Annotated in this window: 39 protein-coding genes; 26 read left to right on the top strand and 13 right to left on the bottom strand. The window is 66.0% G+C overall.

Going from position 1 to position 40642, the window contains the following annotated elements; translation table 11 throughout:
* The first annotated feature begins 159 nt into the window (after positions 1-159).
* The 4 genes from IP69_RS21005 to dprA are packed head-to-tail and all read left to right on the top strand — an operon-like array spanning position 160 to position 4299.
* Positions 160-1104 carry an aspartate carbamoyltransferase catalytic subunit gene (locus tag IP69_RS21005; protein ID WP_054144777.1) on the top strand — a complete coding sequence of 315 codons (945 nt, stop codon included), beginning with the start codon at positions 160-162 and terminating at the stop codon, positions 1102-1104.
* A 16-nt stretch (positions 1105-1120) separates the two neighbouring features.
* Positions 1121-2422, top strand: a complete 1302-nt coding sequence (gene pyrC / locus IP69_RS21000) for a dihydroorotase (RefSeq protein WP_054144776.1) — start codon at positions 1121-1123, stop codon at positions 2420-2422.
* A 32-nt stretch (positions 2423-2454) separates the two neighbouring features.
* Positions 2455-3078 carry a glycerol-3-phosphate 1-O-acyltransferase PlsY gene (gene plsY / locus IP69_RS20995; protein WP_054144775.1) on the top strand — a complete coding sequence of 208 codons (624 nt, stop codon included), beginning with the start codon at positions 2455-2457 and terminating at the stop codon, positions 3076-3078.
* A gap of 15 nt (positions 3079-3093) precedes the next feature.
* Positions 3094-4299, top strand: coding sequence for a DNA-processing protein DprA (gene dprA, locus IP69_RS20990; protein WP_054144782.1), 1206 nt, complete (start codon positions 3094-3096; stop codon positions 4297-4299).
* 69 nt (positions 4300-4368) lie between these two features.
* Here dprA and IP69_RS22045 read toward each other — a convergent pair whose 3' ends face one another.
* Positions 4369-4695, bottom strand: coding sequence for a hypothetical protein (locus IP69_RS22045; protein ID WP_156323594.1), 327 nt, complete (start codon positions 4693-4695; stop codon positions 4369-4371).
* 104 nt (positions 4696-4799) lie between these two features.
* Positions 4800-5714 carry an AEC family transporter gene (locus IP69_RS20985; RefSeq protein WP_054144774.1) on the bottom strand — a complete coding sequence of 305 codons (915 nt, stop codon included), beginning with the start codon at positions 5712-5714 and terminating at the stop codon, positions 4800-4802.
* Between the two features lie 286 nt (positions 5715-6000).
* Between IP69_RS20985 and IP69_RS20980 the strand changes: the two genes are divergently transcribed.
* Entirely contained in the window at positions 6001-6426 is a 426-nt protein-coding gene (locus tag IP69_RS20980; RefSeq protein WP_054144773.1) for a hypothetical protein, read from the top strand.
* An 81-nt stretch (positions 6427-6507) separates the two neighbouring features.
* Here the strand turns inward: IP69_RS20980 and ruvX are convergent, their stop codons facing one another.
* The 3 genes from ruvX to IP69_RS20965 all read right to left on the bottom strand — a co-directional run bounded on the left by ruvX (position 6508) and on the right by IP69_RS20965 (position 8892).
* Positions 6508-6999: a Holliday junction resolvase RuvX gene (gene ruvX / locus IP69_RS20975; RefSeq protein WP_054144781.1), complete on the bottom strand. Its 492-nt coding sequence runs from the start codon at positions 6997-6999 to the stop codon at positions 6508-6510.
* Positions 7000-7073: 74 nt separating this feature from the next.
* Positions 7074-8051 carry a tripartite tricarboxylate transporter substrate-binding protein gene (locus tag IP69_RS20970; RefSeq protein WP_054144772.1) on the bottom strand — a complete coding sequence of 326 codons (978 nt, stop codon included), beginning with the start codon at positions 8049-8051 and terminating at the stop codon, positions 7074-7076.
* Between the two features lie 76 nt (positions 8052-8127).
* On the bottom strand, positions 8128-8892 hold the full coding sequence (locus IP69_RS20965; protein WP_054144771.1) for a GntR family transcriptional regulator: 765 nt from the start codon (positions 8890-8892) through the stop codon (positions 8128-8130).
* An 87-nt stretch (positions 8893-8979) separates the two neighbouring features.
* On the opposite strand from IP69_RS20965, the gene IP69_RS20960 reads away from it, so the two are divergent.
* The 5 genes from IP69_RS20960 to IP69_RS20940 all read left to right on the top strand — a co-directional run bounded on the left by IP69_RS20960 (position 8980) and on the right by IP69_RS20940 (position 13717).
* A complete protein-coding gene (locus tag IP69_RS20960) occupies positions 8980-9267 on the top strand; it encodes a UxaA family hydrolase (RefSeq protein WP_054144770.1) in 288 nt (95 codons plus the stop codon).
* Between the two features lie 176 nt (positions 9268-9443).
* Positions 9444-10634: a UxaA family hydrolase gene (locus IP69_RS20955; protein ID WP_054144780.1), complete on the top strand. Its 1191-nt coding sequence runs from the start codon at positions 9444-9446 to the stop codon at positions 10632-10634.
* A gap of 80 nt (positions 10635-10714) precedes the next feature.
* Positions 10715-11779, top strand: a complete 1065-nt coding sequence (locus IP69_RS20950) for a putative sulfate exporter family transporter (protein WP_248306926.1) — start codon at positions 10715-10717, stop codon at positions 11777-11779.
* A gap of 28 nt (positions 11780-11807) precedes the next feature.
* Positions 11808-12737 (top strand): hydroxyacid dehydrogenase, encoded by a 930-nt coding sequence (locus tag IP69_RS20945; RefSeq protein WP_054144769.1) that lies wholly within the window; start codon positions 11808-11810, stop codon positions 12735-12737.
* Positions 12734-13717: an Ldh family oxidoreductase gene (locus IP69_RS20940; protein WP_054144768.1), complete on the top strand. Its 984-nt coding sequence runs from the start codon at positions 12734-12736 to the stop codon at positions 13715-13717. The genes IP69_RS20945 and IP69_RS20940 overlap by 4 nt, the downstream gene beginning before the upstream one ends.
* Here the strand turns inward: IP69_RS20940 and IP69_RS22455 are convergent.
* The 3 genes from IP69_RS22455 to ade form a co-directional block, all read right to left on the bottom strand.
* Positions 13714-13911, bottom strand: a complete 198-nt coding sequence (locus tag IP69_RS22455) for a hypothetical protein (RefSeq protein ID WP_248306925.1) — start codon at positions 13909-13911, stop codon at positions 13714-13716. The genes IP69_RS20940 and IP69_RS22455 overlap by 4 nt on opposite strands.
* Positions 13912-14027: 116 nt before the next feature.
* Positions 14028-14306, bottom strand: coding sequence for a hypothetical protein (locus IP69_RS20930; RefSeq protein WP_054144767.1), 279 nt, complete (start codon positions 14304-14306; stop codon positions 14028-14030).
* 72 nt (positions 14307-14378) lie between these two features.
* Complete coding sequence (ade, locus tag IP69_RS20925; RefSeq protein WP_054144766.1) at positions 14379-16079, bottom strand: adenine deaminase; 1701 nt, start codon at positions 16077-16079, stop codon at positions 14379-14381.
* 238 nt (positions 16080-16317) lie between these two features.
* On the opposite strand from ade, the gene IP69_RS20920 reads away from it, so the two are divergent.
* From IP69_RS20920 to IP69_RS20895, 6 genes are all read left to right on the top strand, one after another.
* Positions 16318-16602 carry a GIY-YIG nuclease family protein gene (locus tag IP69_RS20920; protein WP_054144765.1) on the top strand — a complete coding sequence of 95 codons (285 nt, stop codon included), beginning with the start codon at positions 16318-16320 and terminating at the stop codon, positions 16600-16602.
* Positions 16603-16623: 21 nt separating this feature from the next.
* Positions 16624-17322 (top strand): metal-dependent hydrolase, encoded by a 699-nt coding sequence (locus IP69_RS20915; protein WP_054144764.1) that lies wholly within the window; start codon positions 16624-16626, stop codon positions 17320-17322.
* Positions 17323-17427: 105 nt separating this feature from the next.
* Complete coding sequence (gene gatC / locus IP69_RS20910; protein ID WP_054144763.1) at positions 17428-17715, top strand: Asp-tRNA(Asn)/Glu-tRNA(Gln) amidotransferase subunit GatC; 288 nt, start codon at positions 17428-17430, stop codon at positions 17713-17715.
* A 173-nt stretch (positions 17716-17888) separates the two neighbouring features.
* Positions 17889-19403 carry an Asp-tRNA(Asn)/Glu-tRNA(Gln) amidotransferase subunit GatA gene (gene gatA, locus IP69_RS20905; protein ID WP_054144762.1) on the top strand — a complete coding sequence of 505 codons (1515 nt, stop codon included), beginning with the start codon at positions 17889-17891 and terminating at the stop codon, positions 19401-19403.
* A 162-nt stretch (positions 19404-19565) separates the two neighbouring features.
* Positions 19566-20051, top strand: a complete 486-nt coding sequence (locus tag IP69_RS20900) for a hypothetical protein (RefSeq protein ID WP_054144761.1) — start codon at positions 19566-19568, stop codon at positions 20049-20051.
* Positions 20044-21276 carry a biotin/lipoyl-binding protein gene (locus IP69_RS20895; protein WP_054144760.1) on the top strand — a complete coding sequence of 411 codons (1233 nt, stop codon included), beginning with the start codon at positions 20044-20046 and terminating at the stop codon, positions 21274-21276. Before IP69_RS20900 ends, IP69_RS20895 begins: the two co-directional genes overlap by 8 nt.
* 133 nt (positions 21277-21409) lie before the next feature.
* On the opposite strand, the gene IP69_RS20890 is transcribed toward IP69_RS20895, so the two are convergent.
* The 3 genes from IP69_RS20890 to IP69_RS20880 all read right to left on the bottom strand — a co-directional run bounded on the left by IP69_RS20890 (position 21410) and on the right by IP69_RS20880 (position 26613).
* Positions 21410-22123, bottom strand: a complete 714-nt coding sequence (locus IP69_RS20890) for a hypothetical protein (protein WP_054144778.1) — start codon at positions 22121-22123, stop codon at positions 21410-21412.
* A 43-nt stretch (positions 22124-22166) separates the two neighbouring features.
* A complete protein-coding gene (locus IP69_RS20885; RefSeq protein WP_054144759.1) occupies positions 22167-25370 on the bottom strand; it encodes a multidrug efflux RND transporter permease subunit in 3204 nt (1067 codons plus the stop codon).
* A gap of 73 nt (positions 25371-25443) precedes the next feature.
* On the bottom strand, positions 25444-26613 hold the full coding sequence (locus IP69_RS20880) for an efflux RND transporter periplasmic adaptor subunit (protein ID WP_054144758.1): 1170 nt from the start codon (positions 26611-26613) through the stop codon (positions 25444-25446).
* A gap of 228 nt (positions 26614-26841) precedes the next feature.
* Between IP69_RS20880 and gatB the strand changes: the two genes are divergently transcribed.
* From gatB to IP69_RS20865, 3 genes are all read left to right on the top strand, one after another.
* A complete protein-coding gene (gatB, locus tag IP69_RS20875; protein ID WP_054144757.1) occupies positions 26842-28323 on the top strand; it encodes an Asp-tRNA(Asn)/Glu-tRNA(Gln) amidotransferase subunit GatB in 1482 nt (493 codons plus the stop codon).
* Between the two features lie 139 nt (positions 28324-28462).
* A complete protein-coding gene (locus tag IP69_RS20870; RefSeq protein ID WP_156323592.1) occupies positions 28463-28969 on the top strand; it encodes a GNAT family N-acetyltransferase in 507 nt (168 codons plus the stop codon).
* 37 nt (positions 28970-29006) lie between these two features.
* Entirely contained in the window at positions 29007-29513 is a 507-nt protein-coding gene (locus IP69_RS20865) for a GNAT family N-acetyltransferase (RefSeq protein WP_054144755.1), read from the top strand.
* 102 nt (positions 29514-29615) lie between these two features.
* On the opposite strand, the gene fdhD is transcribed toward IP69_RS20865, so the two are convergent.
* A complete protein-coding gene (gene fdhD / locus IP69_RS20860; RefSeq protein ID WP_054144754.1) occupies positions 29616-30434 on the bottom strand; it encodes a formate dehydrogenase accessory sulfurtransferase FdhD in 819 nt (272 codons plus the stop codon).
* On the bottom strand, positions 30431-32713 hold the full coding sequence (locus tag IP69_RS20855) for an FdhF/YdeP family oxidoreductase (protein ID WP_054144753.1): 2283 nt from the start codon (positions 32711-32713) through the stop codon (positions 30431-30433). Before IP69_RS20855 ends, fdhD begins: the two co-directional genes overlap by 4 nt.
* 299 nt (positions 32714-33012) lie before the next feature.
* Between IP69_RS20855 and IP69_RS20850 the strand changes: the two genes are divergently transcribed.
* The 7 genes from IP69_RS20850 to IP69_RS22040 all read left to right on the top strand — a co-directional run.
* Positions 33013-35862: a monovalent cation/H+ antiporter subunit A gene (locus IP69_RS20850; protein ID WP_054144752.1), complete on the top strand. Its 2850-nt coding sequence runs from the start codon at positions 33013-33015 to the stop codon at positions 35860-35862.
* Position 35863: 1 nt separating this feature from the next.
* Positions 35864-36247, top strand: coding sequence for a Na+/H+ antiporter subunit C (locus IP69_RS20845; RefSeq protein WP_054144751.1), 384 nt, complete (start codon positions 35864-35866; stop codon positions 36245-36247).
* The gene (locus IP69_RS20840; protein ID WP_054144750.1) at positions 36244-37791 is read left to right on the top strand and encodes a monovalent cation/H+ antiporter subunit D; all 1548 of its coding nucleotides are present in this window, start codon (positions 36244-36246) and stop codon (positions 37789-37791) included. Before IP69_RS20845 ends, IP69_RS20840 begins: the two co-directional genes overlap by 4 nt.
* A 3-nt stretch (positions 37792-37794) precedes the next feature.
* Positions 37795-38286: a Na+/H+ antiporter subunit E gene (locus IP69_RS20835; RefSeq protein WP_054144749.1), complete on the top strand. Its 492-nt coding sequence runs from the start codon at positions 37795-37797 to the stop codon at positions 38284-38286.
* Complete coding sequence (locus IP69_RS20830) at positions 38283-38552, top strand: K+/H+ antiporter subunit F (protein ID WP_054144748.1); 270 nt, start codon at positions 38283-38285, stop codon at positions 38550-38552. Before IP69_RS20835 ends, IP69_RS20830 begins: the two co-directional genes overlap by 4 nt.
* 11 nt (positions 38553-38563) lie before the next feature.
* On the top strand, positions 38564-38938 hold the full coding sequence (locus IP69_RS20825) for a Na+/H+ antiporter subunit G (RefSeq protein WP_054144747.1): 375 nt from the start codon (positions 38564-38566) through the stop codon (positions 38936-38938).
* A 328-nt stretch (positions 38939-39266) separates the two neighbouring features.
* Positions 39267-40642, top strand: a 1376-nt coding sequence (locus IP69_RS22040; protein ID WP_349236314.1) for a DNA translocase FtsK, incomplete at its 3' end; no start/stop codon positions are given.

The raw sequence follows: 40642 nt of genomic DNA, 5'->3' as shown, positions 1-40642 counted from the left end.
CAGATAGCGGCACAGCCGCCAGACCAGATAGCGGCACAGCCGCCAGACCATAAGGCGTAGCGTCCTTCGCCCCGCGCCACCAGCCGGCAAACCGCATGTGGGCTTATGCTATCGCACGCTTGCGCCCCGGCCGACTCGCGCCTAAACACCCCTCTTCAAATGACATCGCCAGCCCCGCTCTATCCGCACCGGCATCTCCTCGGCATCGAGGGGCTCTCCCATTTGGACATCGAAGCGCTGCTGGACCGCGCCGACGACTACGTCGCGCTCTCCCGCCAGGTCGAGAAGAAGACGGCGACGCTGCGCGGCCGCACCCAGATCAACCTGTTCTTCGAACCCTCGACGCGCACGCAGGCCTCCTTCGAACTGGCTGGCAAGCGGCTGGGCGCCGACGTCATGAACATGTCCGTTGCCTCGTCGTCCGTGAAGAAGGGCGAGACGCTGATCGACACCGCTGCCACACTGAACGCGATGCGGCCCGACATCATCGTCGTGCGCCATCATGCGGCGGGCGCGGTCAATCTGCTCGCCCGCAAGGTCGGCTGTTCGGTGGTGAATGCCGGCGACGGCGCCCATGAGCACCCGACCCAGGCCCTGCTGGACGCGCTGACCATCCGCCGCAACAAGGGGCGGATCATGGGGCTGACGGTGGCGATCTGCGGCGACATCCTGCATTCGCGCGTGGCCCGCTCCAACATCATCCTGCTGAACGCGCTCGGCGCGAAGGTCCGGCTGATCGCACCCTCGACGCTGCTGCCCGCCGGCATCGAGCGCATGGGTGTCGAGATCTTCACCGACATGAACAAGGGGCTGGAAGGCGCTGACATCGTGATGATGCTGCGCCTTCAGCTCGAGCGCATGCATGGCGCCTTCGTGCCCTCCTCGAAAGAGTATTTCCGCTATTTTGGCCTCGATCGCGAGAAGCTGCAGCGGGCGCAGGCCGACGCCCTGGTGATGCATCCCGGGCCGATGAACCGCGGCGTCGAGATCTCCTCCGAGGTCGCCGACGGCGCCCAGTCGCTGATCCGCGAGCAGGTCGAGATGGGCGTGGCGGTGCGCATGGCGGTGCTCGACGCGCTGGCGCAGCATCTGCCCAATGTCTGAGCGAATGGAGCCGGGCATGGCCGAGCTGCAGGACGTCGCGATCCTCGATGCGCGCCTCGTCGATCCCGCCACGGGCCGCGAAGGGCGCGGCTCGCTGCTGCTGCGCGGCGGCGTCATCGCCTCGGTCGAGTGGGGCGCCGCGCCCGAGACCGGCGAGGACGTTCGGCGCATCGATGCGCGCGGGCTCGTCGTCGCACCCGGCCTCGTCGATCTGCGCGCCTTCCTCGGCGAGCCCGGCGCCGAATTCCGCGAGACCCTGGGGACAGGCTCGCAAGCCGCCGCAGCGGGCGGCGTCACCACCATCGTCTGCCGGCCGGATACCGATCCGCCGATCGACGACCCCGCGATCATCGACTTCATCAAGCGACGCGCCCGCGACAAAGCGATCGTCAACGTGCTGCCCTGCGCCGCCTTGACGAAGGGGCTCCAAGGCAAGGAGATCACCGAGTTCGGCCTGCTGCTGGAAGCCGGCGCGGTCGCCTTCGGCGATGGCGCCAAGGCGCTGCGCAACCCGCAGATCATGCGCCGTGCGATGATCTATGCCCGCGACTTCGACGCTCTGATCATGAACCATGTCGAGGACCCGGATCTGCGCGGTTCCGGCGTGATGAACGAAGGCGAATTCGCCAGCCGCAGGGGCCTGCCGGGCATTCCGCGCGAGGCCGAAACGGTCATGCTGGAGCGCGATATCCGCCTCGCAAGGGCAACCGGCGGCCGCTACCACGCCGCGATGATCTCGTGTTCCGACTCGATCGAGCTCGTGCGTCGGGCCAAGGCCGAAGGGTTGCGCGTCACCTGCGGCGCCTCGATCAACAATCTGACGCTGAACGAGAACGACGTCGGCGACTACCGCACCTTCTGCAAGGTCTCGCCGCCGCTGCGCGACGAACAGGAGCGCCTGGCCCTGGTCGCGGCGCTGGCCGAGGGCGTCATCGACGTCGTCGTCTCCGATCACGACCCGCAAGATGTCGAGACCAAGCGCCAGCCCTTCGCGGAGGCCGCCGATGGCGCGCTCGGCATCGAGACCTTGCTCTCGGCCTCGCTGCGCCTGGTCCAGGCCGGCCAGATCGCCCTGCCGGACCTGCTGGCGGCGCTCTCGACGCGGCCCGCCAATCTGCTCGGCCTCGGCTGCGGGAGGTTGGCCCCCGGCGCCCCGGCTGATCTGATGCTGCTCGACATCGACGCACCCTATGTCGTCGACAAACGCAAGCTGAAGTCGCGCGCCAAGAACTCGCCCTTTGACGAGGCGCGGCTGGAAGGCATCGTGCAGATCACCTTCGTCGGTGGTCGCGGGGTCTATGAGGCTTCTGCGGCTTAGGCTACGCTGCGCGAGCGCGACGAGAGGGCTGCATGTCGGATCTTATGAGTTGGGGCCTGTCCTGGCCCGCTTTTGCCGCGGCGCTCGTCATTGGCTATTTGCTCGGCTCGATTCCCTTCGGCATCGTCCTGACGAAGCTGAGCGGCGGGCCTGATCCGCGCAGCATCGGCTCGGGCAATATCGGCGCCACCAACGTCCTGCGTTCCGGAAACAAGAAGCTTGCGGCCCTGACATTGCTGGGCGACATGCTGAAGGGCACGGTCGCCGTGCTGGTCGGCTATTTCGCGCTCGGGGGGCCCCAGGCCGCGCTTGTCGCTGGGCTCGGCGCCTTTCTCGGCCATCTCTTCCCGGTCTGGATCGGCTTCAAGGGTGGCAAGGGCGTCGCGACCTATCTCGGCGTCCTGATCGGGCTGGCCTGGCCCGTCGCACTGGCCTTCGCGGCTATCTGGCTGTCTGTCGCGAAAGTCTCGAAATACTCCTCGCTGGCGGCCCTTGTGGCGAGCGTCGCGACGCCGGTGATGCTCTGGTTCGCTGCAGGCAACCGGCAGGCGGCGCTGCTGATGGCGGCGTTGGCCTGCCTGCTCTGGTTCATGCATCGAGGCAACATCGCCCGGCTGCTCTCCGGCAGCGAGGGCAAGATCGGGCAGAAGGGCTGAAACGCCATGGCTGGCATCGTCCTCACCGATCGCCAGCGCCTCGATTGGCTCCGCCTGATCCGCAGCGAAAGCGTCGGCCCGCGCACCTTCCGCTCGCTGATGAACCGCTTTGGTGGCGCCGCTGCCGCGCTCGACGCATTGCCGGATCTCGGCCGGCAGGCCGGCCGCGCGATCCGCATCTGCACGATGGCCGAAGCCGAGCGCGAGATGGAAACGCTGCGTCGGCTCGGCGGGCGGATGATCGCGCTCGGCGAGGCGCAATACCCGCGGCCCCTCCAGGCAATCGACTCCGCGCCGCCGCTGCTGGCGCTGCTGGGGCAGGCGCCGGTGTTGCTGCGCCCCTGCGTTGCGCTGGTGGGTTCGCGCAACGCCTCCGCCGCCGGCATGAAATTCACCGCCCGCCTTGCCCGCGATCTCGGTGAAGCCGGCTTCGCCATCGTCTCGGGCCTGGCGCGCGGTATCGACACCGCGGCCCATGAGGCCAGCCTTGCGACCGGGACCATCGCGGTCCTCGCCGGCGGGCTCGACGAGGTCTACCCGCCGCAGAACCTTCCGCTTCTGCATCGCCTGCTGGAGCAGGGCGCTGCGATCAGCGAGATGCCGCTGGGGCTCGCGCCGCGCGGTCGTGATTTTCCCCGCCGGAACCGCCTGGTCTCGGGGCTTTCGCTGGGAACGGTGGTGGTCGAGGCCGCGCGCAAATCCGGCTCTCTGATCACGGCCCGCTTTGCCAACGAGCAGGGTCGGCTCGTTTTCGCGGTGCCGGGCTCGCCGCTGGACCCGCGCGCCGAGGGCGGCAACCATCTGATCCGGGAGGGCGCGACGCTCTGTGCCGATGCCTCCCACGTGATCGAAGCGCTGACACCGCTGCTCGATGGGGACGAAGGCTTCCTCTCGCCGCCACCGAGCATGCGTGACAGTGGCGCCGATCCGATGACCGAGGCGCTGTGGGACGAGCTCGATCTGCCTGGAATCGAAGCCGCCCCCTCGGCGGCGATTCCCGAGCCGGACCACAGCGGGGGCGTGATCGCGGGGGCTGCCGAGGTGGTCGATGACCGCCGGCTGATCCTCCAGCTTCTCGGAGGCGCACCGATCTCGGTGGATGACCTCGTCCGCGCGAGCGGGCGATCGGCGCGGGAGATCAGCCAGACCCTGCTCGACCTCGAGCTTGACCAACTGATCCGGCGTCACCCCGGAGGGACGCTGTCAAGGACCGAAGCCTGAGGCGTCGCGCGACGGCAATCCTTGCCGGCAACGACTTTCGATGGCGTCGCTGGCTTCGTCGATGCTTGGCTAACGCGTTTGTGCGGAACCGTTTTCCTGCCCCGGATGACCGGGACGTTCTCGCTGGATCGACGCTTCCAGCCGTGCCATTTCGAGAAAATAGGCGAGGCTGTCGAGTTTCGCCGCCTGCGCCATCCCTCGCAGGGATGCAGTGAGACCCTCGATATATCCGGCGACTTCGCGCGGTGTGGCCTCCCATGAGGCTGTCTCGCGGCGACCAGGGTACCTCGCGCCGGTGACCAACTCGGTATCGAGGCCGCTCGATGATGGATGGTCATGCGAAGCCAGCTGATTGCGTCCTTTAGGCGTCATCACCGAGCGTCCCTTGAAAGTCATGGGCAAGGCCGAAGGGCCAGGACGCGTCATCGACCATCGAAGGCGTGTCAGGGCGATGCAATCATAACGTGTATCACCCTTCGATCTCAAGCATCGGGATCGGTTCAACCCAGGAAAAGCACCGCCATCGGCAGGGTCGCGAGGGCGAGCAAAGTCTGCAGCGTGGTGATTTCCGCCATCAGCGGGGCATCTCCGCCCAGATCGCGTGCGAGAAAATAGGCTGCAGTGGCTGTCGGCACCGAGGCGGCGACGACTGTCATGGTCAGGGCGGGCCCCGACAGTCCCAGATAGCGCGCGATCGTCCAGGCCAGCAGCGGCATCACCACGAGCTTGACGCCGATTGCGATGCAATGCGCGAGGCGAGGCCGCGCCAGGCTGCGCAGGTCGAGCCCAGCGCCCACCGCGAGCAGCCCGACGCCGAGCGCGGCCCGTCCCATCACGTCGAGATAGGTGACGATCGCCACCGGCAGCATCCATTGCATCTGGTTGAGGGCCAGCCCGACGGCGGACGACCAGATGAAGGGATTGAACAGGATCGACCGGATCGTCGCCGAGGGGCTCATCGGCTTGCCATGGGCGAAGCGTGCCAGCACCAGCACGCAGAGCACGTTGAGCAAGGGAATCATCGCCGCGACCGCGATCGCCATCAGAGTGGTGCCGTCGCGTCCCTGCAGCCCTGCCGCCAGCGCCAGCGCGATGAAGGTGTTCCAGCGAATCGAGCCCTGGAAGATCGAGGTGAAGGCCGGCCCTTCGATGCCCGCGCGCGCCAGCAGCGGCCGCGATGCCAGGAGCAGACCGGCCACAGTCACGATCGCCAGCACGAGGCTCATGCCCATCGCCAGCACCGGCAGCGCGCCGAGATCGGCCACCGCCAGCGTGTGGATCACGACCGCAGGGAACAGCACCTGATAGGTCAGCCGCTCGACACCCAGCCAATGCGCCGGCGAGACCGTTCCCCGCGCTTTCAGAGCCCAACCCGTGGCGATGACGAGGAAGACGGCGATCAGACTGGACAGCATGAGGGGGACAGCAGCGAGGTGGGACAGGGCGCCGCGTTGAAAAGCCCTGAGGGCTCGCGGGCGGTGGGAACTGGACACGCGCCTTGGCGTTCTAACCGGCAGGCAAAGCATCTTCACGAGGTCGTGCTGCCACTCCTTTCACGGCAGTCTGTGACCGGCAAGGGGCGCATCACCGGGGGGCCCTGCGCCTGCCGCATTCCCGCCGCGATCGGTTCACGCGGCATTCAAGCGCCTGGAACGATCCTGGCGGCCAAGTCGGGATCATCCCGGCGACAGGAGATCCATCATGATGTCGCTCAGGAAGACCGCCATTGTCGCGCTCGCCTCGGTGAGCGTCGCCTCCGCTGCTCTCGTGGCACCCGCGTTTGCGTCGGGCGCACCCAAGAGCTTCGATGCCGCCAGGCTCGATCAGGCGAACGCCGAATTCACCCAGTATCATGGATACCGTGGCGGCTATCGCGGCGGCTGGCATCGCGGCAATCGCGGCGCGGGCATCGCAGCCGGCGTCGGCCTCGGCATTCTCGGCGCGGCGGTCATTGCCTCGCAGCGCAGGGCCTATGCCGACCCCTACTACGACAATGGCTACTACGCGCCGGCTCCGGTCTATGCCCCGGGGCCAGTCTACTACGCGCCCGCTCCGGTCTATGCCCCGGCGCCGGTCTATCGGCGATACTACGGCCGCCCGGCCTACGACTTCCGCGACCATCGTTGAGGTCGACTGTTCAAACACGACGCCCGCGCGCCTCTGGCGCGCGGGTTTTTTCATGCCGCCATGGTAAGGCGGCTACCTGAATCAGGCCGCGTCGTCGGGGCTCGCCGGCATCCGCATCAGCCGGTCGAGCGCGCCCTGCAGGATGTAGGCGGCCGCCATCTTGTCGACAACGGCGGCGCGTTTGGCGCGCGAGGCGTCGGCGTCGAGCAGGGTCCGAGTCACGGCCATGGTCGAGAGGCGCTCGTCCCAGAAGGCGATCGGCAGGCTTGTCAGGGGCACGAGATTGCGCACGAAGGCGCGCGTCGATTGCACGCGCGGGCCCTCGGTCCCGTCCATGTTCAGCGGCAGGCCAATGATCAGACCGGCCACGGCGTGTTTGTCGGCGATTTTCAGAAGCGCAACGGCATCGAGGCTGAACTTGACCCGGCGGATCGTCTCGAGCGGTGTCGCGATCTGGCGCTCGACGTCAGACAGCGCGAGCCCGATCGTCTTGGTGCCAAGATCGAGGCCCAGCAGCCTGGCGTGGTCTGGCAAGCCTATGAAGGTTTCGAGCGGAACGACATTGCTGGACATGGGCAGGCCGGTAGCATGCGCCGCCGCGCGAGGCGAGCGGCGCATGCCATGGTCGAAGCAACACAGACCAGGCGTCAGCCCTGCGGCTTGACGCCGGCGGCTGCCAGCGAAGCCGCCCATTTGTCGACCTCGGCGGCAAACAGCTTGGCATGCGCCTCGCGGGTCAGTTCGCCTTCGGGAAACGTGCTGGTTCCGAAAGCCTTGAACTTCTCGACGACGGCAGGGTCCTTCAGCGCACCGCGCAGCGCCGCGTTCAGCTTGTCGAGCACCGGTGTCGGCGTGCCCTTGGGGGCGTAGAGCCCGTGCCAGATCGTCATGTCGAGCTTGGCGCCGGCTTCGGCCATCGTCGGCGTCTCGGGCAGCACGTCGAGCCGCTGGGCAGAGGTCACGGCATAGGCGCGGATGCTCTTGCCCTGGATCTGCGGGATCGCCGAGGTCGACTGGTCGCAGAGGATGTCGATCTGGCCGCCGACCAGGTCGTTCATCGCCGGCCCCGTCCCGCGATAGGCGACCTGGTTGAACTTGGCGCCGAGCTGCTGCGACATCAAAACCGCGCAGAGATGCGAGTTCGAGCCGACGCCTGCATGGGCGATCGTCAGCTTCTGCGCATTCTCCTTGATATAGGGGAAGAACGCCTTGGCGTCGGTCGGCGGCAAGGCGAGCTTGCTGGCGATCACCATCGGCCCGGTATTGACCAGCCCGATCGGGGCGAAGGCCGTCTTCGTATCATAGCCGAGATTGTTGTAGAGCGACGGCGCGGCCGCCAGCGCGAGATGGTGGATCAGGATGGTGTGGCCATCCGGCTCGGCTGCCGCCAGTCGCTTGGCGCCTGCCGTTCCGCCGGCTCCGGCGACATTCTCGATCATCACGGTCTGGCCAAGCGTCTTGCTCATCTGCTCGCCGAGCAGGCGGGCGATAACGTCGCTGGGCCCGCCCGCGGCGTAGGAGACGATCACCGTGATCGGCTTGGTCGGGTAAGCCTGCGCCAGTGCTGGCGCAGACAGGGTCAAGGTCAGCAGCCCGGCAAGGGCTGCCCGTTTGGTCATGCTCATGCGTATCCTCCTTGGGTCGTGTTGAACGGCCGATCTGTGTCGGCTTGGGTGGGTAAGTTCGTAGACCTCGAACGCGTCAGCGCAGATCGGACTGGTAGTGAGCCTCCTCGGTCAAACACAGGCTGAGACGTCGCTCGACGGCTGAACCGTCGAGCGAAAGCGCGATACGGTCGATCGCGAGAGCCGGTGTGCCCGTCGCGACGCCCAGAAGCTGGGCCTCGTCGCCCTTCAGCGCCACGGCCTTGAGACGCTCGCAGGCGTTGGCGATGGTGATGCCATAGCGCGTCGCAAACAAGCTGTAGAGATTATTGGGCACCGGCCCGTCCGCGAGACCCGGAAACACCAGGGCGGGCAGGCTGATCGTCTCGAGGATCAGCGGCTTGCCGCCGAGCGAGCGGATCCGGCGGATGCGGATGACCTCGGCCTCGGCGGCGAGATTGAGCGCGGTGCGCTCGGTGGCGTCCACGGTGGCCTTCACCATGTCCAGCACCTGGCTGTCGGGAAAGCGAGCGACGCCGTCATCCGAGACCAGCTTGAAGAACTGGAACAGGATGCGCTGCTCATCATGCTCGGCGACGAAGGTCCCGCGGCCCTGGCGGCGCACCAGCAGGTTCTCGGCGGCGAGCTCATCGAGCGCCTTGCGGACCGTGCCCTGGCTCACGCCGATCTCCCCGGCAAGCTGACCTTCGCTGGGAATCGCCATTCCCGGCAGCCATCGGCCGTCCATGAGTCGGCGCACAAACTGGTCCTTCACCTGCCGGTAGAGCGGTCGAAATCCAAGGATTTCGGCTCCGGCGGGCGTTTCGGGACCCGTTGCATTTTCGAGCTTGTGCTCAGTCATGTGTCTTATATAAGACTTGTTGCAAGGCCGGTCGAGTCCTGAATTGCGGATGGGAACCGGATAAGAATCGACTGTGAGGAGACACCCATGAGCATGCCCCACCTCCTGGTTCACGAGGCAAAGGACACCGTCGGCGTCGTCGTCGTCGAAGGTCTGAAGGCTGGCACCGAGATGCTGTGCGTCGTGACCCACGACAATTCCGATTTCAAGCTGACCGCCAAGATGGACATCCCGATCGGCCACAAGGTCGCGCTGAAGGATATCGCCAAGGGCGAGACGATCTGGAAATACGGCCAGGACATCGGCCAGGCCAAGGATGATGTGAAGCAGGGCGAGCACCTGCATGTCCACAACGCCAAGACCAAGCGCTGGTGAGCACGGCTCTGTCGATTTCCAGCTGATCCCAACCAGAACGGGCTCCCGGCAAGGTCGAGCCCGCCAGGCACAAGAGGAAACACCCCATGTCCATCGTTGCCAATTTCGACCTCGTCAAAGGGACGCTCGAAGATTTCAAGGGCAGGCAGATCGAGGCCCCGGCCTTCAAGGCGCCGATGGTCAAGCGCCCGACCGGCCCAAGCCTCGATTCCTTCAACGGCTGGCGCCGTGAAAACGGCCGCGTCGGCGTGCGCAACCATGTGTTGCTGCTGCCGCTCGACGATCTCTCCAATGCCGCCTGCGAGGCCGTGGCCAACAACGTCAAGGGCACGCTGGCGATCCCGCACGCCTATGGCCGCCTGCAGTTCGGCGAGGATCTGGAAATCCATTTCCGCACCCTGATCGGCACGGGTTCCAACCCCAACGTCGCCGCCGTCGTAGTCATCGGCATCGAGGATGGCTGGACCAAGCGCGTCGTCGACGGCATCGCCAAGACCGGCAAGCCGGTCGTCGGCTTCGGCATCGAGGGCCATGGCGACATCGCCACGATCGCCAAGGCCTCCTATGTCGCCAAGGAGTTCGTGCAGTGGGCGACCGAGCTGCAGCGCGAAACCTGCGGCATCGAGGAGCTCTGGGTGTCCACGAAATGCGGTGAATCCGACACCACCACCGGCCTGTCCTCCTGCCCGACCGTCGGCAACATGTATGACAAATGGATCCCGCGCGGCGTCTACGGCGTCTTCGGCGAGACCTCCGAGATCACCGGCGCCGAGCATCTCTGCAAGGCGCGCGCCGCGACTCCCGAAGTCGGCGAGCGCTGGTACAAGATGTGGAAGGCCTATCAGGATGATGTCATTGAGGCCCACAAGACCGACGATCTCTCGGATTCGCAGCCGACCAAGGGCAACATCGCCGGCGGCCTGACAACGATCGAGGAAAAGGCTCTCGGCAACCTGGAAAAGATCGGCCGGGAGTGCAAATTCATCGACATCCTGCAGCCGGCGGAAGCGCCGACCAAGGGTCCTGGCCTCTACTACATGGACACCTCCTCGGCGGCGGCTGAATGCGTGACCCTGATGGCGGCGGGCGGCTATGTCGTCCACACCTTCCCGACCGGTCAGGGCAACGTCATCGGCAACCCGATCGTGCCCGTGATCAAGATCACCGGCAACCCCAAGACGATGCGCACCATGCCGGAGCACATCGACGTCGACGTCTCGGGCATCCTGCGCCGCGACATGACGATCCCGCAGGCGGGCGACGCCCTGATCGAGAACATCGTGCGCACCGCCAATGGCCGCCTGACTGCGGCGGAAGCATTGGGCCACCGCGAATTCTCGATGACCAAGCTCTACCGCAGCGCTTGAGCCGCTAACAGCCGGGGCGGCCTGTCCGCCGCCCCGGCTGCGTCTTTTCGCTCCGGCCGAAACCTCGGGAGCTTCCAGTCTTGTCCATCGCGACGACCGCCCGCGTCAGTGCCTGGCGTCCGCTCCTCGACGGCATCGCGCTCTCGGCTGCGGTCGCAGTGGCCGCCTATCTCGCCGAGCCGTTGGTGAAATCCGCCGCCGGCGGTCGTTTCGGCATCCCCGCCGTCGTGATCGCGCTGATCATCGGCATGCTTTTGCATCCCTTTGCCAATGCGCCGCGCTTCCAGCCCGGCATGACCTTCTGCGTCAAGAAGATGCTGCGCTGGGCGATCGCGCTGCTGGGCCTTCGCGTCGCGCTCGGCGACATCATCGCGCTGGGCCTGACAACGGCGCTGCTGGTGATCTTCGCGATGGCGGCGACCATTGCCTCGGGATTTTTGTTGGCACGCTGGCTCGGCCGCGAGACCGGCATGGGCGCGCTCGGTGGTGTCGCGACCGCCGTCTGCGGCGCATCGGCCGCGCTCGCCACCGCCACCGTCGTGCCCGATTACAAGACCAAGGCCGCGGACGTCGCCTTCACCGTCATCGCCATGAACGCGCTCTCGACACTGGCGATGCTGGCCTATCCGCTGATCTGCGTCTGGCTCGGCTTCACGCCGGCACAGACCGGAATCATGCTCGGCGCCACCATCCATGACGTGGCCCAGGTCGTCGGTGCGGGGCAGGCGGTGTCGGTCGAGGCGGCAAATGCCGCGATCATCGTCAAGCTGTTCCGGGTGTTCCTGCTGCTGCCCGCCGTGCTGATCGTCGGCTGGTGGCTGCTGCGCGACGAAGCCCGGCTCGCCGGCAATGTCGCGGAGAAGGCCAAGGTCCCGGTCCCGGTTTTCGCCATCATGTTCCTGGTGCTGTGCCTGGTGAACAGCGTGCTGGCCATTCAGCCGGCCCTGGCCGATCTCTACCAGCCGATCCGCACGGTACTGCTGGCGATCTCGGGCTGGGGCCTGCTCATCGCCATCGCGGCGCTTGGGCTGGGCACCTCGCTGGGCGCCATGGCCAGGCTCGGCTGGCGCCATATGGTGCTGGTCACCGGGACCAGCCTCGTCATCCTCGTAATCGTCACCGGCGGCCTGATCGTACTGGGCTGACCGTCATATTGTCTGAAAGGCTGCATCCATGACCGATATCGTCATCACGGAATTCATGGACGAGGCGGCCGTCGCCATGCTCAGCGCCCGCTACAGCGTCCATCACGACGCCGAGCTTTTCGGCAAGCCGGACGAACTGGCGAGGCTGATCGCCGAGGTCCCCGCCCTGATCGTGCGCAACCAGACTCAGGTGAGGGGGGACGTGCTGGCCGCGGCAACGAAGCTCAAGGTCGTCGGCCGTCTCGGCGTCGGGCTCGACAACATCGACATGGATGCCTGCGGCGCGCGCGACATCAAGGTCTTCCCGGCGACGGGAGCAAATAGCCTCTCCGTGGTGGAGTATGTCATCGGCAGCGCCATGATGCTGCTGCGCGGCGCCTATTTCGCCAATGCCGCCATGGTGGCGGGCGAATTCCCCAAGACCAAGCTGATTGGCCGCGAGATCGCCGGCAAGCGGCTCGGCCTCGTCGGCTTCGGCGCCATCGCCCGCGACACCGCGGCCCATGGCCGCCTGCTCGGCATGACGGTCGCGGCCTATGACCCTTACGTTCCTGCCGACGACAAGGCCTGGGCGGGCACCGAGCGGCTCGATCTCGACGCCGTGCTCGCGACCTCCGACGTTATCAGCGTCCATCTGCCGCTGACGCCCGAGACCAAGGGCCTGATCGGCAAGGACGCGCTGGCGCGGATGAAGCCCGACGCCATCCTGATCAATGCGGCGCGCGGCGGCATCATGGACGAGGCGGCGCTGGTCTCGGCGCTGAAGGCCGGCAAGCTCGGCGGCGCGGCGATCGACGTCTTCGCCGAGGAGCCCTTGCGCGGCGCCGGCAAGCTGTTCGCGGATGTGCCGAACCTGATCCTGACGCCCCACATCGCCGGCAACACGGTCGAATCCAACGGGCGCGTCTCCGGGCTGGTGGCCGAACGCGTCATCGCGGCGCTGGAGGGACGGCTGTGACCCGCGTCTCCTTCGAGCGGGCCGAAGCCCGCCTGACCGATATCTTCGCCGCCGCCGGCGCATCCCCCGCCAATGCGGCCTCCGTCGCCTGGGCACTGGTGATGGCGGAAGCCGACGGGCTGAAGGGGCACGGCCTGTCGCGGGTGCCGACCTACCTCGCCATGCTGAAATCCGGGAAGATCAACGGCCTGGTGGTGCCCAAGGCAAGCCGGCCGAAGCCCGGTGTGCTGGCGATCGACGCCGGGCACGGCTTCGCCTATCCGGCGATCGACCTCGCCATCGCCGAGATCCCGGGGCTGGCGCGCGAACAGGGCATCGTTGCGGTGCCGATCCGCCGCTCCAACCATTGCGGTGCCGCGGGCCTGCATGTCGAGCGCCTCGCCGATCAGGGGCTCGTCGCGATGCTGTTTGCCAATACGCCGGGCGCCATCGCGCCCTGGGGCGGCTCGAAGCCGGTCTTCGGCACCAACCCGATCGCGTTTGCCGCGCGGCTCGCCGGGCGCGAGCCGGTCGTCATCGACATGGCGCTGTCAAAGGTTGCGCGCGGCCCCATCGTCGCCGCCAAGCAGAAGGGGCAGGCGATCCCCGAGGGCTGGGCGCTCGACGTCCACGGCAAGCCGACGACGGACGCAGCCGCAGCGCTCGCCGGCACCATGGTTCCGCTGGGCGACGCCAAGGGCGCGACGCTGGCGATGATGGTCGAGATCCTGGCGGCGGCGCTGGTCGGCGCGCATTTCGGCTTCCAGGCTTCGTCCTTCCTCGACGCCGAAGGCGGCCCGCCCGACACCGGCCAGCTCATTCTCGCCATCGACCCGCATGCCATGGGCGGCAACTGGTTCGACGAGCGCATGCGCGTCCTCGCCCACGCCATCGAGGAGCAGGAGGGCACGCGGCTGCCGGGCGTCAGGCGCCTGACTCTGCGTGCCAAGGCGCGGGCCGAAGGGATTGATATGCCTGAGGAAATGCTGGGCGGAGGTTAGCCGTCCGGCGGCTCGTCTTCTCGTTGGCGAAACGCACGCTCCAGATCGCGCCCGCCATAAAGGACCCGTTCAATAATCACCGCAGTGTCGTCGATCCGAAACGCGATCGTAACGCGTGCTTCCAGTCCGATGATGCGCAAGCCCGGTGCCAAATCGTTTCTGGCCGTCCCGCGCGCGGGAAAGTCTTGCAGCAATGCAATTCGTCGCTCGATCCGATCGACGAACCCACGGGCTCCGAATGCCGGATTAGTCTGCGATCCAGTCGATGATCGCTTCTAAATCCGCCTCGGCCAGCGGCGAGAAGGTGATCCTATACCGTTTCACCCTCGCGGGCCTCGCGATCGTCGAGGCGGGCTCTCAATCGTGCGAAAACCTGATCGGCCGGAATCGAGGGCCGCGGATCGGCCAGCGCCTCCTCAACCTTGCGCTTCAACTCGGCCTCGAACGCCCGTTCCTCGCGGGCGAGCGCCTCCAACCCGGCACGCACCACGTCGCTCGGCGAGGCAGACTCGCCTGAGCGGACCCGCTCTTCGACCTTCTCGGCGAGGTCCCCGAGTGTCGCGGTCAGCGTCGTGTTCGGATCGTCCATCGCGAACCTCCCATCCGGACTCCGGCATTTTATCACGCGTCTGGCCGCGGGCCCAGAACCCTGAACTCGCCGCTAAACGAAGTCGAACGCGTTGACATCGACCAGCCCCTTGTCGGTGATCTTGAGATGCGGGATCACCGGAAGGGTCAAAAACGCGACCTGCAGGAAGGGCTCGGCCAGCACGACGCCGAGCGCTTTTGCCGCTGCCCTCAAGTCCTCCAGCCCGTGCCGCACGGTCTCGAAAGGCTGGTCGCTCATCAGCCCCGCCACCGGCAGTGCGAGTTCCGCCGTCACCACACCGCCATCTGCCACCGCAAAGCCGCCGCCGATCTCGATCAGCCGGTTGGCGGCCGCCGCCATCGAGGCCTCATCGACACCGACGACACAGAGATTATGGCTGTCATGGCCGACCGAGGAGGCGATCGCGCCCTGCTTCATCCCGAAGCCATGCACGAAGCCGGTGGCGATGCCGCCTGTCTTGCCGTGCCGCTCGATCACGCTGACCTTGACCGCGTCCTGATCGAGATCAGGCAGGGCCTGCCCGTCGCGGGCGGGCAGTAGCATCGCCAGCCGCTCGGTGATGATGCGGCCGGGCACGACACCGATCACGGGCGTCTCGCCATCGCGCGCCAACGCCTTGAAATCCTCCGCAAGCAGCGTCCGGCTCTTGACGCTTCCAAGCCCAACCGGTGCGATCGTGGCCCGGTCCGAGAAGAGCTCTGACCCCACCAGCCTGCCGCCAGCAAATACCTGCTTAACGGAACAGGCCGCCAGATCTTCCACCAGCACGATGTCGGCGCGCTTGCCCGGCCCGATGAAGCCGCGATCGAACAGGCCAAACAGCCGCGCGGCCGAGAGCGAGGCGATGCGATAGGTCGCCAGAACATCCGCGCCGCGGGCGATGGCAGTGCGGATCATGAAGTCCAGATGGCCTTCCTCGGCGATGTCGAGCGGGTTGCGGTCGTCGGTGCAGAAGGCGAGGAAGGGCGAGGCGTCACGCGAGATCAGCGGAATCAGTTGCAGCAGATCCTTCGAGACCGAGCCCTCGCGGATCAGGATGGCCATGCCCTTGGCGAGTTTCTCGCGCGCCTCGTCGGCCGTCGTCGTCTCGTGGTCGGTGCGGATGCCCGCGCTCAGATAGGCGTTGAGGTCCATGCCGCGAACCAGCGGCGCGTGCCCGTCGATATGCCGGTCGGAGAAGGCGGAAAGCTTCGCGAGACAGCCGGGATCTCGATGGATCACGCCCGGGAAATTCATGAATTCGGCGAGCCCGATCACCTTGGGATGGAACATCATCGGCGTCAGGTCGTCCGCATCGAGCCGTGCGCCTGCCGTCTCCAGATGCGTCGCCGGCACGCAGCTCGACAGGTTGATACGCAGATCCATCCGCATCGCCTCGGCGCAGCGCAGGAAATAGCCGATGCCCTCACCGCCGAGCACATTGGCGATCTCATGAGGATCGCAGATCGCGGTGGTGACGCCGTGCGGCAGCACGCAACGCTCGAACTCGAGCGGCGTCACCAGCGAGGATTCGACATGGAGATGCGTGTCGATGAAGCCCGGCACCGCGATCAGCCCGGTGGCGTCGAACTCGGCCTTGCCCTGATAGGCGCCATGCGTGCCGACGATCGTATCGCCGCAGAGCGCGATGTCGCTCTCAACCAGATCGCCGGTGACGAGATCCAGCAACCGCGCCCCGCGGATGACGAGATCGGCGGGCTCATCCCCGCGCCCCTGGGCGATCCGGCGGGCGAGGGTGGCGGCATCGGTCATTGGGCGAACTTTCCGGTTGTGTCGATTTGCATGGGAATCGCTGGCTGCACCACACATGTATCCAGCCTGACGTGGTCGTCCCGGGCAAGCGGCGCAAGCCGCGCCGACCCGGGACCCATTCCGGAACGATTCCCTGTGGGTTCCGGTCGCCCTGTTCGCCCTTTTTCGGCGACTGTTCCGGAATGGGTCCCGGGTCTACGCTGCGCTTCGCCCGGGACGACCGCGCGGGGATGCTGGGATGTGGGTGTATCTGCTTGCGAGCAAGAAGGGCGGCACCCTCTATGTCGGCGTCACGCGTTCGCTGTCTCGCCGCGTGTCGGACCATCGAGAGGGTCGGGGTTCGGAGTTTGCCGCTCGCCATGGCGCGTTGCGCCTCGTTTACGCTGAATATTACAGCAATCCCGAAGAAGCTATCGCGCATGAGAAGCGCATCAAGCACTGGCACCGGGCCTGGAAGATTGCGCTGATCGAGCGCTCCAATCCCGACTGGAATGATCTATACCCCACTGCGCATCTCGACTGAGCGACCCATCGGAGCCTCCCCATGAAACTGACCTGGTACGGCCATTCCGCCTTCCGCGCCGAGATTGACGGCGCTGTCATCCTGATCGACCCGTTTTTCACCGGAAACCCGGTCTTCGAGGGCGATATCGCGGCGATCTCGAAAGGCGTGACCCATATCGTCGTCACCCATGGCCATGGCGACCATGTCGGCGACGCGCTCGCCATCGCCGAGACCACCGGCGCCACCGTCATCACCAATTACGATCTCGCCATGCATCTGGCCTCCAAAGGCCTGAAGGCTTTCCAGCCCGTGAACACCGGCGGCACCATCGATCTCGGTCCGTTCAGCGTCACCTGGGTCCGCGCCGACCATTCGGCCGGCATGGGCGAAGCAGGCGTGAGCGTACCCGTCGGCAGCGCCAATGGCGCGATCATCAAGGCGAAGGGTGAGAAGACGCTCTGGCACATGGGCGATACCGACATCTTCTCCGACATGGCACTGCTCAGCGAGATCCACGGCGTAGAGGCCTGCATCTGCCCGGTCGGCGACCGCTTCACCATGGGCGGCAAAGTCGCGGCTCTGGCCATGACGCGCTTCGTCAAGCCAAAGGTCGCGATTCCCTGCCATTACGGCACCTTCCCGCTGATCGACGCCAATGCCGACGCCTTCGTCGCCGGGCTGCAGGGCAGCGACATCCAGGCGCTGGTGCCGAAGAAGGGCGAGGCGTTCGCGATCTAGGGCGCCCCTCGGCAATGGCGAGCGATCCTTGCGAGCGATCGATCCTCACCTTATAGCCCTGACAACCCTTTGGCGCACCGCGCCACCCCGATCCAGGAGCCCGCCATGTCGGTCGATCTCGCCACCGTCAAACGCGTCGCGCATCTGGCGCGCATCGCCGTGCCGGAGGCTGATCTGCCAAAGCTGCAAGGCGAGCTCAACGCCATCCTCGGCTTCGTCGAGCAGCTCAACGAGGTCGATGTCACGGGCGTCGAGCCGCTGACCTCGGTGACGCCGATGGCGATGAAGCAGCGTGAGGACGTCGTCACCGACGGCGAGATCGCCGACATCATCGTCGCCAACGCACCGGCTTCCGACGACAATTATTTCATGGTGCCTAAAGTCATCGAGTAGCGCGGGCCACCGCCCCCGTCATTGCGAGCCCTCGGGTCTTGCCATAGGCAAGCCCAAGGACAGGCTCCGCGAAGCAATCCAGGGGACCCACTCGCGCCGCACTCCTGGATTGCTTCGTCGCTGCGCTTCTCGCAATGACGTTTTCACCGACAGACTTCATTCGGATATCGCCCGTGACCGATCTCACCCGCCTGACCCTGACCGAGGCCCGCGATGGGCTGAAGGCCAAGACCTTCTCCGCCACCGAGCTGACCACGGCCCATATCGCGGCGATCGAGAAGGCCCGCGCGCTGAACGCCTATGTGCTGGAAACGCCCGAGCAGGCGCTGGCCCAGGCAGCCGCCTCCGATGCGAAGCTCGCGAAGGGCGAGGGTGGTCCGCTGGAGGGCCTGCCGCTTGGCATCAAGGACCTGTTCGCCACCAAGGGCGTGCGCACCACCGCCTGCTCGAAGATCCTCGGCAATTTCGTGCCGCCCTATGAATCGACCGTGTCGGGCCAGCTCTGGCGCGACGGCGCCGTCATGCTCGGCAAGCTCAACAATGACGAGTTCGCCATGGGTTCGTCGAACGAGACCTCGACCTTCGGCTCCGTCGTCAACCCCTGGCGCCGGAAGGGCTCCAATGTCTCGGCGGGGCAGGGTGGCGCCATCGAAGGGGCCCATCTCGTACCCGGGGGCTCGTCTGGCGGGTCGGCTTCGGCTGTGGCGGCCGATCTATGCCTCGCGGCAACCGCCACCGACACCGGCGGCTCGATCCGCCAGCCGGCCGCCTTCACCGGCACGGTCGGCATCAAGCCGACCTATGGCCGCTGCTCGCGCTGGGGCATCGTCGCTTTCGCCTCGTCGCTCGACCAGGCCGGCCCGATCGGCAAGACGGTCCGCGACTGCGCCGTCATGCTGGGCTCGATGGCCGGCCACGACCCGAAGGACACGACCTCGGTCGATATGGCCGTGCCCGATTACGAGAAGGCGGTCGGCCGCTCGATCAAGGGCATGAAGATCGGCATCCCTAAGGAATATCGCCTCGACGGGCTCAATGCCGAGATCGAGGCGCTCTGGCAGCAGGGCATCGACTGGCTCAAAAGCGCCGGCGCCGAGATCGTCGAAATTTCCCTTCCCCACACCAAATACGCCCTGCCGGCCTATTACATCGTCGCCCCGGCGGAAGCCTCGTCGAACCTCGCCCGCTATGACGGCGTGCGCTACGGCCTGCGCGAGCCCGGCCGCGACATCGCCGACATGTATGAGAAGACCCGCGCCGAGGGCTTCGGCGCCGAGGTCAAGCGCCGGATCATGATCGGCACCTATGTCCTCTCGGCCGGCTATTACGACGCTTATTATGTCCGTGCCCAGAAGGTCCGCACCCTGATCAAGCGCGATTTCGACGAGGCCTATGCCGCCGGCATCGACGCGGTCCTGACCCCGGCGACGCCGTCCGCTGCTTTTGGCATTGGCGAGAAGGGTTCGTCCGATCCCGTCGAGATGTATCTCAACGACATCTTCACGGTGACGGTGAACATGGCCGGCCTGCCGGGTCTCGCCGTTCCCGCCGGTCTCGACCGCCAGGGCCTGCCGCTCGGCCTCCAGCTCATCGGCCGCCCCTTCGACGAGGAGACGCTGTTCTCGCTCGGCCAGGTGATCGAGGACGCGGCGGGCCGTTTCCCGGTCAGCGAGCGCTGGTGGGGCTGAGCCCACGGTTGCTGGGTGAATTGACACCCTGCCGCGAAAAAGGTCAGATCGGCTGACGCTTGGGCAACGGGCGCTCGCGGAATCCCGCGGGTCACCCACGGACCCGGCCTGCTGGCCGTGCCGAATGAAGTCGCCCGAGCAGATGGAACCGGGGGGCTTCCTGTGGCGCTACCAATTCATCCGGCGGCGACGCCGCATGTGCCGGCCTTCATTACCCCTCCGGGCGCGACGGATGTTCTGCTGGTCGTGGCGATCGTCACTGTCGTCGGCGCGGTCCTGGCGGTCGGGCTGATCTTCCTGCGGCTGCACACGCTGCCGGAACGGATGGCGCACAAGGCGCACAAGCTTCAGTTCGAGATCGTCGCGGTGCTCGGGCTGCTCGCGCTCTTCACCCATATCCACCTGTTCTGGGTGGCTGGTCTTCTGCTGGCGCTGATCGAGATTCCCGACGTCTGGAACCCGCTGCGCCGGATGGCCGGATCATTGGAAAAGATCGCCGGCCAGGCGCCGGGCGAAGGAGCCCAGGGAGACATAGAGGCGGTCGAGCGGACGCCGACCGAACCTGCGACGGCAGCGATCTCACCCGATCCCGCGCCCGTCCGGACGGAAGCCCAGCCGGCCTCAGCCGGAGGGCCGGCTCATGCTTGAGATCCTGCTGTGCTCGCTGCTGACGATCCTGCCCGACTACCTCTATCGTCGCTATGGACAGGGCAAGCGGATCGGCCACGAGATCACGCTTTACTCGGTCTGGTTCGAGCTGCGCTGGGGCATCATCACCTGCCTGATGCTGGCGGTCGGGCTGATCACGGTGATCTTCTACAACCACCCCTCGACCACCAATGCGACCCTGTTTTTCCGCACGGTGCCGATCGTTCCGGAAACAAATGGGCGGGTCGCCGAGATCCATGCCCGGCAGGGCGAAAAGATCGCCCAGGGCGCTCCCATCTTCAGGCTCGACAGCGTCAAGCAGGAGGCCGCGGTTGAAACCGCTCGCCGCAAGATCGCCGAGGTCGATGCCGCCCTCATCGTCGCGAGGGTCGATATCCAGACCAACGAGGCGAAGATCCAGGAGGCCCGGAGCGCGCTCGAGCAGGCCCTGGACGAACTGCGCACCAAGCAGGAACTGAAGGCCCGCAACTCCGGCACCGTGACCGACCGCGAGATCGAGCGCCTTGAGAATCTCGTCGCGGGGCGCCAGGCGGCCGTGGCCGCTACGGTTGCGGCCCGTGAATCGGCCCAGACGCGGATCTCGGCGCTGCTGCCGGCCGAAAAGGCCAGTGCCGAGGCGGCACTGGCTCAGGCCGAGATCGAGGTGGCCAAGACGGTGATCCGCGCCGGCGTCGCCGGCCACATAGAGCAGTTCGCCCTGAGGGTCGGCGACGTGGTCAACCCGTTCATGCGTCCTGCCGGAATACTCATTCCGGAAGATGCCGGCAGAAAGGCGCTCCAGGCAGGCTTCAATCAGGTCGAGGCGCAGGTTCTCAAGGTGGGCATGATCGCGGAGGTCACCTGTCTCTCAAAGCCCTGGACGATCATCCCGATGGTGGTGACCGATGTGCAGGACTTCATCGCGGCAGGTCAGTTCCGCGGCGGCGAGCAACTCATCGACGCCCAGCAGGTGAGGGCACCCGGCACGATCCTCGCCTTCCTCGAACCGCTCTACGAAGGCGGTCTCGAGGGCGTGGTCCCCGGTAGCAGTTGCATCGCCAATGCCTATACCAGCAATCACGACCGCATCGCTTCCGGCAAGCTGGGTGCGGCGCACAGCGTCGCCTTGCATGCCGTCGATGCGGTCGGGCTGGTTCATGCGCTTCTGCTGCGCATCCAGGCGACGGTGCTGCCGATCAAGCTGCTGGTCTTCAGCGGGCACTAACTCAGTCGCTCGGACGGCGGCCGCAAAAGAGGGCGCGTGCCGCCCTCTCCAGGTTTTTGGCGGCAAGCGCCGCCCTCATCCATCACTGCAGCAACGTGCCGCCCCTCCTCCACCGCGCGGACAAGGGCAACAGCTAATCCCCGCCACCTCCGCCGCACCCACCATCGCCGCCGCCATCACCTGAGCCGCCGTCCGAACTGCTGCTGTCCGAGCGGCCGCTGTCACCCATCCCATCCGTTCCGCCATCATATGACGAGCTCGAGAAATCCCCGCCGCATTGCGAGCCGGCATCGCCATGGCGGCGTAGCTCCGCGCAATCGGGGTGGTAGCGGTAGCCGCCGGGGATGTTCAGCTTGACGTCGAGCGCGAAGAGCAGCGGCAGCCGTGTCGGATTGACCGGGTTGATGCCGTCCAGCCGGCAGCAATGCAGCCAGACGCGGCGCAGGCCAGCATTGTCCTTTTTGCGGCCCCGGGCGAGGGCGACCGCCGGCGTGTGGTGCAGGAAGCCGCCGAAAGCCTGCTGGCAGAATGCCTGATAGGCCCGGGTGTAGAGGATGAACTCGTGCCAGAGGTCGTCCGCCACCTGCGAGGGCATCGCGACATAGGCGCGGCCGCTGTTGAGATAGGCCAGGAAGAACTGCCGCAGGCCCTGCGCAACCAGCGCGCTCTCCTTGCGGGTGAAGCCGCGGTGATGCGCGGCGAGCTTGTCGAGCAGCCCCGGCGGCCATTCATAGGTCCGGATGAACTCGGCCCGCTTCAACCGGCGATAGGTCGGCAGGAACAGCACAGCCGCGATCAGGAGCGTCGCCAGCGGCACGACGATGAGCCCGACTATCCATGGAAACATCGATCGCCCCCGCCGCGTCGAATCCGAGACGGGGGCGATCCAATCACGGGTGAGCGGCGGATGCATCCCCATGCGGCGGCTCTGCGCGCTTCTTCTTGCCAAGGTCGGCCAGCCAGCGCACCACCACATAGAAGACCGGGGTGAAGATCAGGCCGAAGAAGGTCACGCCGAGCATGCCGGAGAACACCGCGATGCCCATCGCCTGCCGCATCTCGGCGCCGGCGCCGACCGAGACGGTCAGTGGCAGCACGCCCAGGATGAAGGCAAGCGACGTCATCAGGATCGGCCGGAGCCGCGTGCGCGCCGCTGCGATGGCGGCATCGCGCCGGTTCATGCCGTCATCTTCAGCCTGCTTGGCGAACTCGACGATCAAAATCGCGTTCTTCGCCGCGAGGCCGACGAGTACGACAAGGCCGATATCGACCAGGATGTTGCGGTCGAGACCGGCATAATTCACCCCGAACATCGCCGCCAGGATACACATCGGCACGATCAGGATGACCGCGAGCGGCAAGAGCCAGCTCTCATAGAGCGCCGCCAGCAGCAGGAAGACGAAGACGACGCCGAGCCCAAAGGCAATGACCGCGGTGTTGCCCGCGAGCTTCTCCTGGAGCGCGATCTCGGTCCATTCGAAGCCGAAGCCGGCGGGAAGGCGCTCGGCCGCGATCTTCTCCACCGCCGCGATGCCCTGGCCGGTCGAATAGCCATGCGCCATCGAGAGCTGAACCTCGGCCGCCGGATAGAGATTGTAGCGCGGCACGCGATAGGCGCCGGTGGTGTTCTGGAAGGAGGCGACCGCGCCGATTGGCACCATCTCGCCATCCGCGTTGCGGGTCTTGAGATTGGCGACGTCTCGATTCGTCTCGCGGAACTGATTGTCGGCCTGCGCGGTGACGCGATAGGTGCGGCCGAGCAGGTTGAAGTCGTTGATATAGGCCGAGCCCATATAGACCGACAGCGTCTCGAAGATGCGCGTCACCGGCACACCGAGCATTTCCGCCTTGGTGCGGTCGATGTCGGCATAGATCTGCGGCGTCTTGGTCGAGAACAGCGTGAAGGGTTGCTGGATGCCCGGAACCTGGCCGGCGGAGCCGGCGACGATCCAGGCGGCGCCTTCGAGCGCAGCCAGGCCGCGCCCGCTGCGATCCTGCACATAGCCCTTCAATCCGCCGCCTGTGCCGATGCCGGGGATGGCGGGCGGCTCGATGACGAGTGTGAAGGCTTCTGAGATGCTGAACATCTGCTGGCGCAGATCGTTCAGGATGCCGGCCGTCGTCAGCCCCGCCTTCTGGCGATCGGGGAATGGGGCGAGCGTCACGAAGGCGACACCGGCATTGGGCGCAATCGTGAAGGTCGCGCCGTCGAGCCCGGCAAAGGCGACGGTATGGGCGACGCCCGGCCGCGACTGCAGCAGCTCATTGGCCCGGCGCAGCACGTCATCGGTGCGCTGAAGCGAGGCACCGGGCGGCAACTGCATGGCGACGATGAAGTAACCGCGATCGAGCTGCGGCACGAGACCGGTCGGCGTCGCGGTCAAACGCTGGGCGGTGAGCGCGATCAGACCCGCATAGACGATGAGCAGGATCACGGCCATGCGAATGAGGCGCGAGGTCAGGCTGCCATAGCCGCGCGACAGCCAGTCGAAGCCCGCGTTGAAGTAATGAAAGAAGCCGCGGACCGGCGCGCCGAGCTTGTAAAAGAAGCCGCGCTTCTGCTGCTCATGCTCGTCATGCTTCTTGTGCGGCTTGAGAAGCACCGCCGACATGGCGGGCGAGAGCGTCAGCGAGACGAAGCATGAGATCGCCGTCGAGGCCGCGATCGTGACCGCGAACTGCTGGTAGAAGGTTCCCTGCAGACCGCTGATGAAGGCCGTGGGGATGAACACCGCGCAGAGCACGAGCGAGATGGCCAGAAGCGCGCCGCCGACCTCGTCCATGGTCTTGTGAGCCGCCTCCTTGGGCGACAGACCCTCGGCCAGATAGCGCTCGACGTTCTCGACCACGACGATGGCGTCATCGACGACGATGCCGATCGCCAGCACGAGAGCGAGCAGCGAGATCGTGTTGAACGAGATGCCCACAGCCGCCATCACCAGGAAGGTTCCGACGAGCGAAACCGGGATGGCGACGATGGGGATGATCGCGGCACGCCAGGTCTGGAGGAACAGGATCACCACCAGAACGACGAGTGCCACGGCCTCGAGCAGGGTGGTGATGACGGCGCGCACCGACTCCCCGATGAATTCGGTCGGGTTGTAGATGATGCGGTGTTCGAGCCCGGCGGGGTACCGCTCGGCCATGGTGTTCATCGTCGCGATGATCGCATCCGACGTCGCCAGGGCGTTCGAACCGGGCCGCTGGAAGACACCGATGGCGACCGTGTCCCGGTTATCGAGATAGGCGTTGGTGGTGTAGTCCTGCGAGCCGAGTTCGACGCGCGCGATATCGCGAATGCGGATGGTGCCGCCATCGGCATCCGAGCGCACGATGATGTTTTCGAACTCCGCGACGTCGGTCAGGCGGCCAAGCGTGTTGACCGAGAGCTGGAACGCCTCGTCCGACCGCGCGGGGGGCTGGTTCAGCGCGCCGGCAGCGACCTGGACGTTGGCCGCCCTGAGCGCGGCGACGACATCGCCGGCGGTCAGGTTGCGGGAGGCCACCTTGGCGGGATCGAGCCAAATCCGCATCGAGAAGTCGCGCGCGCCGAAGATCTGCACGTCGCCGACGCCATCGACGCGGGTGAGCACGTCCTTGACGTAGAGCGAGGCGTAATTGGAAATGTACTGCGGATCGCGCGAGCCGTCCGGCGAGATCATGTTGATGACCATCAGGAAGTCGGGCGAGGCCTTGCGCACGGTCAAGCCGAGCTGACGCACCGCTTCCGGCAAACGCGCCTCGGCCTGCGAAACGCGGTTCTGGACGAGAACCTGAGCCTGGTCGACATCGACGCCGGCCTTGAACACGACGTTGATCGTCACCACGCCGTCGCCTGTCGACTGCGAGGTGATGTAGAGCATGTCGTCGACGCCGTTCACCTCCTGCTCGATCGGCGTCGCCACCGTCGCCGCGACGACTTCGGCGGAGGCGCCCGGATAGACAGCGCGGATCGACACGGTCGGCGGCGCGATCTCCGGATATTCAGAGATCGGCAATGTGCGCAGCGTGATGGCGCCGGCGATCGTGAGAAGGACCGAGAGCACGGTCGCGAAGATCGGTCGGTCAATGAAGAAATGGGCGAAACGGAACATTTTGGTCAGTCCTGGCCTTGACGTCGGGGCGATCGGCCGGCAGCCGTCCGAAGCGTAATGTCGAAGGCGATCGTCACTTCGACGCGGCGAGCTTGATTTCGCCGGGCTGCGGCGTCACCGTCGCTCCAGGGCGCACCATCGGATTGGCAAAGCCGCCGATGATGACCTGATCCTGGGGGGCGAGACCGCTGCGGATCACGCGCAAGCCCCCGGCGATCTGGCCCAGTACGACCGTTTTGGGCACGACCTTGTTCTCGGGCCCGATCGTCAGCACGATCTTGTTGGCCTGGTCTGAGACGATGACGCTGTCGGGAACCAGCAGCGCATCGGCCTCGCCGGAGAACACCCGCAGCCGCCCGAAGGTGCCCGGTGTCAGGAACTGGTCCGTGTTGGGAAACACGACGCGGCCGCGGATCGTGCCCGAGCGGGCGTTCAGCGCGTTGTCGATGAAGTCGATTCGGCCGCGACGCGTCCATTCCTGCTCGTCGGCCAGCCGTACCTCGGCCAGCGTCCCGGACTCCCGCGAGGCGCTGGAGCGCAAATCTTTCGACTGGCGCTGGTACCGCAGATAATCGGCCTCGGAGGCGTCGAAGGTGAAGTAGATCGGATCGACCGCGACGATCGTGGTCAGCAGCGTCGCGCCCGACTGGCCGCCTGCGATGAGGTTACCGGGGTCGACGCGGCGGTTCGATATGCGGCCCGACAAGGGGGCGCGCACCTCGGTCCATTCCAGATTGAGTTCGGCGGTCTTCAGATTGGCCTCGGCGCCCTGCTGGCTGCCGATCGCGCTGTTGAGATTGGCGCGGCGCTGATCGACATCGCGCGCGGTGATGGTGCGGTTCTGGGTCAGGCCCTCGGCGCGCTCGACCTCGTTCTGCGCCAGTTCGACCTGCGCCTTGGCGCGCGCGACCTCGGCCCGGGCGGCATCGACCGCCAGCCGGTAGGGGCGGGGATCGATGGTGAAGAGCAGATCGCCCGTCTTGACCAGGTCGCCATCCTTGAAGTGCAGTGAATCGAGGAAACCCGACACGCGCGCCCGTACCTCGACCTGCTCGCTCGCCTCGAAGCGGCCGGTGAACTCGTCCCAGTTCGTGACACGCTGCGCCAGCGGCGCCGAAACCTGGACCGGCGGTGCCGGGGGGGCGCCCTGAGCAAGCGCGCCCTGGGGGAAAAGAAGGGGAAAAGCGAAGAGCAACGCTGCCGACCGGGCAGCGAGCATCAGACCTGGGCGGCGGTTCGACATGATGTCACTCCGGAGGGCGGGAGCCGGCGCAAACCTGACGGATTGCGGGCGTTGGCGCTAAAAGGGGATGACGCTGACGATTGTCAAGATCCATCACCCCTCACAATCTTCCTCCCAGCCATATTTCGACACAATCGCGACAGGAGGTGTCGGCAGCGCAACAGACGCTTGCCGCCCGCGCGCCGAGGTCGTAACCGTCAGGCACCTTTTCGAGCCGGAAGTCCGACGATGAACGCGCATGCCCGCCCCGCCGACCCCAAGAAGCTGATCAAGGGCGCGACCGGCGACTGGGAGATCGTGATTGGCATGGAGATCCATGCGCAGGTCACCTCCAACGCCAAATTGTTTTCAGGCTCATCGACAGCCTTCGGAGCCGAGCCGAACGCCCATGTCAGCCTCGTCGATGCCGCCATGCCCGGCATGCTGCCCGTCATCAACGCCGAATGTGTCCGCCAGGCGGTTCGCACCGGTCTGGGCCTCAACGCGCAGGTCAACAAGCGTTCGGTCTTCGACCGCAAGAACTACTTCTATCCCGATCTGCCGCAGGGCTACCAGATCAGCCAGTACAAGAGCCCGATCATCGGCGAAGGCGAGATCGTCGTCGATCTCTCGCCGACCGAGCAGATCACCGTCGGGATCGAGCGGCTGCATCTCGAGCAGGATGCCGGCAAGTCGATCCACGACCAGCATCCGACGATGAGCTTCGTCGATCTCAACCGCTCGGGCGTCGCCCTGATGGAGATCGTCTCGCGGCCGGATCTGCGCTCGGCCGACGAGGCGCGCGCCTTCGTGACCAAGCTGCGCACCATCCTGCGCTATCTCGGCACCTGCGACGGCGACATGGAGAAGGGTAATTTGCGCGCCGACGTCAATGTCTCGGTGCGCAAGCCAGGCAGCCCGCTCGGAACGCGCTGCGAGATCAAGAACGTCAACTCGATCCGCTTCATCGGCCAGGCCGTCGATGTCGAAGCCCGCCGCCAGATCGGCATCATCGAGGATGGCGGCACGATCGACCAGGAAACCCGCCTCTACGATCCCGCCAAGAGCGAGACCCGCTCGATGCGCTCCAAGGAAGAGGCGCATGATTACCGCTATTTCCCCGACCCCGATCTGCTGCCGCTGGAATTCGACGACGCCTTCGTCGCCGAGCTGAAGGCGCATCTGCCTGAACTGCCTGACGCCAAGAAGGCCCGCTTCATCGCCGATTACGGCCTCTCGCCCTATGACGCCTCGGTGCTGGTCGCCGAGCGCGAGCAGGCCGACTACTTTGAGGCGGTGGCGACCGGGCGCGATGGCAAGGCCGCCGCCAACTGGGTGATCAACGAGCTCTTCGGCCGCCTCAACAAGGAGGGCCAGGATGTCACGACGTCGCCGGTCTCGGCAGCCCAGCTCGGCGGGCTGGTCGATCTGATCGGCGAGGGCGTGATCTCGGGCCGCATCGCCAAAGACCTGTTCGAGATCCTGTGGTCGGAAGGCGGCGACCCGCGCGAGATCGTCGAGAGCCGCGGCATGAAGCAGGTCACCGACACCGGCGCGATCGAGAAGGCGGTGGACGAGCTGATCGCCGCCAATCCCGACAAGGTCGAGCAGGTCAAGGCGAAGCCCACCATGCTCGGCTGGTTCGTCGGCCAGGCGATGAAGGCCTCGGGCGGCAAGGCCAATCCGCAGGCGCTGAACGAGATTTTGAAAGCGAAGCTGGGGATCGATTAAGCCACCTCGTCATTCCGGACGCAGCGAAGCGGAGCTCCGGAAGCCATCATAGAGCGCAGTGCCCGACGATGGATTCCGGATCGGCGTCGCTGCGCGACTTGTCCGGAATGACGCTCGGCATCATTTGCAGGAATGGTTCATGACCCCAGACGGTCTCATCATCCGCGATGCGCAGACCGCCGACCTGCTGGCCGTGCGTGCGCTCCTGGTCGAGACCTGGCATGCCACCTATGATGGCCTCTACGGCTGGCAGCGCGTCGCCGAAATCACCAATGCCTGGCATTCGCTGGAAAACCTGACGGCCCAGCTTGGCCGTGACGGCGGCACCTTCCTCGTCGCCCTGGTCGAGGACGAGATCATCGCCACGGCTTCGGCGCGGGTCGAGCCAGACGGCGCGGCGCTGGTGACGCGGCTTTATGTGCTGCCGCCCTGGCAAGGCGTCGGCATCGGCCGCACGCTGCTGCAGGTGACACTGGCCTGTTTCCCGCAGGCGCCGGTCGCCAGGCTCGAGGTCGAAAGCCAGAACGAGCCGGCCATCGCCTTCTACGAGCGAATGGGCTTTTTCCTGCAGCGCCAGGCCCGCTTCGACGGGCGCGACGACACCCCAAACACCCTGCTCATGGCCAAGCGTCTGTTCGCAGCCTGAACCAGGACCTGCCACCACCGACCGGGACTGCCTTTCGATGATCACCGCCCCCGCCAAGACCCTCGCCGACGTCGCCAGCGCCGGCATCATCATCCGCCGGGCCCGCCGCGAGGATGTGCCGCGCATCGCCGCGCTGATCATGCTGGGCGCCGCCACCCAGACGATGACGCAAGACGAGATTGCCGTGGAGGCCACCCATCCGGACTACTTCGCCGCCTTTGCCGAAATCGAAGCCTCGCCGCACAACGCCCTCTTCGTGGCGGAGGCCGACGGCGCCGTGGTCGGCACCTTTCAGGTCACGCTGATTCCCGGGCTGGTGGCGCGCGGCCGCATGCGGGCCAAATTCGAGAGCGTCCATGTCGCGCCCGAAAGCCGTGGGCTCGGCATCGGCAGGATCATGATCGCCCACGCCATCGCCTTCGCGCGCGAGCAGGGGGCGGGGATGGCGGAGCTCTCCTCCAACAAGTCGCGCCTCGACGCGCACCGATTCTATGTCAATCTCGGCTTCGCGCAGAGCCATGAGGGCTTCAAGATCGAGCTCTAGTCCGACCCGTGGAGTGGCACGCGCGCTCAGCACCTGCGGATATCGCGCTGGTGCTTCGAGCCCCGACCGAGACAGTTTACGCGGCCGCGATCGCGGGCGGGATCATTGCGCGAGTTCGCCAGCGAAGACCTCGCAGCCATCCTCGCGCGCGACCGAAACCAGGATCAGTCCCGCGGCTCGGGCGCGTGTGACTGCCAGTGAGGTCGGTGCCGAGACGGAGACCAGGGCGGCCGCACCCAGGGTCGCGGTTTTTTCGACCATCTCGTAGGACGCCCGGCTGGTAACGACCACGAAGCCCTCGGCGACGTCGCGCCCCGAACGCAGAACCGCGCCGATGAGCTTGTCGAGCGCATTGTGGCGCCCGACATCCTCCCGCGCCTCCAAGATCACCCCGTCGAGATCGCACCAGACCGCGCCATGGACCGATCGTGTGCGGGCATGAAGCGGTTGGTGCGCGCGCAGATGGGCAACTGCGGCGGCGACGGCGCCGGCGCTGACCGGCTTGCGCGGTGGACGCGCGGGCGTTTTCGAGCGGGGCAGGTCGGCCGCATCCTCGATACCGCAGACACCGCAGGAGGTCCGCCCGCTCAGCCGGCGGATTCGACCCAGATGCTTGCGAAAGCGATCGGGCGTCAGGTCGATGTCGACGGTGACGGCCTCGGGCTCGGCCAGGATGCGGATGCCGCGAATTTCGCCGGTCCCGGCGATGATCCCCTCGGTCAGGCTGAAGCCCGTGACGAAATCCTCCAGGTCGAGCGGGGTCGCCATCATCACCGCATAGGGCACCGAGCCGTATCGGATGTTGACAGGCCATTCGACCGCAATCTCGGTGTCCCGCGCGAGGTTCGATGGGTCGCTGTAGCGCCACCGCGTCGCCGGAACGGGCAGGAAAGCCGGCTCGAGCCCGGGAATTGACATCATTCCGCCGCGACCCGGATAGGGATCGATTTGGCCGCCGGCGTCATGCTCTCCTGCGCGTAGTGCCAGAGCGGCAGCAGGGCGTTGCATTCGGGGAAATAGGCGGCGCAGGTGCCGGCGGGAATGTCGTAATCGATGACCTCGAACCCGCCCATGCTGCGCAGGATTCCGTCATCGACCGCTGTGGTCAGGCGCGCGGTGCCGTGTTTGGCGATGCCGAAGCGGATCCGGTCGTCGGCATTCATCATCACGATCATGCGCGAGCTATGGATGCCGCGCAGCCGATCCGAACAGCCATAGACCGTGGTGTTGAACTGGTCGTTCGAACGCAGCGTGATCAGGCGCAGGATGCTGGAATCAAGCCCGTCGTCGAAGCTGGCCGACAGCTTTGTCGGCACCGCGAAATTCGCCTTGCCGGTCTCTGTCTCCCACTGGCGCTCGCGGGCCCCGATCGGCCGGGCAAAGCCGCCGGGCATATCGAGCCGCTGGTTGAAGGCGCTGAAATCCTTGGGATAGGTCTGTTCGATCGCGTTCCGGACCTTGCCGTAATCGCCCACCCACTCATCCCAGGGAACGTTCGGATTGGGTGCGAGCGTCGCCTTCGCCAATTCGGCCACGATCCGCGGTTCGGACAGCAGGGTCTCCGCCGCCGGCTTCCACTTGCCGCGGGAGGAGTGAATGCGTGTGGTCGAATCCTCGACCGTCACGATCTGGGGACCGCTGGCCTGCTCGTCGATCTCGGAGCGGACCATCGTCGGCAGCAGATAAGTCGTCTTGCCAGGTATGAGATGGCAGCGATTGAGCTTGGTCGCGATCTGCACCGAGAGATCAATGCCGCTCCATTTCGCTTCCATCAACTCGCGCTCGGGAATGGCACGCACGAAATTGCCGCCGAGCCCGATAAAGGCGCGCACGCCGCCGGCGACGATCGCCTCGCAGCTCTCGACGGTCGCCAAACCGTCCTCGCGTGGCGGCTCGAACCCGTACTGCTGCGCCAGGCGATCGAGCGGGACGAGAGCGACCTTCTCCGAGATTCCGACCGTGCGCTGTCCCTGGACGTTCGAATGTCCCCGGATCGGGCAGATGCCTGAGCCCGGCTTACCGATATGCCCGCCCATCAGCAGCAGGTTGACCAATGTCCGGATGCTGTCGACCCCGAGCTTGTGCTGGGTCAGCCCCATGCCGTAGATCGCAATCACCGCCTTGGCCTTGGCAAAGGTCGCTGCGGCGGCCTCGATCGAGGCCCGCGGCAAGCCGGAAGCCTCGATGATCTCGGCCCAGCCCGTCTCTCGCAGTTTTGCCTCGAAGGCCGGAAAGCCGTCGGTGTGATGTGCGATGAAAGCCTCGTCGAGCACCAGCGGGCGGCCTGAGGCCCGTGCCTCGTCGTTCCAGGCGAGCAGCATCTTGCCGATACCCAGCATGGCCGCGATGTCGCCGGCGGCACGGACCTGATAATACTGGGTTGCGATTTGCGTCGGCGTGTTGGCGATCATCTGACCTGGCCGCTGCGGACTGACGAAGGCCTCCCAGCCGCGCTCGCGCAGCGGGTTGAAGACGACGATGGGGACGTCGCGTTCGCGGGCCTCCTGCAGATCATGCAGCAGGCGGGGCGAGTTGGTCCCGACATTCTGACCGAACGAGAAGATGCAGTCCGTCTTCTTGAAATCCTCAAGCAGAACGGTGCCGACCGAGGTGCCGATGCTCAGCGGCAGCGCGACCGAGGTCGTCTCGTGGCACATGTTCGACGAGTCGGGCAGGTTGTTGTGCCCATAAAGCCGCGCAAAGAGCTGATACATGTAGGAGGTCTCGAGCGACGCACGGCCCGATGCATAGAACACCGTCGCCTTCGGATCGTAACCTTTGAGCTTCGCCCCGATATCGGCGAAGGCCTCGTCCCAGGTAACCGGCAGATAGCGGTCACTCGCGGGGTCGTGCCGCATGGGGTGCGTCAGGCGGCCCTCATTCTCGAGGTCGAAGTCGGACCAGTTGCGCAATTCGCTGAGGGTGTGTCGCGCGAAGAAATCCGGCGTCGTGCGCTTTTTGGTCAAATCCCAGAAGGTCGCCTTGGCGCCGTTCTCGCAGAACTCGGCGAGATGCGGCTTGCCGGGCTTGGTCCAGGCGCAGCTCGTGCAGGCATAACCTCCAGGCTTGTTATGGTCGCGCAGGAGAAGTGCTGCGGTCCCGACCGCCTGTTGCCGGATGGCGTGCTGACCGAGCGAAAAAACCGAGCCCCAGCCCCCCGTGGGCTGCTGGTAAGGCTTGTAGCGTGCGCGGCGGGCCATGGTTTGCTCCTGCAAGGGTCCTGCCGACCCAATGGGCCGGCGCCGCGATGGTTCCTTCACGATGTGAGCGGTGCGGATTGTCCCGCCGGCTGTTCAGGCGGACTGCGGCCGTTCCGGCCCACCTTGGCAAACCGACACCCTGACGGTGGCGCGACGGGCGATATCCGAGCTAGAACGAATCCTGAAAAATGAATAGCGTGATTGTGTCGGTCTGCTGCTCCTGTATGGGCGGAGGTCGGACTATCGCTTTCTCATGCCGTTGTGATTTTACAATCGACTATCGACGAGGCCGTTATTTTATGAACCTGTGGCTGATCCCGCTGATACCGTTCTTCGCGGCCGCATTGCCTCCCTTGACGATCCGCTCGGGGCGGAATGTCTGCGCCGCGGTGACGGGAACGGCGACGTTGCTGGCGATGGCGCTGCTGCTCTCGCATGCGCCGGCCGTCTATCGCGGCGAGATCGTGCAGGCGCGGCTGGACTGGCTGCCCCAGATCGGCCTGTCGTTTTCCTTCTTCATCGACGGGCTGGGCCTGTTCTTCGCCGCGATGATCCTCGGCATCGGCCTGCTAGTGATCGTCTACGCGCGCTATTACCTCAGCTCCAGCGACCCGATGGGGCGCTTCTATGCCTATCTGCTGCTGTTCCAGGGCGCGATGGTGGGTGTCGTCCTGTCCGACAACATCCTGCTCCTGCTGGTGTTCTGGGAACTGACCAGCCTGACCTCCTTTCTGCTGATCGGCTACTGGCGCCATCTGCCCGAGGCCCGGCAGGGCGCGCGGATGGCGCTGGTCGTCACCGGGGGCGGTGGGCTGGCCCTGATCGCCGGCATGCTGATGCTGGGCAACATCGCCGGGTCCTATGACCTCTCGGTGATCCTGCAGCGCGGCGACCTGATCAAGGCCTCGCCGCTCTATCTGCCGATGCTGCTGCTCGTGCTGGGCGGCGCCTTCACCAAGTCGGCGCAGTTTCCGTTCCATTTCTGGCTGCCGCACGCCATGGCCGCGCCGACGCCGGTTTCGGCCTATCTCCACTCCGCCACCATGGTGAAGGCCGGGATCTTCCTGCTGGCGCGGCTGTGGCCGGTGCTCGCCGGCACCGAGGCCTGGTTTCTGATCGTGGCGCCGGTGGGGCTCGTCACCATGCTGGTCGCGGCCTGGATCGCGATCTTTAAGGACGATCTGAAAGGGCTTCTGGCCTTTTCGACCGTCAGCCATCTCGGCCTGATGACGATGCTACTCGGCTTCGGCACGCCGATGGCGGCGGTCGCCGCCGTGTTCCACATCCTCAACCACGCCACCTTCAAGGCGGCGCTCTTCATGGGGGCCGGCATTATCGATCACGAGGCCGGAACGCGCGATATCCGCCGGCTCGGCGGGCTCATGATGCTGATGCCGATCACCGCGACGCTGGTCCTGATCGCCTCCGCCTCGATGGCGGGCATCCCGCTGTTCAACGGCTTTCTGTCCAAGGAACTGATGCTGGAGGAGGCGTTGAAGACCTCCTATGCCGGCATGCCCTGGCTGGTGCCGGTGATGGCCGGACTGGCGACTTTGTTTTCGGTCGCCTATTCGGCAAGGCTGGCCGTGCGCGTGTTCTTCGGTCCGAAGCGGCACGACTACCCGTCCCACCCGCATGACCCGCCTGTCGGGATGTGGGGCCCGGTCGCGTTCCTCGTCGTGCTGGTCGTGGCGATCGGGCTCCTGCCGGCGCTGATCGCGGGGCCGATCGTCGAACGCACGGCGCTGGCGGTCATCGGCGGGCCGTTGCCGTCCTATTATCTGGCGATCTGGCATGGCGTCACGCCGGCTCTGCTCGTCAGCATGGGCGCGCTCGCCGGTGGCGCGGCCCTGTTCCTGGCGTATCGGCAGATCAACGAGATCCGGCTGAGCCTGCCGCGCCCCGACGCCAAGACGCTGTTCGACCGCGCCATTGAGTGGTTGGTGGCGGGCGCGAACTGGAGCATCGCACGCTCCCATACCGGCTCGCTGCAGCTCTATTTCGTCATCATCGTCGCCGCCGTTGTGGTGCTGGCGGCCGGCGGTTTCTGGACCGCTTCGCATGGCCTCGGCACGCGCCCGGTGCTGCCGATGTCGCTGCCGGCCGTGGTCGCCTGGCTCGCGCTTGTCGTGGCCAGCCTGGCGGCAGTTCTGCGCCATCATGACCGTGTCTTCGCACTGGTGCTGACAAGCGTCGTCGGCCTGGTGGTATCGCTCGTTTTCCTGCAGTTCTCGGCGCCCGATCTCGCCTTGACGCAGATCTCCGTCGATGTCGTGACCACCGTCCTTCTGCTGCTCTCGCTCAATCTGCTGCCGAAGACGACGCCCAGGGAGGGCACGCCGCTGTTGCGCTGGCGTGATGCTGGAATCGCGACGGTCGCCGGCCTCGGGGTCGCCGGGCTGGTCTATGCGGTGATGACTCGGGGCTTCGAGACCATCTCGGCCTATCATCTGGAGCAGTCGAAGCCCGGGGGCGGCGGCACCAATGTCGTCAACGTCATCCTCGTCGACTTCCGCGGCTTCGATACGTTTGGCGAGATCATCGTGCTCGGCATCGCCGCACTGGCGATCTTCGCGCTGCTGGATCATCCCTTCGGCCGGGCCTCGGCGCGCCGGCTGGCGAGCATCCGCTTCGCTGAGGAGGCGCGCGACGCCCACCCCCTCATGCTCGTCGTCGCAACCCGGGCACTGCTGCCGCTGGCGCTGACGGTCGGCGTCTACATCTTCTTGCGCGGCCATAATCTGCCTGGCGGCGGCTTCATCGCCGGCCTCGTCGTGGCGATGGCGCTGATCATGCAGTACATGGCCAGCGGCTATGTCTGGGCCAATGCCCGCGCCCGGATCGACTCGACGGCCATGATCGGGGCCGGGATCGTCATCGCCGGCCTCACCGGCATCGGATCCTGGGTGTTCGGCCGGCCCTTCCTGACCAGCTCCTTCGATTATTTCTCGCTGCCGCTGGTCGGGCAGTTCGAACTGGCGACGGCGATGGCCTTCGATCTCGGCGTCTTCCTCGCCGTCGTCGGTGCCGTGTTGTTGTCGCTGTCGCAGATTTCGCGCGTCCAGCAGCGAGCCGAGCGCTCGCCCGTGACCGATCATCCGATGGACATCGTGCTCGACACTGATCCCGCCGTCGTGAAGGAGGCTTGAGGTGGAGTTGCTTGTCGCCAGCGCAACGGGCGTGATGACGGCGGTGGGAATCTATCTCCTGCTGCGCGCACGGACGTTCCCGGTCATTCTCGGTCTCACCTTTCTGACCTATGCGGTGAACCTCTTCCTGTTCGCGATGGGCCGTCTGACGATCAACCAGCCGCCTGTCATCAGCGCGCTGGCCGCAGGCTATGCCGATCCGCTGCCGCAGGCGCTTGTCCTGACGGCGATCGTGATCTCCTTCGGCATGACCGCGCTGATCGTGGTGCTGGCGCTGCGTGGCTTCCTGGAATCGGGCACAGACGCGGTCGATCTCGATCTTCCCGACGACGGCGACCCAGGGAAGTCCGTCGCCAGTGGCGACAAGGCACGGCTGCCATCATGAACCACTGGATTGTCCTGCCCACGGTTCTGCCGGCGATGACGGCGGCGCTGCTCATCCTGGCACTGCCGCATAACCTCACAAACCAGCGCATCGTCTCGGTCGGCGCGACACTGCTGATGCTGGTGCTTGCCATCGGCCTCGTTGTGCTGTCGAGCGACGGCACGCCACGAGCCTATTTCCTCGGCAACTGGCCGGCCCCGTTCGGCATCGTGCTGGTGCTGGACCGGCTGTCGGCGATCATGTTGCTGCTCAGCGCGGCGCTGGCACTGGCGGTCACGATCTATGCCTGCGCCGGCTGGGACACGCGGGGGCGGCATTTCCATGCGCTGATGCAGTTCCAGCTTCTCGGCGTCAATGGTGCCTTCCTGACCGGGGATCTGTTCAACCTGTTCGTCTTCTTCGAGGTCATGCTGATCGCCTCCTATGGGCTGATGCTGCATGGCGGCGGTGCGGTGCGCCTGAAGGCGGGGTTCCACTATGTCGCGATCAACCTGATCGCCTCGACGCTGTTCCTGTTCGGCGTCGGCCTGATCTATGCGATCACCGGCACGCTCAACATGGCCGATCTCGCCGGCAAGGTCGCGGCCGTCTCCGCCGACAACCAGGCGCTTTTGAAAACCGGGGCGATGCTGCTGTTTGCAGTGTTCGCCACCAAGGCGGCGCTGGTGCCGCTGCACTGGTGGCTGCCGAGTGCCTATGCGGCGACCTCGGCACCGGCCGCCGCGATGTTCATGATCATGACCAAGGTCGGCGCCTATGCGATCATCCGCGTCTATGGGCTGATCTTCGGGGCGGATGCGGGGCCGCTTGGTGCCATCGTCGCGCCCCTCGTCATCCCGGCAGCCCTTGTCACCCTCGCCGTCGGCGCTGTGGGCGTCTTGGCCAGCCGGCAGCTGCGCGATCTCGTCTGCTTCTCGGTCATCGCCTCGATGGGCAATCTCCTGATCGCGGTGGGCCTGTTCGACGGTCCCGGCACCACAGCCGCGCTCTACTATCTGATCCACAGCACGCTGGCGGGCGCCGCCCTGTTCCTGCTGGTCGATGTGATCGCAAAGCGACGTGGCAAGGATCTCGACCGGCTGGTGCCCGCGCCGGCGATTGCCCATGAGACGCTTCTGGGCGCGATGTTCTTTCTGGCCGCCATCGCCATGGTCGGCATGCCGCCTCTGTCGGGCTTCCTCGGCAAGCTCCTGATCCTCGACGCGACGCGTAACGCGGCCCACGCACCGCTGATCTGGACTGTGGTTCTCGGCGCGAGCTTGCTGATGATCATCGGCTACGCGCGGGCCGGCTCGGTGATCTTCTGGAACAATCCAAAGCCGACACCAGATTCGGCCGCACCGCCGGTTCGGAGCGGTTCCAACAGGTTGGCCGCAACCGCGCTCGTGCCCATCATCGTCATCGGCCTGCTGCTGGCGGGGACGGCTGCGCTGTCGCTGGGCGCGGGTCCGCTCACGGCCGCTTTCGAGGCGACGTCGGTGCAACTGCTCGACAGGGCCGGCTATATCCGCGCGGTTCTGACACCCGGCGCGGGGGAGAACTAGGCCATGGCCATGCGCTTCTTCCCACATCCCCTGCTGACCGTCTGGATCGTCGCGGTCTGGGTCCTGCTCGCCAACGAGGTCACCTTCGGCCATCTGGTGCTGGGGCTGATCCTGGGCATCCTGATTCCGCTGGCGACCAGCGCCTACTGGCCCGGCCGCCCCCGTGTCGGTGCCCCTATGATGATGATCGAGTTCATGCTGGTCGTGCTCTGGGACATCGTCGTATCGAATATCCAGGTCGCGTTCCTGATCCTGTTTCGCCGGGGCGACAGCCTGCAGTCGCGCTTCATCACCGTGCCGCTTGATCTCAAATCGCCCGAGGCCATCACCGTGCTTGCCGGGACGATCACGATGACGCCCGGCACCGTCTCGAGCGATGTCAGCGCCGATGGACGCGCCTTGCTGGTGCACTGCCTCGAAACCGATGGGGCCGACGAGACGATCGCCCAGATCAAGCATCGCTACGAACGCCGCTTGAAGAGGATCTTCGAATGATCGCAATCGCCTGTCAGATCGCGATGGCCGTCGCCAGCCTCGCCATCCTGCTCAATCTCTACCGCATGGCGATCGGTCCCGACGTCACCGATCGCGTCCTGGCTTTGGACACGATGGTCATCAACGCGATCGGGCTGATCGTGCTGCTGGGCATCTACTACGGCACGACTTTGTATTTCGAAGCAGCGATGCTGATCGCCATGGTCGGCTTCGTGACGACCGTGGCGTTCTGCAAATACCTGCTCCGCGGCAATGTGATCGAGTAAGGACCCCGAGCATGCAATGGATTGGCGAATTGGCCGTCTCGGCCTTGATCCTCATCGGGGCCTTCTTCCTGCTCGTCGGCTCGTTTGGCCTGGCCAAGCTGCCCGACATGATGCGCAGACTGCACGGTCCTTCCAAATCGACGACGCTCGGCATCGGCTCGCTGCTGATCGCCTCGATGCTGCATTTCGCGATGGCGAGCGGCCATGTCTCGTTCCACGAATTGCTGATCACCATCTTCCTGTTCCTGACCGCGCCGGTAACCGCGCATATGCTGGCCAAGGCCCATATCCTGCGCTCCCAGGCCGACCGGAACAGCCTGCCATCGACGGGTCGACCCGACGGCTGGGCTACCCTCGACGTTCCCAAGCGCGCCGCGGAGAAGTGACCCGTGTCGCCGCCCGGACCAGGTGATGCGGACGAAGATCGAACGATCCGAGGCTTCGCCTTCATTGCCTCTTAACGCTGTGACGATAGGCGTTGCTCTTGGTTGAGTTCGTCAGAGTCCGCGGTATCCCATGCGTCAGTCCGGCCTTCACACATCCGCGCAAGTTGTTGCCGGTGAACGCTTTTCTCCTCTTGCCGACACGGCATCTGGCCCCGGTGCGCAGGGCGTCCCAACCCCGCGACCCGATGCTGACGCGCCGCAGGTGCGGTTCTGGCGCACGCCCGACCGCCTGATCGATCGGGTGTGGGCGAGGCCGTCAGACGCTGCCATGCCTCCGCAGATGGACCCTTCCGACGGCTTGACGATCGAGGGTGAGGCCTTGGCTGTGGTCGAGGACGCATACGCCGTGGTCGAGGAGCCGCAGACAGCTATCGAGCCACCGGTCGCGACGACGCCGCTTTCGCTGATTTCCGACCACGCTTTCTGGGAGGTCGTCTCGGGCGATCGGTCCGACGAGGCGCAGACGGCGCTCACCGAGGCTGGCGCGCATCCCCGCGAAGCTGAGATGCCCGTCGCCGAGCCGGCCACGCGCACCGTCTCGCAGGCTCCGCCCGCGCCGTTTCGCCCGGCGGTGACGCCGACGGTGCATCGGCGTACAGCGCCGTCGCCACAGGCTTCTGGCCGCGTCACGTTCCGTCCAGCGGCCAGGGCGCTACAGCCTGCTCTCGCGATCTCCAGGGTGGCCGAGCCGGTCGAGGTGCCCGTGCCGGGCCGTGGGGTCGTCGTCAACCGCAGGGCCCGGGCCGAGATCTCGGCGCAGTCGCCTGAACCGGCCGAGGACGAGGCGGGTCAGGTCCCGCGGATCGCGCCGCCGGCCCCTTTCGAGCTGCCGTCCATCACAATTCTGGCCGAGCCCCCGGTGATCGAGACCGCGATCCCCACGGAAGTGCTGCAGCAGAATGCCGGCTATCTCGAAGGCGTGCTGGAAGACTTCAATGTCAGGGGTGAAATCGTCCAGGCCTGCCCCGGCCCTGTCGTCACGCTCTACGAGCTCGAACCCGCGCCGGGCACCAAATCCTCCCGCGTGATTTCGCTGGCCGACGACATCGCCCGTTCGATGAGCGCGATTTCGGCGCGCGTGGCGGTGATTCCCGGCAAGAACGCGATCGGCATCGAACTGCCCAATGCGCGCCGTGAGACCGTTTTCCTGCGCGAGCTGCTCGCCAGCCAGGATTTCGAGAGCTCCAAGCACAAGCTCGCTCTGGGTCTTGGCAAGACCATCGGCGGCGAGCCAGTGATCGTCGATCTCGCCAAGATGCCGCATCTGCTGGTCGCCGGCACGACCGGCTCGGGCAAGTCGGTGGCGATCAACACCATGATCCTGTCGCTGCTCTACCGGCTCACCCCGCAGCAGTGCCGGCTGATCATGGTCGATCCCAAGATGCTGGAATTGTCGGTTTATGACGGCATTCCCCATCTGCTCACGCCTGTCGTCACCGACCCGAAGAAGGCGGTCGTCGCCCTGAAATGGGCGGTGCGCGAGATGGAGGAGCGCTACAAGAAGATGTCGAAGCTCTCGGTGCGCAACATCGACGGCTTCAACGCCCGCGTCGTCGAGGCTGCCGCCGCGGGCGAGGTCATCACCCGCACTGTGCAGACCGGCTTCGACCGCCATTCCGGCGAGGCGATCTACGAGGACGAGGT

Origin of the sequence: Allobosea sp. AAP35, assembly GCF_001295925.1 — a bacterium.
In the GTDB taxonomy this organism is placed as follows: domain Bacteria; phylum Pseudomonadota; class Alphaproteobacteria; order Rhizobiales; family Beijerinckiaceae; genus Allobosea.
Note: the sequence above shows the minus strand (reverse complement) of the source record. Positions and strands in the feature narration are given on the sequence as shown.

Coding starts and splice junctions, on each gene's coding strand:
- IP69_RS20965 (WP_054144771.1), bottom strand. CDS start 8,892: ATGACTGAGCACAAGCTCGAAAATGCAACGGGTCCCGAAACGCCCGCC.
- IP69_RS20870 (WP_156323592.1), top strand. CDS start 28,463: ATGACCCCAGACGGTCTCATCATCCGCGATGCGCAGACCGCCGACCTG.
- IP69_RS20930 (WP_054144767.1), bottom strand. CDS start 14,306: ATGGACGATCCGAACACGACGCTGACCGCGACACTCGGGGACCTCGCC.
- IP69_RS20955 (WP_054144780.1), top strand. CDS start 9,444: ATGGTCAAGCGCCCGACCGGCCCAAGCCTCGATTCCTTCAACGGCTGG.
- pyrC (WP_054144776.1), top strand. CDS start 1,121: ATGGCCGAGCTGCAGGACGTCGCGATCCTCGATGCGCGCCTCGTCGAT.
- IP69_RS20895 (WP_054144760.1), top strand. CDS start 20,044: ATGCTTGAGATCCTGCTGTGCTCGCTGCTGACGATCCTGCCCGACTAC.
- IP69_RS22045 (WP_156323594.1), bottom strand. CDS start 4,695: ATGACTTTCAAGGGACGCTCGGTGATGACGCCTAAAGGACGCAATCAG.
- IP69_RS20840 (WP_054144750.1), top strand. CDS start 36,244: ATGAACCACTGGATTGTCCTGCCCACGGTTCTGCCGGCGATGACGGCG.
- ade (WP_054144766.1), bottom strand. CDS start 16,079: ATGACCGATGCCGCCACCCTCGCCCGCCGGATCGCCCAGGGGCGCGGG.
- IP69_RS20945 (WP_054144769.1), top strand. CDS start 11,808: ATGACCGATATCGTCATCACGGAATTCATGGACGAGGCGGCCGTCGCC.
- IP69_RS20880 (WP_054144758.1), bottom strand. CDS start 26,613: ATGTCGAACCGCCGCCCAGGTCTGATGCTCGCTGCCCGGTCGGCAGCG.
- IP69_RS20825 (WP_054144747.1), top strand. CDS start 38,564: ATGCAATGGATTGGCGAATTGGCCGTCTCGGCCTTGATCCTCATCGGG.
- IP69_RS20980 (WP_054144773.1), top strand. CDS start 6,001: ATGATGTCGCTCAGGAAGACCGCCATTGTCGCGCTCGCCTCGGTGAGC.
- IP69_RS20865 (WP_054144755.1), top strand. CDS start 29,007: ATGATCACCGCCCCCGCCAAGACCCTCGCCGACGTCGCCAGCGCCGGC.
- gatC (WP_054144763.1), top strand. CDS start 17,428: ATGTCGGTCGATCTCGCCACCGTCAAACGCGTCGCGCATCTGGCGCGC.
- IP69_RS21005 (WP_054144777.1), top strand. CDS start 160: ATGACATCGCCAGCCCCGCTCTATCCGCACCGGCATCTCCTCGGCATC.
- IP69_RS20920 (WP_054144765.1), top strand. CDS start 16,318: ATGTGGGTGTATCTGCTTGCGAGCAAGAAGGGCGGCACCCTCTATGTC.
- IP69_RS20985 (WP_054144774.1), bottom strand. CDS start 5,714: ATGCTGTCCAGTCTGATCGCCGTCTTCCTCGTCATCGCCACGGGTTGG.
- IP69_RS20830 (WP_054144748.1), top strand. CDS start 38,283: ATGATCGCAATCGCCTGTCAGATCGCGATGGCCGTCGCCAGCCTCGCC.
- plsY (WP_054144775.1), top strand. CDS start 2,455: ATGTCGGATCTTATGAGTTGGGGCCTGTCCTGGCCCGCTTTTGCCGCG.
- IP69_RS20960 (WP_054144770.1), top strand. CDS start 8,980: ATGAGCATGCCCCACCTCCTGGTTCACGAGGCAAAGGACACCGTCGGC.
- IP69_RS20915 (WP_054144764.1), top strand. CDS start 16,624: ATGAAACTGACCTGGTACGGCCATTCCGCCTTCCGCGCCGAGATTGAC.
- fdhD (WP_054144754.1), bottom strand. CDS start 30,434: ATGATGTCAATTCCCGGGCTCGAGCCGGCTTTCCTGCCCGTTCCGGCG.
- IP69_RS20835 (WP_054144749.1), top strand. CDS start 37,795: ATGGCCATGCGCTTCTTCCCACATCCCCTGCTGACCGTCTGGATCGTC.
- IP69_RS20885 (WP_054144759.1), bottom strand. CDS start 25,370: ATGTTCCGTTTCGCCCATTTCTTCATTGACCGACCGATCTTCGCGACC.
- ruvX (WP_054144781.1), bottom strand. CDS start 6,999: ATGTCCAGCAATGTCGTTCCGCTCGAAACCTTCATAGGCTTGCCAGAC.
- gatB (WP_054144757.1), top strand. CDS start 26,842: ATGAACGCGCATGCCCGCCCCGCCGACCCCAAGAAGCTGATCAAGGGC.
- IP69_RS20850 (WP_054144752.1), top strand. CDS start 33,013: ATGAACCTGTGGCTGATCCCGCTGATACCGTTCTTCGCGGCCGCATTG.
- IP69_RS20855 (WP_054144753.1), bottom strand. CDS start 32,713: ATGGCCCGCCGCGCACGCTACAAGCCTTACCAGCAGCCCACGGGGGGC.
- IP69_RS20970 (WP_054144772.1), bottom strand. CDS start 8,051: ATGAGCATGACCAAACGGGCAGCCCTTGCCGGGCTGCTGACCTTGACC.
- IP69_RS20890 (WP_054144778.1), bottom strand. CDS start 22,123: ATGTTTCCATGGATAGTCGGGCTCATCGTCGTGCCGCTGGCGACGCTC.